Origin of the sequence: Psychrobium sp. MM17-31 (assembly GCF_022347785.1) — a bacterium.
GTDB lineage: Bacteria > Pseudomonadota > Gammaproteobacteria > Enterobacterales > Psychrobiaceae > Psychrobium.
This window is the reverse complement of record NZ_JAKRGA010000003.1, coordinates 173015-230685: the sequence shown is the minus strand read 5'-3', so window position 1 is coordinate 230685 and position 57671 is coordinate 173015. Positions and strand designations below refer to the sequence as shown.

Here is a 57671-nt window from a genome sequence, read left to right as displayed (position 1 = left end):
CTTGGACAACGGATTGACTTATTTCGAGTAATATTGATTACGCTGTGGATTATCGGCCTAATTGATCCTTTGGGACTATTGTCCCAAGGGCTCTGGCTGTCAATTTTAGCCTTGATATGTGTGGTGATGTCCGCCCAATGGCTAAGCACTACGAGGCTAAAACCTCAAGCGGCGTGGCATACTGTAATCGCCCATTGGTTTGTCCAGTTACTCAAAATTCAAATAGGTCTTGCGATTGGCCTAAGTGCAGTACAGTTATTGTTTTTTGGCGGTATTTCAATTGTTGCACCCGTTGCAAATTTGGTTGCAGTACCCGCGATAAGTTTTGTGATCTTACCTGCGTCGCTTGTCGCAACACTCGCACAAGCATTGGGTTTTGAAATGTTAGCGTATTGGCTTTTTACTCTAGCTAACTTAACGCTTGAAGGCCTTTATTTCTTTCTAGCGTCGCTTAGTAATTTAACACTCAGTTGGCAATCGATTTTTGTTGCCCGGATATTAGTCGTTGTTTCTTTATCGGTTGCTTTATTTATCACCCTAGGCAAATTGACTCTAGTGAGACGAGGTTACTTTAGTATTGTCGCCATTCTTTTATCATCGACGTTGATGATTAGTACAATGATCGACGACGATCAAAATTGGAAGATTGATTTCCTAGATGTCGGTCATGGCAATAGTGCTGTAATCGTTAAGAATAATAGGGCAATTATCGTCGATACTGGTAACGTGTTTGGCGAGCACTCAACGATGGCGAAGAGTGTGGTGTTGCCCTTTATTTCAGTCGCTGGTATTCGAGACGTTGACTATATATTCATAACGCATATGGATGCCGATCATAGTGCTGGGTTGGTTGATCTAGAAGGTCGATTTGCTAAGGCAACGACTATCACGAATCATCAAGGGCAGTGCACTGATCGTCAAATTAATTGGCAAGGATTGCAAATTCGCGTTACACAAGCGATGGGTCTAACAAAGAAAAGTCATCGCAGCGAAAATAATGCATCGTGTTTAATCCATATCGCTGGTGGATATGGCAGTGTGTTGTTTACTGGTGATATAGAGCGGCCTGCAGAAAAGTTACTGATGGAGCAGCTTGATAAAAGCTGGCACGCAGATGTGATGCAGGTGCCACATCATGGTAGCAAGACTTCATCGTCACGTGATTTTGTGAGTTTAATTAATCCCAAATATGCAATAGTGAGTACAGCAAGTTTTAATCAATGGCATTTTCCCACGCCTATCGTTGTCAATCGTTATCAGCGGCTGGGCGCTCAGGTGCTCAATACTGCGACTATGGGACAAATTACTATTGAAATGCGTGCAAGTGGCCCAAATATAACCAATTATCGAGGTCATCGTGCGCCTTTTTGGTATAATGGCGATCTTTCATTTGGTCATTATCGGCGTTAGCGCTAGAATGACGGTAATTTATATTTAGGACAATGAGTTAAATGTCATCGACTCCTACCTTTGATTCAAAAGCTGTAGCCAAGCGATTAGTTAGCTACTTCTTAGAATACAAATCTGCTTTAATCCTCGCTGTATTGGCACTCGTTGTATACGCGGGCGTAGACGCCAGCCTTATCTATTATTCGCAAGAGTTGGTGGACCGAGGAATCACTGGCAATGATGCAAGTTTCCTTCAGCTAGGTGCTATTTTCGTAATCGGTGTCTTCGTGGTACGCGGTATTGCGAGCTTCATCTCTACCTATTTGTTAGCGTGGGTTGGCAGTAACATCATAATGAAGATGCGCCAGCAGCTTTTTAGGAAAATGCTCAATCTGCCAGTGAGCTATTTTGATAACAACAGCAGTGGTTCACTCATTTCAAAAATCACTTATGATACTGAACAAGTTTCTCGTGCGACCACGCAAGTCATCATAGTACTAATTCGTGAAGGCGCAACCATCGCTTACCTGTTGGGGATTATGTTTTATTACAGTTGGCAATTGTCGTTGATTTTCTTTTTAGTCGGACCAATGATTGGTGCGGTAATTTCATTAGTTTCTAAGCGTTTTCGTCGTATCAGTAAAAATATCCAAGGAGCAATGGGTAAGGTCACTACTTCCAGTGAACAAATGCTCAAAGCACACAAAGTTATCTTAGCGTTTTCCGGTCAGGACAAAGAAACCGCGCGTTTCGATAAAGTTAACAACTCAAACCGCCAGCAAAGTATGAAGCTTGTTGCTGCCAGCGCCTCTAGCACGCCTATTATTCAATTAATTGGCTCAATGGCGATAGCTGGCGTGTTATTTGGGTTGAGTCTAGATGGTGTCATTGAGTCGCTATCAGCTGGTGCGTTCGTTGCTTTAGTTACTGCAATGGGCAGTTTAATGCGTCCACTTAAACAAATCTCCAAGGTTAATGTTGAGTTACAGCGCGGTTTAACGGCTTGCGCTAGTGTGTTTGAATTATTGGACAAAGAAGATGCGGTAAATCTTGGTAATAAAGTGATCGAGCGTGCTGAAGGGAAGTTATCTATTGATGGATTAACCTTTGCCTATGATCGTGCCGATGGTCCAGCATTAAAGAATATCGATTTAGAGATCAAATCGGGCTCAACAGTGGCGTTGGTTGGGCGTTCTGGCAGTGGTAAATCGACGCTAGCGAGTTTATTAACGCGCTTTTACGAAAGCGACAATGAAGCCATTAAACTTGATGACGTGAGTATCAATGACATTGATGTTGATAACTTGCGCAAGCAGTTTGCCTTGGTGACGCAACAAGTTGTTTTGTTTGACGATAGTATTTACAACAATATTGCTTACGGCGCGACTTGTGATGTCAGCGATGAACAAGTACTAGCCGCGGCTAAAGCTGCGAACGTGACAGAGTTTACCGACAAAATGCCTGACGGCTTACAAAGCCCTGTCGGGGAAGATGGCGCTAATCTTTCTGGTGGTCAGCGTCAACGTATTGCGATCGCACGAGCGATTTTGCGTAATGCGCCAATGCTGATTTTAGATGAAGCAACCTCGGCACTGGATACCGAAAGTGAACGATTAATTCAGAATGCACTTGAGCACTTACAACAAGATCGTACGTCAATTATCGTTGCACACCGTTTATCCACCATAGAAAATGCCGATATGATCGTCGTCATGGACAATGGCGCTATTATTGAGCGCGGCACACATCAGGAGCTGCTGGCACAACAGGGCGCTTATTATCAGCTTCACGCAATGCAGCAATCGCAAGGCTAAGTAGTGAAAGCGTTTATTGAACAAGCGTGGCAGAAATTCCATCCAGCATTATTGCTGTTACTGCCTTTATGGGCGTTATATGGTTGCATTACTGCACTTAGACGACTGCTTTACGCAATTGGAATAAAGAAATCTGAGGCAGTAAGTGTGCCTGTGATTATCGTCGGTAACTTAACTGTTGGCGGTAATGGCAAAACGCCTGTTGTTGTTTGGTTAGTTAAACTGATGCAGTCTTTCGGTTATAACGTCGGTGTAATTAGTCGCGGCTATGGCGGCGCAAATGAAGCGACGATATTGGTGGATGAAGATACAGACTCGACTTTGTGTGGTGATGAGCCACGGTTAATTGTCAATCAAACTGGCTGTTTAATGGCGGTCGGGCGAGATCGCATTGCCGCCGCCAACCTTATTATCGAACAAGCAGAAAGTGCCGGTAAACCACTAGACTTTATTGTCAGTGATGATGGCCTGCAGCATTATCGATTAAAACGTGCGGCAGAAATCGTTGTCATTGATGGACAGCGCAGATTTGGTAATGGATGGTTGTTACCTATTGGTCCGAATCGCGAAGCGCAGTGGCGCATGAAAGACGCTATTCTTAAAATTTGTAATGGCGGCGAGCCACTGTCCGATGAAGCCTTAATGACGCTTACACCGGCGCAGTGGTTATCGGTCAAAGATAATTCGGTTGTCAAGGTTGATTTAGCTAAACAGGCGACGGTTGCAATGGCGGGCATAGGTTACCCACAGCGCTTTTTCGATACTGTTGCCAATCTAGGCATTAACACCGATAACAATGTCGGTTTTGCTGATCATAAACACTACCAACAGCAAGATTTAAAAGCGTTGGTGAATGATACACAGTGGCTGCTAATGACAGAAAAAGACGCTGTTAAATGTAAAGCTTTCGCAGCAGATAATTGGTGTTACTTACCAGTAACCGCCACTTTCCAGCCGCAAGTAGAACAAAATATTAAAAAGAAATTAGAGGAAATTCATCATGGCTTTCGACGTTAAGTTACTCGACATTATTGCTTGTCCAGTGAGCAAAGGAAAATTGGAATACGATAAAGAAAACAACGTGTTGATTTGCCGCGCATCTCGTTTAGTTTATCCAATTAATGACTCAATCCCAGTGTTGCTGGAAGAGCAAGCAACTCCGCTAGAGGAATAAATAATGGCGTTTAGCGTAATCATTCCAGCGCGTTACCAATCGTCGCGTCTTCCGGGCAAACCGTTATTGGATATTGGTGGAAAACCGATGATTCAGTGGGTTGTTGAGCGAGCTCAGCAGTCTGGCGCACAAAATATTATTGTCGCTACAGATGATGAGCGTATTAAAAGTGTAGTCGAAGGCTTTGGCGGCGTTGTTTGTATGACCAGTAGCGACCATGAGTCGGGCACTGAACGCCTTGGTGAAGTGGTTGATAAACTTGGCTTAGAAAGCGATCACATCATCGTGAACGTGCAAGGTGATGAGCCAATGATCCCGTGTGAAAATATTTCACAAGTCGCGAATTTATTAGCTGAGAAAGATAATGTGCCTATGGCGACATTAGCAGTGCCAATCGACGAAAACCTCGATATCGATAATCCAAATGCAGTGAAAGTTGTGTGCGATAAAAATGATTGTGCGCTGTATTTTAGCCGAGCACCAATTCCGTTTGATCGCGATGGTAATCATCGCTCAAATAAAGAGTTACTCGGTAAAAACTATCACCGCCACATTGGGATTTATGCTTATCGCGCTGGTTTTATTCGAGATTATTTGAAAATGGAACCATCACCGCTTGAGCAAATTGAAGCTCTTGAACAGCTGCGAGTGCTTTATCACGGTGAAAAGATTGCCGTAGGTGTTGCCCAGCACGCTCCGCCAGCTGGCGTTGATACGCAAGCGGACTTGGATCGTATTCGAATGTTTTTCAACTAGTGGTGAATCAAACGTTCTAACTTAGCCGAGTTTTGTACTCGGCTTTTTTATCCCCCAGAAAAAGAGAGAAAAGTACGTCATGGAGTTGTTAACAATTGAAAGCGTAATAACTGGTGTGTTGGAGTTCGTTATTATGTTTTTAACTGCGCATTTATTTTATAAATTTCGCCGTTTGAGCATAGAGCAAGAAAATGTAGTGTTTCGTCATTTAAGCAATGGCTTTTTGTGTTCGCTGATACTCTTTGTCGGCCCGATTGTTTTGACTTTATCAGCGGGATTTTGGGTGACGGAAGCTAATATGGATGTACTAAGTATGCTACAAGATACTCTTTATTTTCTGTTTAGTTTTCTCGGCATATTTTTCTTTTATAAAGCGGCGAACAAAGCGTTCAAAGAAAGTTAGGATAAAAAAATGCCGCTCAGTGAGCGGCATTTTTGTTATCGATGTAAGTAATTATTTATTTTGACGTTGCTCAATCAGGGCGTCTAATACGCTTGGATCTGCAAGTGTTGAAGAATCACCTAACTCATCAATCTCATTGGCTGCAATCTTGCGCAGGACGCGGCGCATAATCTTACCAGAGCGCGTCTTAGGCAGACCAGGAGCCCATTGCAGTAAGTCCGGAGCCGCAATAGCGCCAAGATCTTTACGCACCCATAGTTTTAACTCTTTGCGTAGTTCTTCAGTATCCGCAACACCGTCATTAAGGGTTACATAAGCGTAGATGCCTTGACCTTTAATGTCGTGTGGGTAACCAACAACTGCTGCTTCAGCAACATCAGCGTGGCCAACTAACGAACTCTCAACCTCAGCTGTACCCATACGGTGACCAGCTACGTTGATTACGTCATCGACACGACCAGTGATCCAGTAGTAACCATCTTCGTCACGACGTGCGCCGTCACCAGTAGTGTACATATTGTGGAAGGTTTGGAAGTAGGTCATCATGAAGCGCTCATGATCGCCGTAAACACTGCGCATTTGGCCAGGCCAGCTATCAACAATAACTAATGAACCTGCGCCTTCACCTTCAATGATTTGACCTTCAGCATCGACTAGCGCTGGTTGCACGCCAAAGAATGGGCGGGTCGCAGAGCCAGGTTTAGTCGCCGTAGCACCTGGAAGTGGGGTAATTAAAATACCGCCAGTTTCGGTTTGCCACCATGTATCAACAATCGGGCTGTTACCTTTACCAATGACATCGTTGTACCAACGCCATGCTTCTGGGTTGATTGGTTCACCAACGCTGCCTAGTACGCGAAGTGATGAGCCGTCAAAACCGTCGAAGTGTTCTTCACCTTTTGCCATTAAGGCGCGAATAAGTGTTGGTGCAGTGTAAAGTTGGTTTACTTTGTAACGATCAACAATCTGACCTAAGCGGGCCGGGCTAGGGTAGTTTGGTACGCCTTCGTGAATAACGATGGTTGCGCCATTGGCAAGTGGACCGTATACCATGTAGCTGTGACCAGTGATCCAGCCAACATCAGCAGTACACCAGTAAACGTCACCTTTTTTATAATCAAACACGTATTCATGAGTCATTGACGCATAAACCATGTAACCGCCAGTGGTGTGTAACACACCTTTAGGTGTACCTGTGGAGCCAGAAGTGTAAAGGATAAATAGTGGATCTTCTGCCGCCATTTCTTCAGCTGGACAATCAGTTGACTCATTGGCGACTACGTCGTGCCAGTAAACATCACGGCCTTCAACCCAACCAACTTCATTACCTGTGCGTTTTAATACGATTACGGTTTCAACACAGGTTACAGCGGGGTTTTCTAACGCGTCGTCGATATTGCCTTTAAGTGGCACCAAGCGGCCACCACGTGGGCCTTCATCGGCTGTAATGATTACTTTTGCGTTGCCGTCGATAACACGTGACGAAATAGATTCAGAAGAGAAACCGCCGAAAATTACCGAGTGGATAGCGCCAATGCGCGCACAAGCAAGCATGGCCACAGCAGCTTCAGGCACCATTGGCATGTAGATTGATACTACATCGCCTTTTTTAACGCCTTTTGATTTTAGTGCGTTAGCGAATTGACACACATCGCGATGTAAATCACGGTAGGTAAGTTCTCGCTTGTCGTTTTCGTCATCGCCTTCCCAGATAATGGCAACATCATCACCGTTATTCGCTAGGTGACGATCAAGACAGTTTGCTGCTGCGTTAAGTGTACCGTCTTCAAACCACTTAATATCAACATTTGGCGCGGCAAAGTTGGTGTTCTTTACTTGGGTAAAAGGCTTGATCCAGTCGATACGCTTACCGTGTTCACCCCAAAACTTTTCAGGGTTGTCGACTGACTCTTGATACATCGCTTGGTATTTGTCGTTGTCTACTAGCGCGTTCTGTGCAAAATCATCTGCTACAGGGAAAATTTCTGGATTCGTCATGATTTATCCTTTCTTCTTATAATCAGCCAAAGTATGTTTTTTGCAGCATACGACTACCATTAGACCTTGGTATATCGATTGTCGTAGGATCAGCGTTTAACGTTATATCCGAAAGTGGTCGGCTTAGTAAAGCGTTGTTTTTTCGGTAGCTTTATCTGCGGCTGGTAGCGACAATCGCTATCATCTTGGGTAAGATAGCCAGTGCTTATGTCAATAATTGCAGCGAATAATAATAATAAGAATAGGTAATAAGGAATAACTAAAATGGCAGAAAGTAGTGGCTTATTGGGCTTAATTTCTATCGGTTATGTTGGATTATTGTTTTTGATTGCTTGGCTTGGTGATCGCCATTTTAATATCTTTAGCCATTCTACTAAGAACATCTTTTATGGTTTATCGCTCGCAGTTTATTGTTCGTCGTGGAGTTTTCTCGGTACCGTAGGGATGTCGAGTGACAACTTGCTGTCGTATATTCCTGTTTATCTCGCGCCAATCCTACTCTTCATCTTGTTTTTCCCGTTACTGACACGGATTTTAGAAATTACCCGCGAACTTAAAATAACATCTTTAGCGGATTTTATCGCATCGCGTTACGGTAAATCACAAGGACTTGCAGCGTTAATCACTGCTATTGCGTTAATTGGTACCTTGCCTTATTTTGCGCTGCAGATTAAAGCGATGGTTAATAGTGTCCGAATTTTCGATGGCGCTATTTCTACTGATAACTTCACGTTGGCGTTTGTGATTGCGATGATACTGGCGTTGTTCACATCCTTGTTCGGTACGCGTAAGCTCGATGCAACGGAGCATCACCCAGGGTTAATGTTAGCTATCGCCTTTGAGGCAGTTATTAAGCTAGTCGCATTTCTTTTAATCGGTTTAGTTGTTTGCTTTGTCGCCTTTGATGGGTTTAGCGATATTTGGTCGCAAGCCAGCGAACGTCAGCTAATTAACCATGAAAATTCTTTTTATAACTGGGGCAGTTTGTTTGCGCAAACGCTGGTAATGATGGCTGCATTTTTATGTATGCCGCGTCAATTCCATACCATGATGGTAGAAGCTCAAGATAAACATGCATTGCGTAAGAGCCGTTGGGTATTTCCGATCTATCTGGTGTTGGCAGGACTGTTTGTTCTTCCGTTAGCGCTGGCGGGCAAGTTGATTATGGATCCAAACGTGTCGCCAGATACTTATATGATCAGCGTACCATTGTTTTTAGGATACGATTTCTTAAGTTACTTTGGATTTCTAGGCGCTGTATCTGCGGCGACCGGCATGGTGATAGTTGCAGCCTTAACCATTTCTATTATGGTGAGTAATGAGTGGGTAGTACCATTATTACTGCGCACCAATACCATTGAGCAACGGAGTTTTGAGAAATTCTCAAGCTCTATTTTAAATATCCGCCGCGTTGTCATTTTTATCATGATGGGATTGTCTTGGCTCTTTTACACGCAGGTTTCAGGTCAAAACTCCTTGGCCAATTTAGGGCAAATCTCATTTGGCGTATTTATTCAGATTTTACCCGGTTTAGTCGGTGGCGTTTATTGGAAACATGGCAATAAGAAGGGCGTTTACGTTGGCTTGATCATGGGACTCTTTATCTGGTTTTATACCTTACTTAAACCAGTGCAAGATGCGCCAGACTTCTTTACCAATTTAGCGTGGTTAAGTGATGTTGAGCCAAGTTATAACTGGATTTTAGTTAGCTTAATTTTCAATACTTTGTTTTATGTTTGGGGCTCGATGATCTTCAGACCTGGTGTGCGTGAACGCATGCAAGCTGGTCTATTCGTTAATAAAGCTGACCATGAAAAAACCATAAAAAGTTCTGCGGTAACTGAACAAGAATTAATGATGTTGGCGAGTCGATTCATTGGCCAGCCTCGCGCGCTTGCTAGCTTTATTGAGTTCGACGAAAGATTTGCGACGCAAAAGAATTCCAATAAAAGCGCCAGCGCGTCTTTGATTACTCATACCGAACTTATTCTAGCGTCGGTTATTGGTACTTCGTCGGCGTCTCTGGTAATGAACTCAGTACTAGAAGGGCGTGATATGCCCCTTGATGATTTAGTGGTGCTGATTGATGAAGCGTCTTCGAAAATAATCACCAGTCAGAAATTAATGCATAGTGCGATTGAACACGCCAGTGAAGGAATGAGTGTTATCGATCAAAACTATAATTTAATGGCATGGAATCAGCGTTACGCTGACTTATTTGACTATCCACCTAACTTTCTTGAAGTGGGCAAGCCAATTAGTGAGTTGATCCGCTATAACGCCGCGCGTGGTTTTTGTGGTAATGGTGATGTCGAAGACCACGTCAAACGTCGGATGGCACGTGTTAAAGAGGGCGTTTCATATTCATTCGAGCGCAATCGCCCAGACGGTAAAGTAATAAAGATGCAGGGTAACCCAATGCCCAATGGCGGTTTTGTTACGACATTCTCTGATATCACGCAGTATCGGCTAGTAGAGCGAGAACTCGTTAAGGCCAAAGAAGATCTCGAAGTGCGGGTAAAAGAGCGTACCAAAGCGCTTTCCTCTGCTAATGCTGACTTGTTAGAAGCAAAAACAAAGGTCGATCAAGTTAACCTTAGTAAAACACGATTTATGGCGGCGATTGGTCATGACTTAATGCAGCCGCTCAATGCCGCACGCCTATTTACAGCGTCGTTATTACAGCAAGAACATTCAGATCCCGAAGTTAAGAATACGGTACGTCACATTGCGGACTCTTTAAAGTCCTCAGGGGAGTTACTGGCCGACTTACTCGATATTTCAAAATTAGAGTCAGATGCAATAGAGGTTAAGAAGGCAGATTTTCCTGTGTCGATGTTGCTTAGTAACTTTAATGCAGAATTTGGCGCAATGGCGGTTGATTCGTCTGTCGATTATCGCTCAGTAAATTGTAAAGTAGCCGTGCATAGCGATATCAATTTGTTACGCCGTATCGTACAAAACTTTTTAACCAATGCGTTTCGTTATGGCGCTGGCGGCAAGGTACTTTTAGGCTGTCGTCGTCATGGCGATGAGCTGAGCATCGAAGTATGGGATCAAGGACAGGGGATCCCCGAAGATAAAGTGGACGATATATTCTCTGAGTTTCAGCGTTTAGAAGACAGCTCGGTATACGATCGTAATGGTTTAGGTCTCGGCTTAGCAATTGCCGATCGAATCGCCAAGGTGCTTGGCCACAAAATATCGCTGCGCTCGACGGTTGAAAAAGGCTCTATGTTTAGTGTATCTGTGCCTATTGTTAAGCAATATGCGCCAAAAGCGGCAGCGCCTGTTGCTAACTTTGGGGCTAACCAGCTTGCCGGTATTAAAGTGTTATGTATCGACAATGAAGAAAAGATTCTGGTTGGCTTGGAGCTTTTATTAAAGCGTTGGCAGTGTGTAGTGATGTCGGCCAAGAGTTTAGAAGAAGCCATTGAGCTTATTGATGACAATGAATTACCGGATGTAATGCTGGCAGATTATCACTTAGATCATGACAAGACGGGTTTAGATGCGATGGAAGCCTTACGTCAGAAATACGCAGTTGAAATCCCTGGCGTACTTATCACAGCAGATACGCGTAATGAATTGGTTGAGGAAGTTGAGGCTAAGAACTACAAGTACATGGCTAAGATGGTTCGTCCCGCCGCATTGCGCGCAATGATTTCGGGACTAATTTAGGTTTAGATAAAGGAAATAGGCGTGAGTGAAGAAAAAGCCATTTTACAAACATTAAAAAAGCAATTGAAGTTGCGAGGTTTAACCTATGTTGACGTCGCTGAACACTTGGAGCTTAGTGAAGCGTCCATCAAGCGTTTATTCGGCGAAGGAAATATCAGCGTTAGTCGATTGGAGTCTATTTGCAGGTTACTGTCTATCACGCTGACAGATCTCGTGATGATAGCTCAACTCGATCAAACACAAATTTCCAGTTTGACCTATGAGCAAGAGCAGCAAATGGTGGCAGACGAACGGCTTTTGATGGTGTCAGTGTGCGTGATTGACGGTTATTCTTTTGAGCAGATTACCTCGCAGTATGACATTACAGAGGTAGAGTTGATTCGTCATCTAGCGCATTTAGATCGCCTTAAGATTATTGAGCTTCAACCAGAGAATAGAATCAAACTGTTAATTAGCCCGAGTTTTAGTTGGCTGGCTAACGGTCCAATACAGCAATATTTCCAGCAACATATCAAAGAAGAGTTTTTTAAGTGTCAATTTAACCAAGATAATGAAAAGTTACTGGTGATAAACGGGCTCTTATCTGATGCTAGTAACAATGAATTACAAACGGAAATGCAACAGCTTATCAATAAGTTTGCAGCGTTAAAGAAAAGCGAACAGCGGGTATCAATGGACAACAAACACGGGACGACACTTGTAGTAGCGATGCGCCAATGGACATCGAGCCTGTTTGAGAAAAACGCTAGGTAGCTATCGCAATGAACTTATAGCAATGAACCAAAGCAAAGAAAAAGGCGACTTAAAGTCGCCTTTTTTAATGTTTTACGTAGCTATTACAACGAAGGGTTATTCACTTCTAACTGACTTAGTGCGATAACCGCTTGAGTACGGTTTCGTACATTAAGTTTTCTAAAGATCGCTGTCGCATGGGCTTTGATAGTCGCTTCAGAGACATCGAGATCGTAAGCGATTTGCTTGTTTAGTAAACCCTCGCCAAACATTTGCAATACTTTGTACTGTTGTGGCGTAAGTTCAGCGAGACGATTAGCGAAATCACCTTCTTCAGAGATATCTTCTTTTGATAAGTCTAAACCTGCTGGTAACCAAGTTTCGCCTTGTAAGATTGCATCTAACGCGGTGGCTAAGTCTTCCATCGATGTTGATTTGGGAATAAAACCACAACTGCCGTAGTGCATCGCTTTAGCGATAGTTTTCGTATCTTCATGGGCTGAGATAACAACCACCGGAATAGCAGGGTAGTGACTGCGTAGATGAATTAAGGTTGAATAACCATGTGAACCAGGCATGTTGAGATCTAAAATGATTAGGTCAAGCATAGAATCATTATCTAGCTGCGCTTGCAGCGAATCTGCTGATTCAGCTTCGAGCCATGTCGTATCGGGATAAGCGTTATCAAGCGCCTGTCGTAAAGCACTCCTAAATAGCGGATGATCATCGGCTATGACTATTTTAAAACGCTCTGACATACTTTATTCCTTATTATTATTTTCGATGAGTGTACAACGACGACTCGCCAAATATCAATCAATTGACCCTTAGCCAAAAGTCTAACACGCTTGATTTTTAAGCGCTAGCGCTGGTTTTCGACGCTCAAATAAAAGCAACGAATGGCTTTTTTTGATAATTAATTTATAATCCCGCTCCATTATTGAAAGAGAACATTAGGTAACTTCATGATAGATGTACCTGCAAAGCCAGCCGCAGATTATCCATTTCCACCAAAGCCAAAGCAGTTAACGCCGGAGCGTACTACTGAGCTTAAGGAAAATATTAAGCGGATGTTGGTGGAGCAAAACGCCGTATTAGTTGCGCATTACTACACAGACCCTGAAATTCAAGCACTTGCAGAAGAAACCGGTGGTTGTGTTTCTGATTCGCTAGAAATGGCGCGTTTTGGTGCTGAGCACCCAGCGAAGAAATTAATCGTTGCTGGCGTGAAGTTTATGGGGGAAACCTCAAAGATCTTAAGTCCTGATAAAACCGTGTTAATGCCAACATTAGAAGCGACGTGTTCACTTGATGTTGGTTGTCCAATTGAGGAGTTTAGCGCTTTTTGTGATGAGCATCCTGATCGTACCGTTGTGGTTTACGCCAATACATCTGCCGCCGTTAAAAAACGCGCAGATTGGATTGTAACCTCAAGTATTGCCCTTGAAATCGTTGAACACTTAGACGAGCAAGGTAAGAAGATTATTTGGGGACCAGATCGTCATTTAGGTGGCTATATTCAACGTGAAACCGGCGCCGATATGCTGTTATGGCAGGGTGACTGTATTGTTCACGATGAGTTTAAAACCAAAGCGCTTATCGATATGAAAGCGGTTTATCCTGACGCACAAATTCTGGTACACCCAGAATCGCCGAAAGAAATCGTTGAACTTGCTGATTCAGTAGGGTCCACCAGCCAACTAATTCAAGCAGCTCAAGCGTCTGATAAAGAAACTTTTATCGTCGCAACTGACCGCGGTATTTTCTATAAAATGCAGCAACTAATGCCAAACAAAACCTTTATTGCCGCACCAACAGCTGGTGAAGGTGCCACGTGTCGCTCATGTGCCAACTGTCCTTGGATGGCAATGAATGGCCTAGAGGCGATTGAAAATGCGCTGGCGACAGAAAACCCAGTAGAACACGAAATCTTTGTTGATGAGTCTTTACGCGAAGGCGCGCTTATTCCATTGCGTCGTATGCTAGATTTCGCAGCAGAATTGAAAATGAAAGTGAAGGGTAACGCGTAAGTAGTTAACTTATGCAAAAACAGGCGCAGGTTGTTTAGTAACCACTTGATAAAACAAGCGTTGCTTTAGTCAAGTGGTTCACATACACTAGCGCCATCTTTTAGACAGCCTTTGTCTAAGCGTTGACTAGAGTTATAAAGATTCAAGTCGAATATCCAAAACGGTGAGGTGTCCGAGTGGACGCTAAAGGTTTAAGTGCACGCTGGCGTGCTACGAAGGCCTCTATCCGAAAGTGAAGCTGTTTATTAAAGCAATTAAACTTTGAATATCTTATACGGTGAAGTGTCCGAGTGGCCGAAGGAGCACGCCTGGAAAGTGTGTATACGGAAACGTATCGAGGGTTCGAATCCCTCCTTCACCGCCATCTTTTTTTATCTATCCCCGCAGTTTATAATTAAACTATCAGTTGTTTTGACGATTTAATTTAGCTAAATGATTAGTCTAAAGTGTCAAATGCTCATTTAAGATTGTTAAGGAAAACACATGCGATATCTATTTCTACTCATATTCATTTTTTGCACTTGTTTTTCGTATGCGATGTCGTCCGAGAAATCACTAGAAAGTTTACAGTTCTTGCCTCTCAAAGAAAGATATTTTCGAATGGGAGAAAGCTTTTTCCTTGAAAAAACTGCCAGACCAGATTACAAGCAAGCGTACAAGTACTATAAAAAGGCCGCTGAATATAGTCATAAACTAGCTGAATTTCGCTTGGGGTTGATATATCTAGAAGGGGTAGTAGGCCCCAAAGATCGAAATAAAGCAATTCAATGGTTTGAGAAATCAGCGCAGCAAGGCTTGTTAGAATCGCAATTCAATCTCGTCGTTTTGCTCTGGCATGAAGGCAAGAATGATGAGGAGATTCAGCGCGCATTTTACTGGGCAGAACAATTAATGAAGCAAGATGATATTTACGGCTATTATGCAACCGGCAGAATGTTGCTCAGTGGAGAGGGGACAAAATACAATCCGAAATTGGGTATTAAGCGTCTTGAACATGCTGCCAAGAAAGGAGAATACAAGGCAGCGAATGAGCTCAGCTTACTGTATAAAAATGGACAGCTACATGTGAACAAGTCTCTCAATAAAAGTTATCAATGGGCTGAGTTTTCCGCAAAAGCTGGAAATGCGAGGGGACAACTGCTTCTGTCATCACTGTTGTTAGATTGGGAATTGCCGTTTTTTAATGTGGCTAAGGGCAAGGAATGGTTATCTAAAGCGGCAGACGGAGGTAATGAAATAGCAATCGAATGGCTAGAAAAAATAACCGATAAAGAAAAAGCATTAGCGAAGTAACCTATTTATGTATCTATTGATTTAAGTAACCTATATAGGTTACATTGTTGTGGTGTTACCTAGAAATGTTACTTTAGACGCAAGAGTCATCTTGTAGTCGGCGAGCGAAACCATGACAAAATCAAACTCTCAGCCAATTTCATTTGTCGCAGTTCTGACTGGAGATATCGTAAAATCCCGTCAAATCGAACAAGCGATTTATGATGATTTACTTTACAGCTTAAACAACGTGTTGGCTTATGTTAGTCAGCAGCACGGCGACAATGCTTTTCAGTTTATTCGGGGTGATAGCTTCCAACTGGTGGTACACGATGTAGAGCAGGCTCTTAAATACGCACTTTTAATTCGATTGGCCTGTAAAGAGTTAGAGGAAACGTTAGATTGTCGTATTAGTATCGGGATCAGCGGTAATGACGTGCTACGGCATCAGATCGGTAATTCTACCGGTGATGCGTTTACATTGTCGGGGCAGGGATTGGACACTTTGAAGGACGATCGCCTATTACTGCGAGCCTTTGATAAGAATTTCAATCGACATATCGCATTGTTAATTCAATATGTCGATCATCAAATGAGTCAACTGACCCAGCGTCAAGCAGCCATCTTTCAGCTAAAAATTCGCGATCCAGAACTAATTCAGCAACAGATTGCCGATTTATTGGGGGCGCAACGAGTCTCTATTTCCCGCTCTTTAAAAACTGCGCGCTATGATTTATTAGCGCAAGCAATTGATCATGTAAGCAGGGAGATAGGAGGGCTAACGAATGGATAAGTTGTGGCTGACCTTTGGTGGATTGATGATTATGCAGATATTTGTGCAGTTTTATTGTCAACCAAGGCAATGGCGTGAAGAACAGACCAGAAGAGGGATTAAATCGTTAGCGCTAGTGAAATACAGTATTGCTCAGGCGGTATTTGCGAGCGTAGTGATACTCTTTGTCACACAGGACTTGCAATCAATTTTAACGTTAGTCATTGTGTTGAGTATTTCTCACTGGTTGATTGGCTGTATCTTGCTGTTGTCCAGAAATAAAGTGAGAGTGCTGCTGATCACTCAGGCGCTGCAGTGTTTGATCTTAGTATTGATCGCATTTCACGTGTGTGGCGTCGAACTGTCAACTATCCTATCACCATTAGTAGATAAGCTTCATGGCAAACACTTAGCGGTGTTAATCGCCTATCTTCTTGTTTTAAAACCAACCTCATTGCTTATCAGCAGCGTACTAGTAAAATACTCGCCGATTGATAAGAATAAAAATGAAGGCTTAATTGCTGGTGGTGAAATCATCGGCTATCTAGAACGATTATTAATCTTAACCTTCGTACTGATAGGCCAATATGCGGTTATTGGCTTTATCTTGGCGGCTAAATCTATTTTCAGATTTGGAGAATTAAACAAAGAAAGCGATCGTAACTTAACAGAGTATGTGTTGTTGGGCTCTCTGTTGTCAGTGACAATCACTTCTATGATCGGCTTGGGAGCAAAGTTCATTTTAGCAGCTTAATTGTCCTGAAATTGATCTAAAACAATTTTTAGCAAATACAAAAGCTACTCCACAGCGTTAATACCTTTAAAATAGACTGGTGTTAAATTTGTGAAAATCCATATGAAGACTAATGGACTAGCCACTGGAGTAGCGATGAATCGCCGCGACCTTAAAATCTTAGTTGTTGATGACGTACCTAATAACGTAAAGGTTTTATTGAATATTTTAAAAGAAGAGGGGCTTTCTCTCTCGTTTTCCTTAAGTGGACAAGACGCTGTTAATCTCGCCCAGCAAGAGCGTTTCGATCTGATTCTATTAGATGTCATGATGCCAGGTATCAATGGATTTGAAGCGTGTAAGGCAATACACCAAACTACTTTAAATAGTGACACGCCAATTATTTTTATTTCGGCGAGAACAGATGTTGAATCTATCTCTCGTGGTTTTGCGATTGGCGGTGTGGATTACATTGTAAAACCGTTCCATCCTGAAGAAATCATTGCGCGAGTCAATACGCATCTCGAGTTATCTCTAAATCGTCGTGAACTGAAAAGTGAGCTCAAGCATTTAAGTCATCGCGCTGCGCACAAAGAACAACGATTGATGGACGAAATTGAACAGTCGCAGCGTGACATGATCCATGTGTTGATGGAATTAATGGAAATGACCTCGGATGAAACGGGCCAACACATTAGGCGTGTCGCCGATTGCGCGAAGTTGTTAGCGCAATATATGCCACAGCTCGATGAAGATGATGTTTGTCTGATTTATCACGCAACACCGATGCATGACATTGGCAAAGTCGTCATCGACAAGTCAATTCTGCACAAGCCAGCGAAATTGACACCAGAAGAATTTGAAATAATGAAAACGCACACCAGTAAAGCGGCTGCATTATTTCCCAAACCAAAGCGCCGCATCATCAATGCCGCGTCAATTATTGCTATCGAGCATCACGAGCGTTGGGATGGAACTGGATATCCTAACGGATTAGCGGGAGATGAAATACACATTTACGCGCGAATTGTTGCGTTAGCCGATGTGTTTGACGCCTTAACTCATAACAGAACCTACAAGCCTGCTTGGCCAGTGGACAAAGCACTGGATTACATTCGCAAAGAGCGTGGCAAACACTTCGATCCTCAGGTCGTAGATGTATTCTTTGAGCATATTGATGAGTTTGTAGCGATTTTAGATGATGAGCAAAGTGCCATTTTATAAGCGAGCTATCAGCTTTTTATTAGGTCTTTTGTGTTTATTAATGCTGTGTTCGGTAAACGCTGAGCAAGTTTCCAAAATCAATTTGACGAAAGAACAACAGGTTTGGGTTGCTGAAAATCCGCTGATATATGTCGGTGTCAGTAGTGATTGGCCGCCGTTTGAATATCAAGATGTGCTAGGAAACCCACGTGGCATAGATATCGATATTCTTAATTTAATATCTGCGCGAACAGGCTTAAATTTTGAAATCAAATCGGCTAAGTGGTCTGATAATTTAGCGTCTTTTAAAGCGCAGCAGCTCGATTTATTGATCGGTGTAAAATATTTGCAAGAGCGCGAAGCTATAGGACATTACTCCAGCGCCTATTTGCAGGTGTTGGATTACTTTTTTGCCCATCAGCGTTATGCCGATACGCCATTTAGTGAGTTAACCGATAAACGTATCGCTATACCAAGAGAGTATGCAACGAGCCATTTTATACGAGATAACTTTCCCCATCTTCAGTTATTGGTCGTTGATACTTTATACGATGCTATTGACGCGGTGATTGAAGGCAAAGCAGATTTGCTTTTCAACAATTACCAAACCGTATCTTATATTCTGACTCAGAATAATATAAACGACATTGTTCCTAAACAGTCGATGCGGCACACAGGTCGCACTGGTATTCATTTACTTAGCCGTCATTCAAAGCCTATTTTGGCTGAAATTATTGAAGTCGCGTTGCAAAGTATCACGCTTGAAGAGAAAGAAAATCTCAGCAGGCTTCATATGGGCTTAGCACGGACTGCATTATTTGAGCGGTTTGAGCGAGCTAATATTGAATTTACCGATCAAGAAAAAGCTTATTTGTTGAGTAAGCCTGTCATTACCATGACGGGAGATCCCAATTGGTTACCTTATGAAGGACTCGATGAGCAGGGCAATTACGTTGGAATAGTGCCAGACATGCTCGATCTTTTTGAAGAGCGGCTTGGCATTGTATTTAAGCGAGAAATTGGTCCGAGTTGGATAGATTCGGTAAAGCTATTTGAGAGTAACCAAGTTGATGTTATCTCCGAGACTTATCAGTCAGATATCGGTGATAATACGTTATATACCAATGCATATTTGTCGAGTCCTATTGTGTTAATTATGCGAGATAAGCAGCAGTTTGTCGGCGATTATCGCGATGTAGCGCCACTAGAATTGGGACTAATTGAAAATTATGGCTACACCAAGCAGGTAGAGCAGAGTTTTCCCAACAAAGTGTTTTTCCGTTACGGCGATATCGATGTTGGTTTGAACGCGGTAGCAACAGGCAAAGTCGATGTATTGTTTGCCACGTTAGCGCAAGCGAGCTATCACATGGCATCGCAAGGCATGAATAATCTGCGTATTGTTGGACAAACGCCTTTTAAAACAGAGTTATCTTTTGGAACACATAAAGATAATCAATTATTGGTGTCAATTCTCAACAAAGCATTATTGTCTGTCTCCCAGAATGAGAAGCAGGCGATCGTTCAACGGTGGGGCGATGAAAAATTTGTTTCTCGCGTCGATTACACCTTAGTATTGATAGTATTTCTGATTGCGGTCGTGCTGTTGATTTTAATCGTTTCTTGGTATCAAAAATTATTCCGAGAAACTCAGGCTCGGCAAGAAGCGCAAGCCCACTACAAGTTGTTGTTAGAGTCACTGCCAAGTCAGGTGATGGTGGTGAATTTGGACGGCATAATTGAAGACGTTAACAAACAAGTACTCGAAGATTATCAGTGCAGTGCCCAGCAATTAATCGGTCAACCATTCGTTAACCTGCTCAATGAACCAAGAAACTTTACGTTTTTCAGTAATATGATCGAAGAAGATGGCATTGAGCAATTAACCATCGAATTTAAATGGCAGAATCAAGTTCATGCGATGATGTTATCTATGCTGCCAATCAGTGTGAACAACAAACCTGCATTGTTAACCTTGGTTGTCGATATCACGAGCCGTGTCACCATGGAAAAGATGATTATTGATGCGCGAAACTCAGCAATTGAAGCAAATAATGCAAAGTCATCGTTTTTAGCCAACATGAGTCATGAAATTCGCACACCAATGAATGCGATTATTGGTTTTAGTCAACTGCTTAGTGCCAGTGTTGAAGAGCCTAAAGCGCAATCTTATTTAAAAACCATTCGCAGCGCAGGAAACTCACTGTTGGTATTGATCAATGACATTCTTGATTTGTCTAAAGTCGAAGCTGGCAAACTTCAGTTGCAACTCAAAACCACTAACTTATCGTCATTGCTACGAGAAGTGATTCAGATCTTTGAAATCGATACCAACGAAAAATCTATCGAATTGCACATGAACATCGACCCTTATATGCCTAACCTAAAGCTCGATGAAGCTCGATTGCGTCAGGTGTTATTTAATCTAGTGGGTAACGCCGTTAAATTTACCCAACGTGGTAAAATTGAGCTCAATGTTGAGCTAACTCTATGTAACGATGATTTGGCGGTTTTAAAGGTCGCGGTGTCCGACACTGGCGTAGGAATTAGCCCTCAAGCTCAAAAAACTATTTTTGACAGTTTCACTCAAGCGAATGAGCATAAAAATGTACATGCGGGAGGGACTGGCCTGGGACTGGCGATTAGTAAACGCTTGATCGAATTGATGGGGGGCGAGCTCACAGTGACCAGCGAGCTTAACCGCGGCTCTACATTTGCTTTTACACTACCAAATATCGCTCTAGTTACAGATGAAGTTACTAAGAAAAGACTGTCGGGAAGTGACACAATACAATTCATGGCGCAACGTATTTTGGTGGTCGATGACGTTGAAGATAATAGGGCATTGCTCAAGCAATGGCTGACGATGCTTGGTCTAGTGGTAGAGAGTGTGAGTGATGGCCAAGCTGCAATCGATGCAACATCCGACAGCGATTTCGATTTAGTACTACTGGACTTAAAAATGGCTGGGCTGAGTGGACATGAAGCGGCGAGCGTGATCAAACAACGTCGGCCCAAATTGCCTATAGTTGCAGTGTCAGCTTCGTCAAGCAGTGAGCAGATTGATTACAATGACTTTGTCGGCTATTTGTCTAAGCCAATATTACAGAGCGATCTGATTGATGAGCTTAAAAAGCACTTAGCGTTCAGTGTGGTGCAATTTAATGATAATGCCGTAGAATCAAATTCACTAATATTGAGTTATGAAATAGTGTCGGCGCTTACCTATAACTATGAACTTCGAGCGAAAAAGGTATTAGAAAGAAACAGTTTAGACGAAATCAAAAACTTTGCTGATGACCTTACGCACAGCGCCCAGCAGTTGCAGTGTCCCGAGCTGATTTCGTTTTGTCAGCAACTATTGATTGCCGTTGAATGTTTTGACGTCATCGAAATTCAAAACCTAATGGAATCATTTATTAGCCAATTCAAAGATGAATCAGGTGCAAGATTAAGCTATTTAAAAAGCTAGAAATCTGTGCTTTACTATCATTCTTTTGTATATGTTATAGCTTAAAAGTAGTTATATAGTATTATTTTACGTAAGGTTAAGGGCTTAATGTCTTACACTTTGTTGTTTACGTTATTGGCTTTGGGCGTTAGTGCTCTGGTGGGTCGATGGTATTTTAAACTCCCAAATAACATCTGGTTGTTGTTTTTTGCACAGCCGTTAGCGATGTGTGCGACTTCTTTAATGGTTCTAGTGAGTGGTATTTTAGGCCAACATCTCGCGCCAGATCCTGAAATAGCGACCCTCCCCATATCTACGCTTATTATTGGCGTGGCGATCGCCGTGATTCCTGCAAATAGACTAACTAATCGTATTGGACGTCGTTTCAGCCTATTGGTTGGTTTATCCATTGCTGTGTTTGGCGCATTAGTGTCGGCGTTCGCCGCTATGAATTCATCATTTTGGTTGCTGGTTGCGGGCAGTATCCTACTGGGCTTTAGTATGTCATTTGTCGCGCAAATGCGTTTTTGTGCACTAGAAAGTGTTGAGAGTGATGATAGCGCTAAGGCGCTGTCAATCTTGATGGTGGGTGGTATTTTCGCAGCGATGTTAGGGCCAGAATTAGCGGTGGCTGGTAAAGATTGGATAGCATCACCGCACGGTTTTGTTGGCTCTTTCGTCGGACTTGCAGTCATTATGGTGCTCAGCATGCTGGCAATTTCTCAATTAACACCGACGCAAGCAAAAACGGAAACAGCAAGTGGCGAATCTCGATCTTTACTTGAAATTTGTAAACAGCCGATATTTTTAGTTGCATTAGCCAGTGCTGGTATCGGCTATGGCGTAATGAGTTATGTCATGACTGCAACGCCACTTAGCATGCACGTGATTGACGGCCATTCGCTTGAGCAAACTAAATGGGTGGTACAAAGCCATATTATCGCGATGTATTTACCGTCGTTATTCTCGGCTTGGATTGTTCGAAAACTCGGTTTGTTAAACGTGATGCTTATTGGTGTATTGTGCTATTTAGCCGTTGTATTGTTCGCCTTATTAGGTCACAGCGTCATGCATTATTGGTGGGTAATGGTGCTATTGGGTGTTGGTTGGAATTTCCTATTCTCAAGTGGCACGTTACTGTTACCAAAGTCATATCAATCTCACGAGCGCTTAGGCGCGCAAGCTGTTAATGATTTCAGTATTTTCGCAACGCAAGCTTTGGTGTCATTACTGGCGGGAGTTGTTTTGTTTAATTTTGGTTGGATAGCCTTGGTGTTAGTTGGGTTACCTTTTGTTTTAGCGATGTTAGCTATTGTGATATTTGCTAACAAGAATGCTTCAATCGTTAGTAAGTTAGGCAGTTAACGTGATTAATGCGCGCTCGAATAAAAATATTTTAAAGCTCATCAAGTATGGGCCTATTACGGTTGTTTTGTGTTTCTCGGCGGTGATGAGTACCTTGCTTATCAAAGAGAATACGGCGTCACTTGAACGCGAAATTGCGACACTCTCTCACAATGCCATTAGCCAACAGCGCTTGGTGCTGAAAAACCAAATCGACGCGTTATCGTCACACATTTCATTTGAGAAAAACACGGCGACTGAGCAACTTCAAAATGGTATTCGTGAGCGGGTTCATGAGGCTCATGCCATTGCTTCCGGAATTTATCGCAGTAATCAAGATTTGCCGAAGGCTGAGATCGGTAAACGAGTGAAAGATGCTTTGCGTAATGTAAGATTTTTAGAGGGGCGAGGTTATTTTTTCGCGACATCTCTCGATGGCGTTAGTGAATTATTGCCAATTCAGCCAAGCCTAGAAGGTACATCAATTACAACCATGGTTGATATCAAGGGAACTAAAATTGTTAAAGAGATGATCGCGTTAATGAAAGAGCGCGACGAAACTTTTTATCACTATTGGTTCCAAAAACCCGATTCTGACGGCAAGCCCTACTTTAAAGTGGGTTTTATTAAGTTGTTTGAACCACTTAATTGGTATTTAGGCACTGGTGAATACCTCGTTGATTTTGAAGCGCACTTACAAAAATTGATGTTAGCGCGTTTGCAGCTCAGCCGCGCCGATTTAGGCTTTGATTATTACATCGTCGACGAGGAGCTCAATTATATTGCTCATGATGATCCTACTGTGCTTGGTGAGCAATCGAATGCGCCAATATTTCACGCAAAACAGCGCCATACACTGGCGACAGACGGTCAGTTTTTAGAATCGACTAATACCTTTACCGATGCGAATGGGCTTTTAACGGGAAATATTATCTACGCGCGGCACAATCCGGACTGGCATTGGACCTTAGTTGGCGAAATCGATCTTAACGAAGTGAATCAATATTTTTTAGATCATAAAGCAGAGCTTGAAGCACAGAACCAAGAGACATTGGTTAAATTATTATTGCTAAGTACGTTACTGAGTTTGCTATTGGTTGCTGTGTGTTTTGTTATTTCTCGCAACACCGCTAAACGCTTCAAGCGCTACGAATCGAAAATACTTCTCAATTTGTCACAGCTTAATGAAAATAAAGAGCAGTTAAATTTTTTAGCGAATCACGATCCGCTGACTAAACTGCCAAACCGTCGCGAATTAGAATCTTCCATTGAGCGAGATATTGAGCTGTGTCGAGATTCAAACACTCAGCTGGCGGTAATGTTCTTTGATTTAGATGATTTCAAAAAAATTAACGATCATTACGGCCATGCTACTGGCGATAGTTTACTTACCATTCTTGGCGAGTCCTTTAGTAATCTATTAGGGCCGAAAGACAATGTATTTCGTTTTGGCGGTGATGAATTTATTTTCAGTTTTCCGATGCTCTATGACATTGAGCATGCGAAAGAGAAAGTGTTGGCCATCCAACAAGTATTTGCCCGCCAAGTCGAGGTGTGTACTAATCAATTACACGTTAATGGCAGTATTGGTATTGCGATGTATCCCAACGATGCTAGTAGCGCCAGTGAGCTCATTCGCAAAGCCGATTTAGTGCTATACAAATCTAAAGCACAGCAAAAAGGCCAATACTTGTTTTATGAGCAAGCGTTACATCAAGAATTAGAGCGTGCCTTGGTTATTGAAACACAACTACGCACTGCGCTTGCCAAAAATGAATTGTTTGTGGTTTATCAGCCGCAAATTTGTGCCGCTAGCGGTCAGATCATGGGGGTCGAAGCCTTAATTCGTTGGAACAATGATGAACTTGGATTTGTGCCGCCAGACGAATTTATTGCAGTGGCTGAAAATATCGGGCTGATCGACGAAATAGGGGACTTTGTTATCGAGCAAGCCTGTGGCGATATTGCTAACTATAATCGCAATAACGCCAGCCCGATTACAGTATCGATTAATGTATCACCGGCTCAATTGGTCAAAGAAGATTTCGTGCGTAAGGTGTGCCGCGTAACCCAGCGCAACAAATTATCAAATGCCTATGTGACGATTGAAATCACTGAGAATGTGCTAATTTCTGAAATGGGGCGCTCACGCGCGGTGATTGAAGATCTGCGCGATCATGGATTTGATGTATCACTCGATGACTTTGGTACAGGTTATTCATCCTTAAGTTATTTAAGTCAGTTATCGATTAACGAACTGAAAATTGACCGTTCGTTCATTGTGAAGTGCTTATCGTCTGAGCAAAGCTTATCCTTGGTGCGTTCGATTATTCTTATCGCGCAATCAGGGCATATGAGCACGGTTGCCGAAGGCGTCGAAACCAAAGAGCAGTATGAGCAATTACGTGAGCTTGGTTGTGACATTATTCAGGGCTATTACTTTAGCAAGCCGTTGGCGTTTGATGACCTATGTCAGCAGTATGTCCCTGAAGTTGAAGCCGTCATAGATTAGACAAATGAATTTAGTGAAAATGGCGTGCTTTAGGATTTAATTGCTCCAGCAGGTGAGATAAATCAGTGAGTTTCCCAGCGATGATATGACACACATCGCCTTCACGCTCTAAAATACCTTGCACTTTTAAGATGCGCGAGGTTAAAAACGCTTGTTTTTGCGCACTTGCCGTGGCTTGCCATACAATCACATTACTTGAGCCGGTGTGATCTTCAAGCGTAATAAAGGTCACGCCAGCTGCAGTTCCCGGCGCTTGTCGCCCAGTCACCACACCAATAACTGTCACAGGTTTTTGATGCTCTATGGTGTGTAGGTTTTGTACTTGCGTGTAACGACTAAGCTGATTATGGCGCTCTAATAGCGCTATTGGGTGATGCTCAAGGCTAAGGCCGATACTCTGATAATCTTCTAATAAATTATCGCGCTCACTGGGCTGGCTAATATAGTCATTGTTGACACTTGGCTCAGTCACTTTGGGGGCAAGCTGACGAAACAGCGGCAGATCGTAAAGATCGTCCATCATTAACCAACGCAGCACATATCTATTATCGCCAAAGGCATGTAGCGCGCCGCTGCTAGCGAGTGCATTGAGATCTCGCTGGGTAATAACGCCGTGCTCATAACCCAAGGCTTTGATGTCATTTAAGCTAGCAAATCCCGATTGTGGTCTGTGCTCGATTATCGCATTGGCGGCAGTTTCACTCAGCCCTTTAATTTGCCTAAGGCCTAAACGCAGCGCTTTGATATGAGGTTTAGCTTGGTTCTGTGCTTGTTTTTCTAGTGTGTAATCATACTGACATTGGTTAATATCAAGTCCCAACACCGTTACGTCGTGACGCTTAGCATCTTGAATGAGCTGCGCTGGCGAATAAAACCCCATTGGCTGACTGTTAAGAAGTGCGCAGTAAAACACCTCGGGATAATAATATTTGAGCCATGCTGAGACATAAGCCAGCACCGCAAAGCTCGCTGAATGAGACTCTGGAAAACCATATTCGCCAAAGCCACAAATCTGTTTAAAAATGCGCTCGGCAAATTCTTTGCTATAACCGCGTTCTGTCATGCCGCTCAGTAATTTGTTTCTAAAGGGCGTTAATAGGCCGTTGCGTTGCCATTTTGCCATCGCGCGGCGCAGTTGATCCGCTTCACCGCCGCTAAAACCAGCGGCTACCATTGCCAGCTTTATCACTTGCTCTTGAAAGATCGGCACCCCTAAGGTGCGCTTAAGCACGCTTTTAACTTCAGCAGACGGGTAACTAATTGCTTCAATGCCATCGCGACGCTTTAGATAAGGATGCACCATATCTCCCTGAATAGGCCCAGGGCGAACAATGGCAATTTGAATCACTAAATCGTAATAACAACGGGGTTTTAAGCGCGGTAGCATACTCATTTGCGCCCGTGATTCTATTTGAAACACACCAACGGTATCAGCTTGTGATATAGCGTGATAGACCTGTGGATCGTCGCCAAAGCGCGTGATATCGGCAATGGTGTAGTCGTGATCATAATGTTGCTTTAACAACGCAAAGCTTTTAGCCACAGCACTTAACATACCAAGGGCGAGCACATCGACTTTTAACAGGCCAAGGGTTTGTAAATCTTCTTTGTCCCATTGAATGACGGTGCGATTTTCCATCGCCGCATTTTCAACTGGCACTAATTCGTGTAGCGGGCCTGAAGATATAACAAAACCACCAACGTGCTGGGATAAGTGGCGTGGAAAACCTAAGATCTCGTGCACTAAACTCACAAAATGCTGGGCGAGGGTGCTAGATAGATCCAAACCATGTTCACTAAGCTGCTCAAACCAAGGTACGCTTTTATCGCGCCTGTTAATGTTTTTTATAAAGTAATCGAGCTGAGTTTCACACAGTCCTAACGCTTTGCCGACATCGCGGATCGCACTTTTTAAACGATAGGTAATGACCGTTGCGGCGAGTGCTGCCCGTTTACGACCGTATTTTTGATAAATGTACTGAAAAACTTCTTCGCGGCGCTGATGCTCGAAATCGACATCAATATCTGGCGGCTCGTTGCGCTCTTTCGAAATAAAGCGCTCGAATAAGACCGAAATTTGCCGAGGATCGACGGCGGTGATCTCAAGGCAGTAACAAACAATGGAATTGGCCGCCGAGCCGCGCCCTTGATATAAAATGCCTTTGTTTTTGGCAAACTGCACCACGTCGTACACGGTTAAAAAGAAATATTGATAAGACTGTTCGCTAATAAGCGCCAGCTCTTTTTCGATAGTGGCGCGTGTTTCGTCGGTAATTCCTTCTGGAAAACGCCTTTTTATGCCGCGCTCTACCAACAAGCGCAAATAGGAGTCTGGCGTATGCTCCTGTGGCAGTACTTCACTGGGGTATTCGTAGCGTAGCTGTGATAAATCAAACTGACATCGCTTGGCGAGCATAGCAGCGTTAATAAGATATTCTTCGCGAAATAGTTTACTTAGCTGATGGACAGGTCGCAGCGCATATTCACTGTTTGATAATGCCGATGCACCTAGACTTTTAACATTACAGCCGTGCTTGATGGCAGTTAGCGTGTGTTGCAGAGCAAGACGCTGACGACTGTGCATTAACACGCCGCCACAGGCAACAATATCGAGATGATGAGTTTTCGCCAGCCCCTGACAGTGACGATGATAATGGGATTCCCCCATGGTGAGATAGGTGCGCAGTCCGATATATAAACGCCCTTGATGATATTTATTAAGCCAGATGAGCCATTGCTCGTCACTGTTTGGTTTTCCGCTAGGAATAAATAGCACGAACGCCTGCTTTAACGACATTAAATCCCAAGTCGATAATTGATAGTGGCCTTTAATGGCGCGGCGGCGACTGTTAGTAATAATACGGCACAGTTCGCCATAGGCTTTACGGTTTGGACACAAGATGACGACGGTAAGATCATCAAGTTTAAACAACGCGCCAACAATGAGTTTGATGTTGAGATTGTTGTCCTTAATTTCGCTATAGGCGCGCACCACACCAGCTACCGAACACTCATCGGTAATGGCAATGGCGTCATAACCGTAAAACGCGGCTTGCGTCACTAGCTCTTGCGGCTGTGATGCACCGGTTAAAAACGAAAAATTACTTTGGCAAAACAGTTCGCTATAACGCATGCTTAGCTCCAATCTTCAATTCACACTTAACCAAAGTAGCCATGTAAAAACCATTGCCCTGCGGGAATTTGAAACACCCAGCACCACTGCAGTTGCTCGTTGCGGGCAATGTAATAATCACGAGTGATGGTATGCTTTTGCCACCAATGGCCGCTTAAGCGCTCAGGTCCGTGAAAAATGCTTACTGGCATGGTGAGCGGTTGTGGTTTTTCGAGTAAATAACTCGGGCGCAGGCCTGCACGTAGTTTGTCGTTAATCTGGCTATTATCTTGCGTCGGTGCTGTTAATTGATTTTCGACACTAGCCTTTGCTTGGGGTGATGTATTTAAACCGTTAATGGCTGTTATCCCGTTAATGACTTCAGGTAAATGACTATTGTGATAGCTAGGAGCTATTACGTGTTCACTGCCGAGTTTAGCGTGTAATAAGCTAACGAGCTGAGCTTTTGATAATCGCTTGCGTGAAGCGTTATGGCTAGCTTGGCTAAGAATGTCATCGCTGATGGTGCGATTAGCAATTACATCACAGCAATCTAAACTTATCGCAATAATAGGCGCGGGCAGTTCGACCCGCTCTAATTGTAAGCTGATTAAATTAAGCCACGTTGATGCACTTTGCTCGCCTTGCGCGCTGCTAATAGTGACGGAAAGTAGTGGCTCCTTAAGATTAGCTTTTTCTCGCAGGTGTAATGTTAAGGCAACAGATAGCGCTAATTTATCGCGGCTACGTAAATAACGACTTAGCTCTGCTAATATTTTTTGCAAGATAGGCGCTAAGCGGGTGGTTGTGTGTAGCTCGTAATGGAGCTCGCAATAATAATGAAACGGGGTTTGTGGCAAATAAAAATCGATAAGCGCAGGCACATCGCCTTTGAGTTTATTCAAATACGATAAGAACTCGCTATCAAAACGCGTACTAAGCTGCGCTGCAGGGAGGCTAACTAGCTGGCCAATGTCATGCATCCCAATAGCGCGTAATTGCTCAATGATCTTGTCGGCTACATCGAGATAGTTAATGGATGTATTGCTAAGCCAATCATGGATCACATGAGGATCATCACTGATACGTAAAGTATTGATTGGCAGTGATTGAGCTATCACCTGAGCCGCAATGGGATTGAGAGCGCAAGCGCCGCGATAAGTCAGTTGTAAGTTATTCAACCAGTGTTTTAGTTGCTTGGCTGTGCCATTTAAATCGCCATAGAGAGCGAACATGGGAGATAAACGCAGTAATAATCCCTGCGGCGGCATTGGCGCAATATCGGCGATAACGCTATAAGCCGATTGCGTGATTTGCGCTAGTAACTTCTGGGTTAGTTTGCTGTTGTAATTGTGCACCTGCATCTGATTACTTAACGAAATCGCGCGTCCTAAGCCAAAACCTAAACATACACCACAGTCGATAGCCGCTTTATTCGCTTGCACCACGCGATTGTATTGACCATCGACAATAATGATTGGCGTTGCCATCGATGCAGTTTGCGCTATGTCGCTGGCCATTAAGCTATCGAGCTGCAATTGGGGAAAGTCTAAATAGAACCACAACATTAGCTAACTCGGCGTTTGCCCAGCGCGATAACATTATCGCGGGTAATGTGAGTCACTAGATCTGGCCAGCGCTCACTCATATCAAGCACAAATAATGGCTGCGGCCAATGACCCTGTTGTTTTTTGATAGTAATTGTCAACCCCTCATCACAAGGCATTAGCGCCAGCGATAAATTAACGGGCAGGGTTGCCAATTGATTGGGGGGACGAATAACGATCAAACGCGAACCCGTCGCTTTAGCCGCAAGTTTCAAACGTTTTACTTGGCAACTGCTGAGCTGTGTTTGCCACAATACAACAGAGCTGACACAACCACTGAGTAGACTTTGCTCTGCACACCACAGCTGCTTATCACTATCACTGTGGTTGATCACCAACGCACTGGCTGGCTCAATACCATTGAGGGACAGCATCTGGCTGTTAATAACGCTCGGCGGATTAATAAACAGCAGTAATTGCTCTTTATTAGCGTTGCTTGTTAAATACGGTGCAATTAAGCGCAATTCACCAATGCCGTTATTAGTTTGTAATTCAATAATGCCTTGTTTGGGCCAACCACCACTAAGTTTTTCATCTAACAATGGATAGCCTGTGGTTTGATAATCTTCATTAATGGCCTGTTGGCTCCCCAGCCAAATCTGGCGACCATCGATAAGTTGGCTAAAATCAGTACGCATGACACAGCCTCAAAATAAATACTGTATATATGTACAGTTATAATGTTTTGTCGGTATTTTTGCAACAAAAAGCGCTGTCATGTTAATTAATGACTAATGGTTTTAGACAACAAAAAGAATATAAGTCTTTGCAATAGTTAAAGTTTTATCTTATGTTAGGGCGTATAAAAATATAGGGAGTGTAGAATGAGTCAGCAAAGTAACAACAGCCATTGGATTATTGGTGCATTATTAGTAGCCACAGGGATTGCTTCTTCTGGCTATTTCATTAGCCAAACACTGTATAAATCCAAAGTTGCCCTGAATACTGCTGTGGTAAAAGGACTCGCTGAGCGGCGCGTTGAATCAGACAAGGCGTATTGGACCATTGAATACAGTGTCACAGGCAATAACAAAGACGATATTCCAGAGCTTTACGGCGCATCAGAACAAGATCAAGCCACCATTATTGAGTTGCTAAAAAGTAGTGGCTTTAGCGACGAAGAAATTAAACCTGGTGTACTGGATTATCGCAAACGTGAATATCGCGACGAGAACCAAAAACTGGTGGAAGAAAAGCATTTCCTTATTGGCAAAATAGATGTGGAAACCCATCAAGTACATTTAGTGGCAAAAGTTCGCGCCAAACTCAATAAACTCATTGCCCAAGGTCTAGATCTTACCAACAACGCACCGTCATACCACTTCACCAAACTCAACGATATCAAACCAGCCATGCTGAAAGAAGCCACAACCAATGCTCGCTTAGCGGCCAATGAGTTTGCGCAAAACGCTGGTGTCACTGTTGGCGGTATTCGCAGTGCGCGCCAAGGCGGTTTTATTATTCGCGATGTCGGCAGTAACTATGGTGACGATAAGAAAATTGCCAAAGATGTGCGTGTGGTAACCAATGTCACTTTCTTTTTAACGGACTAAATAAGGCTCCATTATGATTGTTGTCTACGGCATCAAGGAACAACTCAATCCAATAAAAGCACAGTTATCTGATGCTATTCATCACTGTATGAATCAGGTACTTGGTTTACCCGAAGATAAACGTGCGCAACGCTTTATTGGGCTGGATAAAAGCGATTTTTATTATCCGGGTGGTCGCTCTGATCGTTATACTGTTATTGAAATCAATATGATGGCGGGGCGTAAAGTCGACACCCAAAAAGCATTGATTAAAGCATTATTTGAGACTTTGCATCAGCGGCTGGATCTCGAGCCGATTGATGTTGAAATCACCATTAAAGAGCAAGCGCCATATCAATGGGGATTTCGCGGCATGACGGGAGATGAAGTCATGGATCTCAATTATCAGGTGAAGGTCTAACGCATGCAAAAAATCTATCAACAAAGTCGTTGGCAAAACATCGTTTATCGCGCCAATCAAAGTTCATTTGCGCTTTTATCGGTGATTGTCGGCGCTATTATCGCCGCGGGGGTTCATCAGCACTATCAGACTATTGAAGCATCTTCGCTGTATGTTTATGTCGGTATTCCTGCGCTGTTTATCTTATGGCTGGCGGTGTTTAATTCAGGCAATAATAAAATTATCGAACACGGCGTTGAAGTAACAGAGCAGGGAGTTTCGTATATTAACTACGGCGAGAAAACGACTATCAGTTGGCAGGATTATCGCGGTTACGAGCTTGCTAGCACCTTTGGTGGTTTATTTCGTTCTGTCATCATTAAGGGACAAGATAAGCACGATATTATCTTCAATTATTATGCGTTTTCAGCGCTGCAGCGCCGTGAAATAATCGAAACGCTACGCTTGAAATCACACTGAGATTGAAACAAAGGCCGCTACTATCATAATGCCGATTAATTTACTGACGACTACCAGAAGAATTAAATCTGGCCATATATCGGCAGCGGTAAATTGTTTAAGTAAATAGAAATAGACGACAATTGAAAGTAGCCAACCAATCACAGGTATTAAACCGACAACGCCACTGACGGCTACGCAGATCACGGCTTCTTTGAATCCTATTTCTGTGGTGGTGAGTTTTCCGGCAAGGAATAAAGCGAAGCCAACGGCGATGGCTTCGATAATAAGTAATACTAGAATATCCATATAAGATGACTCATTCAGAATAAAATGTCAGGCTAAGTATATGACAAAAATATAATTAAGCCTTGTTTAATATCATCATTAGAGAGAGTTTTTATGTGCGGTCGATTTAACGTTAACGATGATTCCTTTGTTCAGTTATTGCTAGAAGGACTTGAAGTCGAAAATCCACAGCAACAGCGCTTTTCTGATTTTATTACTCCCTGTCAGCCTGTCTCCATTATCGTTGAAGAACAAGGCCAGCGTAGTTTGCGTGATGCGACTTGGTGGTTATTACTCGATCGTATTGACGGTGGTTTTAAACCATCCCGTTATACCTCATTTAATACTCGATATGACAAAGTTAACCAACCGGGGAGTGCTGGATATCAATCATTTCGTAGCCAGCGTTGTATTATTCCCGCATCTGGCTTTGGTGAAACGCAGTTTGTTAATAAAAAGCCAGTGAGTTACCACAACATGACCGCCACCGAGCAAGCATTAGCCTTCGCTGGGCTGTATCGTTTGTGGCGTCATCCACAAACAGGTGAGCTGGCGTACTCCTGTTCAATCATTACCAATGCGCCGCATCCAAAACTCAAGCATATTCACACCAAAGCCAGTCCCGCAATGCTGATGCCACATCAATATGATATGTGGCTCGATCCCAACAATAGCGATATAAACCAGCTTAATAGTGTGCTCACACCACGTATTGTTACGCCACTAAGCGCGCAGCCAATTAATAAGCCGTCGTTAAGAGAGGCAGTAGGGGATTCATTTATGATTGAGAAGGATTAATTGTCATTTTCGCCACTCACCAATAACAGCATGACGTTCATCAGAGTTATCTATTGATAAATGTGAAACTAATCGGCAATCATGACAAATGAAGTCGAAATGATGAAAACTTGGATCATTCTGTTGATGCTTATTCTGCCATTTCTTACCGCAACTAGGACACTTTCTAGCATCTTCATTTTCTCGTCGCCCGTAATACCTAAACAGGTAGTAGTAGGTTGGAATTCCGGTAAACTTTTCGATAGCTTGGCATATCTCTCTACCTCCACAGCTAAATGTAGATGACGGATTAGCCAGTTCTTTGTACGCCAACATTTCAAGTGCGCCACCTCTAATCCATATCGTTTCTAGCTCTTGATATTCACGTTGCCAATAATAAACGGCTTCGCGCTCTTCATGGGTGTTAAAAAATTTAAAAAGCGGAATTGAGTAGTCATTATCACCGCGATAAATGGGAGATTCGTATTCGTCATATTCTGTGTTTAAAAACAAAAAAGGTGACTCAGTAAAATCAACATCTACCGCAGGTAGTTCGTCATCTATTACGTTCCAAATGGGGGATTGCTGAAATATAGCTTCAATTTTAGCCAGCCACTTTTTTCCATATTGGCAATGATGCTTGCTTTCTGACGCTGCTAATTCTGGCAGATTAATATAAGCACAGAGCTCACCTTGCTCTAGAACGCTAAAATACTCTCCACAGGCTTGACCGTTGTGAAATAGTACAGAAATATAAGACTTGATATATTCTTCGGCTTGCTCTCTATCTACATCTGAAATGCGACCAAATATTAATTTATGCAAAATCATACTAATCCAACTATCACTGTTATCTTATTTTCCTTATGAGAAACACGTATATCACACAACCCTAATTACTTGCCACATAACGCATAAACTTCACATAGCCTGACGGACCGTCTTTAATAAACCATTTTCCGGTGAGTACAGAATCATTATGTGAGCGTGTTAGGTTATAAACAACTTTACCTTGTTGACCACCGCTGCCGTCATATTGTTTAACCATAAAAACTCCGTTTGACTTAACAAAAGTCGCAGTAATATCAGCAGACAATCCTATCGACGGTTCATCACCAAAGGTTTGTACTTCAATCATTTTTCCTTTGATAATCGTACTTTTTTGCTCAAGCACCATCGAGCACTCAACGAAAGTGTTTTCGCCGTATTTGTAATAGCCAACCCACATGCCGGCTAAATTAGGAACCTCTTGCTCTGTAGCATTGGCGAGCAGGGAAAAAGAAAATAATGTGAGGAACAAGGTCGCGAGAATTTGTTTGAACATAGTAATCAGCTAGTTGGAATTTGTAGTAACGATAATAAAGCAAACTGATTCAGAAACAAAAAAAGCCACAAAATGTGGCTTTCTTAAAACGCATCTATTTATTAGCCAAGCTTGTTACGCTTTTTAAACTCAGCGATTAGTGCATCAGGGCGTTTCTTTTTATTGTCCTTGTTAAGGACGAACACAACCGTTTGACCATCTGGGCCCGCACCAATTTGTGTAAAGCGGTAGATTGCATCACCTAATTTACGCGTTTCTACCATATCTTCGTAACGGCTAAATACGTATAGACGACCGTCTTCAGAGCGAATTTCGCCATAGAAGTCATCGCTCGCGTTTAATTTGCCGCGATACATATCGATGCTAGCAATGCCAGATGATTTCTTTTTGTCTTTACCCGTTAAGCCAAACACTAGTGTTTCACCGTGTGGGCCATCACCGATGTAAACTTTACGGTAAGCCGTTTCACCAACGCTTAAAAATTGTTGGTAAGTGGCAAAATCGTCGAAGATGAAATAACGGCCTTCGTGGGCAACTTCAAACATGTCCTCGTTATTCAGGGCTTTCTTAACAACCTTAACCGCTTGCTTTTCAGCTGACTTAGCTGCGCTAGCTTGACTGTTATCGGTGCTTTGACAAGCAGCAAGTGATAATAACGAAGCACCGACAAGGGCACTGATGGCTAATTTTGAAGTGAATGTTTTCATGATGGATTTCCTATCTTTTGGTCTAGTCGATGACACAATAAAATGCAGTGCGCCAACTCAATGGCGCTAAGATAGGAAATGAATGTGACAAATTGATGTGGTTTTTGTGACGGTATATTGAATCTTCACAAAGTCATCTTATAAGGTGTATTTTCAAAAGCGTACTTATTAAAAAGGTTAAGACTCCAGCTCAATATTACGCAGTTCACGCTCCGCTAATGCCATATCGTAAGTTGCTTTTAACAGCTTATATAAACGAATAGCCGCATCAATCTCTTCTTTGCGATTGGTTAAGCTCTCAATATTTAGTCCAAGCGGAATATTAAGCGGCATAACGGCTTCGATGATTTGATTGAGATTACTACGACACACCTTTATTGACTCAGCTAATGGGTTATTTGACTCCAAAATGCGCCAGCGAGTAGATTCAGGAATCGATATCCCTAACCACTTCATAAAATCCATGGTCTTTTCACTGCCACATGGCGTAAAAGTTAATACCATGCGCTTAGGGCGAATACCTTGCGCGCGACATTCACGGGCATAACTTACCAGCATATCGATAGTGGCAGGGGCATCGTATACTGCTTGCGAAATAAAATACTCACAACCTTGCTTGTCTTTCTCTAACAAACGCAAGTGCTCGTCACCTTTTTTGGCATGACGCTCTGCGATAGTTACGCCGCCAACATAATAGTTATGGCGATGTTCGAGCTGTGCTTTATAGGCATCTTGCAACGCCAGCTTTGGCACACCTTTCGATGATGGACTACCCACCAGCACAATATCGCGCACGCCATACAGCTGCCAGCTGTTATCTAACCACTGATTAAACTCGTCACTGTTTTTAGCTGCAACGCTTTTGTAAGTAATCACGGGTTTATTGGTTTTCCCGTTTAAGATTTGCGAGTAATGACAAGGCTCAAAGGTTTTTTTGAACGGGAAAGGGCGCGTTTCGTCGGTGCGGCTGCTTTCATCTTGAATGTCGTAAACGATCAAACCATCGAAATCGACTTTATCTAAACGCGCAACGAGCTTATCGGCAATGTCTTCGACTTTTTCTAATGGCATGCCTTCGCGCGGCGGCGTTGTACCAATAAAATATACGCCAAACTTAGCGTCTTCAGATTTTGCGCGTAAAACAGAGTCCATTAATTCACTACCTCAGTCATTTTAGTGACTCAACTATAGCGCGCATGCATTTGGATGTCTAGCCATCCAAATGGCTAATTTGCAGTTTTTGCGCTATGCGATAGAACGAGAGTGAATAAGCTAACTTTCCTCAATTACTCAGGAGCAATAGGTAAGCCGTGATCTTGTTTTACTTCTTCTATAACAACGTAGGTATGGTTTTTAGCAACGCCGGGAATATCTACGATCGTTCCTAATACTTGGCGATAGGCTTCCATATCGGCAATTCTGATCTTAACTAAATAATCAAAGCCACCAGCAACCATATGACATTCGCTTACCTCATTGATCTCTTGCACCGCAGCTGCAAAACTATCAAATAGATCGCTGGTGGTCCGTTCAAGGGTAATTTGAATAAAGGCCGACATGCCAAATTTGAGTTTCGACGCGTTAAGCTTTGCGCCATAGCGCTCAATATACCCCTCGCTTTCAAGACGTTTTACGCGATCAAGACAAGGACTTGCACTTAAACCGACCTCATTAGCAAGGTTTACATTGCTAATACGACCGTTAGTTTGCAGTGCCGAAAGGATCTTAAGATCGATACGATCAAGCGGTTTGATTTTAGACGTTTGGCTCATATACAGAATATTCTACTGTTTGGGTTGGCTAATTCCCGATAATTTACGGTATATCGCCGAATTTAACCAGCACATTCTGCTGAATCTTATCTAAAATCCCATCCCACTTTATTAACCAACCATTTATTTAAGCATTAATAAAACAACAAACCGCTTTGATAAATGACTTGCTGGAGACATCTAATGCTATTTAATGAGTCATTAACTGCCACCAACCCAATTCGTCAAACGATCCGCGATCACTACCGCTGCGATGAGAACGAAATCTTAGACCACCTATTACCACTAGCGAAAATCGATGTTGACGCTAAAAGCCGCGCATGGGAACACGCTCGTCAAATGGTAGTTAATATTCGCAAAGATCAAATAGGTAAGGGCGGCGTTGACGCACTGCTTAATGAGTTTGCACTTTCTACCGAAGAAGGTGTGGTATTGATGTGTCTAGCAGAAGCACTGCTTCGTGTGCCAGATAAAGTAACAGCCGATAATCTAATTCGTGACAAATTAGCTAACGGCGACTGGAGCTCACACATCGGTAACAGTGACTCTATCTTTGTTAATGCCTCATCTTGGGGTCTATTAATGACAGGTAAGTTGGTTAACTACACTGACAAAGACAAAAAAGAACAATTTAACGTATTAAAGCGTACTGTAGGCCGTTTAGGCGAGCCAGTAATTCGTAAAGCAGTACGTTACGCCATGAAAATCATGGGAACCCAGTTCGTTATGGGTCGCAATATTGGTGAAGCCGTAGAACGTGCTGTTGAGCAAGAAGCCAAAGGTTACACTTACTCATATGACATGCTAGGTGAAGGCGCGCGCACTATGGCCGACGCCAATCGCTACTTCGACGCTTACGTTGGCGCAATCCACGCCATTGGCAAAGCCGCTAACGGTCGCGGTCCACAACCAAGCCCTGGTATTTCAATTAAATTATCGGCAATCCATCCGCGTTACGAATTTTCACATCGCGAGCGTGTTATCGAAGAATTAACCCCACGTCTAAAAGAGCTAGCAATTTTAGCGAAAGGCTACAACATTGGTTTTACGGTTGATGCCGAAGAAGCCGATCGCCTAGATATCTCTATGGATATCATCGAAGCCGTATTCCTAGACAAAGACTTAGACGGTTGGGACGGTTTTGGTATCGCGGTTCAAGCGTATCAAAAGCGTGCAATCTTCGTGATTGACTGGGTGCGTGAACTAACGCAAAAAGCTGGCCGTCAAATGATGGTTCGTCTGGTAAAAGGCGCTTACTGGGATAGCGAAGTTAAAATCTCACAAGTCGAGTGTTTAGAAGACTTCCCTGTATTTTCTCGCAAACCGTCTACTGATGTTTCTTACCAAGCTTGTGCCAAGAAACTGCTTAGCTACCGCGATACAATCTACCCACAATTTGCAACGCACAACGCCTACACAGTAGCGACTATTCTACAAATGGCTGCTGGTGATAAGACAGGTTTTGAATTCCAACGCTTACACGGCATGGGTGAGTCGCTTTACGATCAAGTAGTACAAGGTGAAAAAGTATCTTGTCGCGTTTACGCGCCAGTTGGTGCACACGAAGATCTACTCGCTTACTTAGTACGTCGTCTACTTGAAAACGGCGCCAACAGCTCGTTTGTAAACAACATCGTTGACGAAGACATTCCAGTTGAATCGCTACTTGCTGATCCTGTTGAAACTGTGTCTGCATGGGTTAATAAATACAACCCACAAATCGCTATGCCAGATGATTTGTACGGCGACGAGCGTAAAAACTCAAAAGGTATCGATTTAACTGACGTTGATGACGTTACCGCAATGAAAAACAATCTTGATGCGTGGTTTGCTAACAATCGTATTAGCGCAGAAGATGTGCCAGCAGGCAGCGCACCAGTTACTAACCCAGCAAATCACGATGAAATCATCGGCTACATCACTCACGTTGATGAAGCAGGCATGAGCCAGTTAGTTGAAAACGCGCAAACTGCGTTTGAAACTTGGTCGCAAACCGACGTTAAAGTACGCGCTGATGTACTTCGTAAAACAGCAGACTTGTTAGAAGAAAATCGTGATGAGTTAATCGCGTTATGTATTAAAGAAGCGGGTAAAATCCCAGTTGATGGCGTAGCAGAAGTACGTGAAGCGGTTGATTTTTGTCGTTACTACGCAGCACGCGCAGAAGAGCTAATGGCCGATGAGCGTTTAGCGTCTCGCGGCGTTGTATTAGCCATTAGCCCGTGGAACTTCCCGCTGGCGATTTTCCTAGGTCAAGTTGCCGCCGCTGTTGTTGTTGGTAACACAGTTGTTGCAAAACCAGCAGAGCAAACAAGTTTGATTGCACTACGCGCTATCGAATTAATGGAGCAAGCAGGCTTACCACAAAACGTAGTATTGCCAGTTATTGCCCGTGGTAGCAAAGTAGGGCAAGTAATTGTGCCAGATCACCGCATTAAAGCCGTGATGTTCACTGGTTCAACGGAAACTGGTACTCGCATCGCACAAGACCTTGCTGCACGTGGCGGCGAGCCTGTGCCATTAATCGCTGAAACGGGTGGCCAAAACTGTATGATCGTCGATTCAACAGCACTCCCTGAGCAAGTGGTTGACGATGTTATCGCCTCTGGTTTCCAATCTGCTGGTCAACGTTGTTCAGCACTTCGCGTACTATTCGTACAAGAAGAAATTGCTGACAAAGTTATCACCATGATCACTGGTGCGATGAAAGAGCTACACGTTGGCGATCCACAATTCTTCTCAAGTGATGTTGGCCCAGTAATCGATGACAAAGCATTTAGCGCGCTACACAGCCATGTTGATTACCTAAGCAATCATCCAAAAGCGAAACTGCACTACACCTGTGAACTACCAAACATGGGGGAGACAGGTAACTTCTTCTTCGCACCGCGTCTATACGAAATTGACGATCTAAGCGTGTTAACTCAAGAAGTATTCGGCCCTTGTGTGCACGTAATCCGCTTTAAAGGTAACAATATCCAAGGCGTTATCGACGAAGTAAATAGCACTGGTTTTGGTTTAACCATGGGTATTCACACTCGTATCGACCAAAAAGCGAAATTCTTAGCGTCGCGCTCACGCGCTGGTAACGTTTACATCAACCGCAACATGATCGGTGCTATCGTAGGTGTGCAACCATTTGGTGGTCGTGGCCTGTCGGGTACAGGTCCAAAAGCAGGTGGCCCAGCTTACTTAACGCGTCTGGTTAAAGAAGTGAACACACCGCAAACACCGCGTTTTGACGATCCGACTATCGAGTCACTAAACGCAGTATTTGGTAAATCAGCAGGCCCAGCGGTAAACAACATCGTTAGCCGCAGCAAAAACGCTGAAAAATCATGGCAGCACAGCGACGTTAACACTCGTTTATCGGTATTACGTCAGCTACTAGCCCACGTGTCTAACAACAGCGCATTTAGCAAAGAAGATAACTTCGAAGCAACCATCGCCAACGCGAGTCGTCTATTAATCGACGCTGAGAAGAAACTTATCGATCCAATCACGCTACCGGGCCCAACAGGTGAGCTAAACGAGCTTTACCTAGAATCTCGCGGCGTGTTAGCCCACATTGGCGACGATAACACAGGCTTCGAGTTCTGGTTTATCTCATTAATCGCAGCCCTTGCTGCTGGTAACACTGTAATCGCAATCGGTAACGATGAAATGACGGCTAAAGCCAATGTAATCAACACTGGCCTAACCAAAATCGGCATTATTGACGGCGTATTCCAAGTGGCAAACCAAGAGCAATTAGACGCTGTAGTAGCACACGATTTCGTCGCAGGCGCAATCGTTGATAGCAACACCAGCTTAATGCACTTGGTAAACGACAAACTAGCCGCCCGCTCAGGCGCTATCTTGCCGTTAATCACAGCAACGCATAACGACAACCTGTTCATGCGTATGGTGACTGAGAAAACTATCAGTACCGATACAACTGCCGCAGGTGGTAACGCATCGTTAATGACGATGGAAATTGAAGACTAATTAACGTTAGTTTTTACGTTTCCAACATAATAGAGTAAAAGGCCGAAATCGTTTGATTTTGGCCTTTTTTTGTTTTTGGGAGCGTCCCCTAACTTGGGATGTGTATTTATACAGTTGTAATGGATTTATCTAGATTCAGGGCTTAATTGTGGGGGAAGTGTGCATAGTCACGCATGTTTTCTCCATCGAAAAGTAAATAACATATTGATATTTAGTTCTTATTATATTTTCAATTGCGTCATACATTGCACAGTATTGCAATGTATGACGCAATGCACGCTTTCTACAAATTGTAATCAGGGATTATGGTGTATCTTGCTCATGTAAGTGATTGACATTAAGTGGATTATCCTAATAGACTCGGAGTTTCATTGTATGAGTATGTGCGGTATTATCGCGCATGCTTGATAACATACTGTTATAAGTATTTAGGAAATTCATCGTAAACATGAAGAAGACTATAAAGTTAGATGAAATGCCAGCAGGCTACAGTTTAGGAGCTGCGAAAGCTGGAGAATCTTTACAAATTCAGTTTCGTGGCATTTCTCTTTCGTCTTATGGAAAAGATTTTATTCGAAAGGTAGAGGGATACCCACAGCAAATACTTAACAAAGCATGTGAAGATTTCCACCCTTCACAAGTAAAAACGCTGATTGCAATAATTAAAAGCAACCTAGATGTTGATGTCTATTTAAATGAAGTGCAAGTTTTTGCTCAAGTTGTAGTATCAAAAGGTATTCAAGCCGGAGAGCCTGTCCGTAAAAACGACATTTATCATATTGATAAAGTAGAATTTAAAGATATTACATTTCCAAATGATTGCTCATATGTAATTCTGATGAATAACGGTTGGGACAGAATCATGTGTTATGACTTTGGCCCAGCGTTAGAGGGTGAAAACAACCATCCTATAGATTATGACGTAGGCCAGTCAGTTGGTGCGGCTCTTTCTGAATCAATATTTTTTGACATTTTTGACCTAAATGAAGAAGAATGGAAGGTGAGCTTATCGTCTAGCTGGTTTCCATTTTCATTCATTGACTATGATGAACAGAAAAACCTTTTAAATCATATCAAGCTGGGCTGGGATACAAGTGATATTGAAGAAAATATCAACTTGAAATTTATTGAAAATAAAGAATCTTGGATAAATGAAATACAAACAAATGAAAAGATATCTAAGCATATTTCATTTATTGAAAAAGCATTAAATTATCACTCAGATAGTGATTATGATGGATCAATTCACATGCTATATCCAAGGATAGAAGCTATCTTGCGTGATGACTTTATTCGTGCTAATCCAGATAAAGAAGGTCGCAGACAAGAGGCTTTGTCAGAGCACGTACAAACAAACATTACTGCTCATACACATAGTATCTCAAGGCTGTTCCCTCAAAAGTTTAGCCAGTACATTCTTTCTAATTTCTTCAAAGATTTTGATGTTCATGGAGAAAATAACTTCATAAGTCGAAATACGCTTAGTCATGGTGTAGTAGGCTCGTCAGCATTTACTAAGAAGTCATCTCTAATTGGATTTCTTATATTGGATCAAATCCATAGGTATACGAATATTGCTACAAACTTTGAACTTAAGGATGTGCAAAAATACTTATAACAAGAAAATCCAGGTGACGCCTACGGCGCGCCTGATTTAGGCGTTAAAGGAAAACCCTCAGAAACCCTAGACACCCATAAATTTATGCACGATAAAATATGTCTTTGAACACTCCGTCAGATTTGATGATTAGGTATTTATGTTTGATATAAACGTATTAGGTATTTTCTTAGCTTTTATTTGGTTATTGCTGATCATTTTTGGATTTTACTTATTCATAAAAACCATAAAAGATTATTTGAAAGGGAATAGTATAAAAGCAAATCTGTTTCCTTTGCTTACTACTCTTATAATAATCGTCACATTAAGAATAGTTTTTCATTTGTATCCAGAAATGCTGACATTTAATATGGACACCAAAGCCGTGCAACAAAAATTAGATGTTAGTTCTAACACCTTTTAACTAACACTAAATTCTAACCATCCACAATTCTCCTTGCATAACCAAATGATTTTCAATACTTTAGCAATGAAAATATGTATGGTGATTTCCATTTAAACAATAAACACATAAAAGGACGTTTCGTGAAATATTCAACATTATTACTCGCATCATCAATGCTATTGCTCGGCTGTCAATCTACAGAGGCACCAAAAGCACAAGCTCCGTTAGAGGAGCAAAAAGATACGAAAGAACCAATAGAGCAAATAGAAGTTACGCTTGAAGAGTTTTGTAAAACCAATCAATGTCGCGAGAATCGACGCGTTCAATTTAACACGGATAATGGACCAATTGATCAAATGCTGCCGCTATACTGGCCAGCAGCCATGGGCGACAAGTTATCGATTCTTCCGGGTGATGTTTTACTCATTGAAGCAGAAGTAATTGATGGACAACGGATTGGCAATTTTAAATTGGTAACTGAGAATGTTAATCCCGATAAGACGATTAGATTTTCCTTTACGCAAATGGATTCAAGTACAGGCATGATGTTATCTGTTAAAAATCCTTTTCCTTTCAATATCAAATACCACTTGAATATGATTGACTTTAAAGGCGAACCTCATCAAACCAGTAGTTGCCCAGTACGCCAAAATCTATCAGTCTATGAAAGCTGGCCACATCCAATTCCAGAGTTAATATTAACGGATATGCGAATCTTGAAAGATGGTGATAACCTTCGCTGCATCTATTAATTCTACTTTTATGAATAGAGCCTCATAGGAAATAATGACAGACTATCAGCTTCTAAAAACTAAAATTAGTGCGATTTTGGTCCCTCTCAACTATGTTGAAGTGACAATAGATACTGAACGTGATCTAGACGGCTCTGTCGACTGTATTTACGCGCTGGGGGCGAGTCGTTTTATGGTTTCTTGGGATGGAGAAGAAGATTGTGGGATGCTAGAAAAGTGGACCAATAATACGTGGATTATGGTTGGCAACATCGTTCATGGTTCCTCGAAAACTGAGCTTGTTAGGTCGGTTGATGAACTTTGTCGATCGCTGAAGATTACAATTCAGGAAAAAAATGGACGCTAGTAATGGAAGTAAATTACTTATATATACTCGGTCTCATGATTCTTATACTGAATCTTTTCATAACACTTGCGATTATCAAGCGGGATGATTTCGAAAAGCCACAAAAGACAGCACAGTTAGCGATTGTTTGGTTAATACCGGTCATTGCTGCAATTGGAATTTGGCTATTTCTCAGGAGTCAAGACGAAGAGTACAAACCAAGCCGTGGTGAATTCGGCGGCGGCCCAAGAGACAGTAGCGGTGTTTCTTCTGGTGATTAATGTAGCTCACACCAGATAAACCTACTTCACCTCACAAGTTTACGACTGTATGTATACACATTTATTTGCATTAGTATATGATTCCTTTGGTATTTATTAAGGAATTAAGAGATGACTCAATACCTAGAAGCTGGAATAAAAGAACTTGTTGATGAATTCCAATCTAACGGAAAAGTGTGTCCTTCACAGCAGACAATCGCAGCGCGCCGCAATGGTTATATAGCGAGTACAGTTTTAGCTGGCGACAATGTAACAATGGATAGTGAGTTTCTAGACGTTGTAAACGACATTGAAGTTAAAGTTTATAAACCAACGAACGAATTTGACCTACCAATTACTGTTTATTTTCACGGTGGGTGTTTTGTTAGCGGTGGTTTTAAAACTCATGATATTCAACTGAGGAAAATTGCGCTGCAGTCTAATTCAATCGTGGTTTGCATAAAATATCGCTTGGCGCCGGAATTTACTTATCCAGCAGCACACGACGATGTGTATCAAGCTGTATTAGGCATCAAGGAACATGGCCAAAAATGGGGTGGAGACACACAACATTTAACTTTTGTTGGCGATAGTGCAGGTGGTCAACTTGCTTTGGCAACGACACTTAGACTCAAAACGCTACAACGATGGTTACCCCGCAAACAAATTCTCATTTATCCAATGTTGGATCCTTTGGGCAAGTCACAAAGCTATAACGATAATGCTACTGATTATGTAATCACTGCCAAGATGCTGCTTTCGGGTTTTAGTTTATATGCGAACGATGATTCGGATATAAAGGCTAAGCCAGAGCTCAACTTGTTAAGTGCGGATTTTAGCGGCTTGCCGACAACTTCGATAATTACAGCAGAGTATGATCCTCTTCGTGATGAAGGCGAGGTGCTTTACAAACTGATGCTTGCGCAAGGCGTTGATGCTTATTGTGAGCGTTATCTAGGAGTAATCCACGGCTTCTTTCAGCTTGCTGGCATTAGTGGCGCGGCTAAGCGCTGTATCACTTCGATAGCAAACCAAATAGCAAGTTAAGCAGATTCACCAAAGCTGTTTAAATTCATCCCAAATCCCCATCGATTCATTGGGGAATATATCGATACCTAGCCATGATTTTAATAGGTATAGAATTACAAAAATCAGTCCTAGAATAATCGCTCCAACCACAAAAATTGCGGCAATAAAAACTAAGGCGGCACTAAAACGCTCAGTAGGCGTTAAACTACGTTTATTGATTCCGCCGAGAAAAACGATATAGAAACTCCAAGGCAAAAGCGGCAGCGCTAAGGTGGGTCGCAAATCGATTGTGTGATTACCAAAGTCGCGGGTACTTATCGATTTTTGTAAGGCTTTACGCTGTTTATAAGTAAAACTCGCAGCAATTTCAGGGTCCATCTTACTTAACAGTTGTTTGACGTGAACATGACGCTTCGAGGATTTGTATGTTGTCATAGCATTTTTCATCTCTTGGTTATTTATTTACTACAAAAGATCTGGCCTTTTTACTTATTACTAATAATAGACCCAAGATAATATCAGCGTTTTATTTTTCTCCTTAGTCAAGCTACTCAGATTCATATAATAGGTCGCTTTATTTTGGAAATAAAAAGCCCCGAATGAACGGGGCTTTTAAATCTCGTAAAATCGATGCCGATTAATCTAACAAATCAATCGCAGCAAGGCGTTCTTTTGCAAGGGCGTATCTTGCGCGAACATCTTCAATTTGCTCATCAGTTAATTTTTTACCGAGTGTACGAAGACCGCCAACAGCGTCGTCGTGGTGAACACCAAACGCAAACTTAAGGTATTCAAGCAATAGCGGCTGTGCGTCAAGGTACGAGATTGAATTCATGGCGCGAGAGATTTTGTTTGCCTCTGCCCAGTTACCAGCATTCACGTATTCTTGCATGGTTACGCTAGCTTTCGGGAAAATACAACCAACACCTGTGATACCACCACATGCACCAGCTAGGCCGGCGTGAATAGTTACCGTATCAACACCTGCTAACACTTTTAACTCTTCGTTTTCTAAGGTTAGTGTTTCGATAACCGATACATCAGAGGTAGAGATTTTTAGCGCTGTTACTTCTGGAAGCTCTGCTAATTTTCGTAGAAGCTCAGTTGAAAGCGCGTGGTAACCGGCTGCATCTGGATTGTTGTATGGCATGATGTTAATGCCAGCTTCGCGTGCAGCAGCAGTAGAAAGGGCATAGTAGTCATACATTTCTTCGTCAGTTGGAGTCGCTTGTGTTTTCGGTGGCATAACCATTACAGTGTCAACGCCAACAGCAGCAAGTTCTTTAACGATTGTTGCTAGCTCTTCTTTGGTTTCAGCTGTAGCGCCGCTAACTAACGGTACATTGAATTCTTTAGCAACTTCTGAAAGTGCTTTAAGTAAAGAAAGACGTTGTTCTACAGTTAGGTAGCTGTTTTCGCCAAGCGTACCAGAGCCGACTAGGCCGCCCATGCGAGTGCCGCCTTTGCCTTGAACACGTAAAATGTCTGCCGCATACTTTTGTGTCGCTGGAAGATCGATTTCTAAACCGTTGTCTGTTTCTTTCAGCCATGTAAATACAGCTGGCATAACCGTGTAGCGCCAATCTGTCGTAGTTGTTGTTTCCATTGTATTTTCTCTTTCTTTAAACAAGATTGTATACAGTATACATGCGTCGCAGTGGCAGTTCAATTAGCTTTCACAACGGAGTCAATGGTCAACCGCTAGACTACTGAAAATTATAACTTTATTCGGTTTTAATAAACAGGTACCATTCTTTCAAATTAATAACCAAGCAACATTGCTTAAAACACATCAAACTTTTCTTTAAGTAAAAGGAATTACATGAATAAGCTTACTATTTTGCAAATTAAAACTTCCGTCTTAGGTTTGGCCGTTATGGTAACGAGTATTCTCATACTCGAAGCCTTGCTTGGTGAGCTTCCAATCTCAGTTATCAGCAGTGTGATTATCGGTTCATTTATTTCGGTGTTCAGCGCTGCGTTATCCAAGGCCTATGAGCTAGGAAAGTCGGAAACAAATAGAGTAGACTAGATTATTTTGACTAGCGTTCTAATTCAGTTCGCTAATTACTACTTTGTCTCTGCCAGCGGCTTTGGCTTGATATAAGGCTTTATCTGCACATTTGACGACCATCGCAAACTCCGGCTTATGAGAGCTTTCAACAAAACAGGCACCTATACTCACTGTTGTAAAAAGTTCTTTCTCAGAAACTTTTTGTGCATTTACAGCCTTTCTTACTCGCTGTGAGACCTCTTCAAGGCTCTTTTGCGAAATGTTTGGAATAAAGATCAAAAACTCTTCGCCGCCCCAGCGCACCGCGATATCGGAATCGCGTAATTGCTGTTGAATGATTGTTGTTACCTCGACAAGACACTGATCACCAATATTGTGACCGTATTGATCATTCACCGCTTTGAAGTGGTCGATATCTATAAGGAGCAGGGCAAGATGGTATTGTCCTTTTTCGTTCTTAGCGCGATAAAACTTTGGCATTAGATAGCGACTGACGTAATTTCGATTGTACAAACCCGTCAATTTGTCACGATTTGCTGTTTCTGTCGTGAGTTTGAGCTTGTTTAAACTGCTTAGCAAATAGATAATCGTGCCGCAGCAAACTAACAACAGAAAATAGAGAATATAGCTAATAGTAGAGAAGCTTTCGCTTGCCATCTGCTTTTTATTGTTAATGTTAACCGCCAGAATAGCCCTGACATCACCAATCTCCCAGTCGGTTTTTTGGCTGTAGGGATGATTGTTGTGGCAATCGACACAAGTATCGTCGCTCATGGCAATTGGCGAGGCATAAAAGAATTCTTGGCCCTTGGAGTGGATGAATATTTGTTGCGGATTTTTGGTTAAAAAATCGAGTGCTTCTCGCTCAATTTCATTTTTGGGCACCGCGGTTTTTTCTCGCCAAGGAAATGGATAGTTAGAGTACATCCAAATACGAATATTCTCTTTATCGGCAGTAATAGTATCCGCAAGCTCTATCGCAAAAGTTGCGGGATTTGGGACCATATTGTCGCGTTGATGATAGTCGTGCCCTGACAAAACATCGGGTTTTAGCTGCTGAAATTTCTTTAAAGCGTCATGGCTATAATTTTGTCTCGCTTTATTGAGTAAATCGGAAACAATAGCGGCGCTTAGTTGATTTTGATTATAAATAATCTCTTTGAGGTGCTTGTCACTAAGGTATTTAGTCAGTGGCAATAAAATAACAGTAATGCCTAACAGAAGGAGAATAAATAAATACGATCTTTTCACTATTAACCCTCATCGAGCACTTGCTTTGAGTCTAGCAAAAAAAAATCGGCTATTCATAGATTATTATTATTTTATTTCGATCATATCAGAACTAAGCACTAAAAATGCAAAGCTATCCTTTCGCCAAGAGCTTATCTAACCAACAGCTTGGTAATAGCCTTTTTAACAGCGAAAACATTTTTGTTGGCGTAGTTACGCGGTAACGCACTTTCGCACGCTTGGCTTCTAACGCGTGAATCAAAGCTTTGGTTACTGCAGAAGAAGGAAGCGTCATTGCCCCACCAGGATTCTTCGAAGATAGTCGTTCAATCTGCACTAAGTAATCATCTTTATAAGCGCTTGGCTCGATATCAATATGCTTATTGAACGCTGTTAACGCATTGGCACGAAATTTTGTATCAATGGGTCCCGGTTGAATTAATGACACTTGAATATTGGCGTCTTTTAACTCCAAACGCATGGTATCGGTCAAACCTTCTAGCGCGTATTTAGAGGCATTATAAGCACCGCGATATTTAAGCGATACAAATCCCAATACTGAGCTACATTGAATAATACGACCATGCCCCTGTGTGCGCATGACGGGAATAATACGTTTTGTGAGTTCGTGCCACCCAAATAGATTGGTTTCAAATTGCTCGCGCAGCGCTGCTGTCGGCAGATCTTCTATCGCGCCCGGCTGACCGTAAGCACCGTTGTTAAACAAAAAATCTAACTGGCGATTAGTCTGTTCAAAAATTGCAGCGAGTGTTTGTTCAATAGAGTCGTTATCGGTGACATCTAAGTGATAACAGTCTAGTCCTAGGTTTTGTAATCTTTCGATGTCGTTTGGATTGCGCACGGTAGCGAACACCCGATAGCCGCGCTTTTGAAGTGTTAGCGCGGCGTTTAAACCGATGCCGGTTGAGCAACCAGTTATTAAAATAGATTTTTGCATAAGATTTATTGGGCTTACTCTTGGCAAAAACGCTGATAGAGGGTGTCTAATACGGCGCGCACGTTATCGCTTGCCACCGAGTAGTATATAGTTTGCGCTTGGCGTCTGGTTGAGACTAATTCAGCTTGGCGTAGGGCGCTTAGGTGTTGTGATAATGCTGATTGCGACAGTGGCACAATTTCATTGAGCTCGCTAACGCTGCGCTCTTGTTCAAGTAGGCTACACAAAATCATAAGACGGTTTCGATTGGCCATCATTTTCAATAAGCCTTCGACAACGGTTGCTTTCTCTGCCATTAATTCTGGTGACATGGTAAATCTCTATTAGATTGAACTTGCTTGACTCAGTATAACCAACTGCATTAGCACTTGCTAATATAGATTTAATCTATATGCTGAAGTCATTTGAATAACGGAGTTTATAGACATGTTAAGCACTATTCCAGATATCGTTGCCCAGATTAAACTAAACACTCGCATTATTACCGCAGACTCGGCTGCGAAAGAAATGACAGACAATAAAGGAATGTTAGTTGATGTTCGTGAACCTGCCGAGCGAGAACAAATAGTCGCTGCTGGCAGCATTAACATTCCACGTGGCTTGTTAGAAATGAAGATGCTTGAGTTAGAAAAAGATCCCCAACGCCCAATCTATTTGCATTGCGCAAGCGGTGTAAGAGCGATTTTCGCAGCAGAACAACTAACTCGCGTTGGTTATGAGAATGTCACTGTGATCAGCTGCCCAATGCCAATTTTGTCACAGACCAACTTTTTATAATTTATTTGCTGAGAAGTTCCTGTAAACTGACGCACAATTTTAATGTGCGGGCGTTTCCATGAGCCAATCAGAATCAAATAAAGACGATATACGCAGAGCCTATATCGGTCTAACTAATCCAAAGAGTCCAGATAATGTCGGCAGTGTCATGCGTGCTGCCGGATGTTATAACGCCAATGGCGTATTTTATACCGGTAAACGATTTGACGCGGCAATGAGTCGCGGTCAGAAACTTCATACTGATACTAAAAACGTAATTCGGAGAATTCCGTTGCAATCGGTTGGGAGTTTTCAATCGTCCATTCCACAAGGCGCAGTGCCTGTTGCTATTGAGCTTGTTGAAGGCGCTACATCATTAGTCGATTTTGAGCACCCAGAAAATGCCTATTATATTTTCGGTCCTGAAGATAAGTCACTGGATAAAGAAGTGGTTGCTTGGTGTAAGCACGTCATCTATATTCCAACCGTGGGGTGCATGAACCTAGCAGCCACCGTTAATGTGGTGCTTTACGATCGCATGGCCAAACTTGGGCCATTAGCACAAGGCGACGATCTTATTCGTGCTTCACGTGACAATAACAATCGATTAAAAGTTTAAAAGCGTAAATTTTACTATGAGAAAAATAACAACAATTGTACTTAGCGCCTTCCTGTTTTCAGCCACAGCCTGTGCTAGTGACAACAAACCATTTACCGGGGAAATCACTGGCGTAAAACTGGTGACAAACTATGACGATTTTAAGGCTGAGCACGAGAGTTACGATGTCGCAGAAGCGGACGTTGCGCTAATTAAGAATATCGACAGGCCGCTAGATATTCATGTGTTATTTGGAACTTGGTGTCACGACAGTGCTCGTGAAGTGCCGCGCTACTTAAAGTTACTTGCTGACGCTGGCAACAAGAACATAACCACTAAGCTCATTGGCGTTGATTACAAGAAAACGGCTGATGAAAAATATGACTTAAAATACACGCCAACCTTTATTGTGTTTTCAGAAGGCGTGGAGATTGGCCGCATTATCGAACGACCAAAGGCGTCAATTGCGCAAGACCTTGCTGATATTGTTAATCAATAGACTGCTTATTGTTTAATACAGCGCTTAACAATCACCACATCACCTTGGCGGCGCATTAACCCGCCAAGGGAAATCTCTGATTTAGTGTTAGCAATTGTCATGATTTGCGCTTTGTGGTTGAAGGCTACTGCAATAGCGTCATCGTGTTTGGTAATTGCGAAACTATTTGAAATCTCGTCAAAGGTACCCTGTGCTTGATAGCGTTTCGCCAGTTTAGAAAGCGCCGCAACATCCATATCACATTTAATCGCTTTACTGGCCTTGTCTAAGGATGGCCAGTTACTGTAACAGCCAGTGAGTAAACAGGTTGTTATTATTAGCGCTAGTTTCTTCATCTTTTAATCACTCGTTGCTTAACCATATTCATGATAACTAATTAATGATCGACTTTGCAGTTCAAATACGCAAATGGATGAAAAACTAGCACATTTCTTTGTTTTGACGTATGGTGTCGCCAGTTAACTTTCCAAGGAAATCATGATGTCTAAGTTTGTTATATTTAGTCTTTTAGTTATTGCTGTTGTATGGTTTTTTTACCGTAGCGATCAAGCTAAAAAAGCGGCTGCGGTTAACATTGCAGAAGGCAATGCGTTTTTGGCGGGTAATAAAGGTCAAGACGGTGTGCAAACAACACCATCAGGTTTGCAATATCTCGTGCTAGAAAAAGGTGAGGGCGAAGAACACCCAACGGCTAGAAGTAATGTCACCGTTCATTATCACGGTACGCTACTTGACGGCACAGTGTTTGATAGCTCTGTTGAGCGTGGTAAAACCATTTCATTTGGTTTGAATCAAGTGATTCCAGGTTGGACGGAAGGCGTTCAGCTGATGGTAAAGGGCGATAAAACACGCTTCTTTATCCCAGCGCACCTCGCGTACGGCAATCGTGCTGCTGGTAAAATTAAACCAGGCTCTACGTTAATTTTCGATATCGAGTTAATCGATTTCAAATAGTTGTTTGATTCGGTTGATTTAATAAAGTGGACGATGCAAAATCATTGTCCGCTTTTTTTTGCGCTAAAGTTACCGAACCACGATAAAAAAATAATAAGAAGTAAATGCAGCCACAAGATCTTAATGTCAATGAGTTTATGACTCATCTTAACCCGGGCCAAACGATTGATTTACAATTAGGGGGCTTAAACGGACCTCGAATCAAGCCAACAGTAATTGGTTTAGACATCGGTCGTTACTTATTGGTTAAATTTCCAAGTAAACTCAATGCCAATGACTACAAAGACGTCATGCTGCAGGGTAATGGTGCTATCGTGCGTTACATCGTTGAGGGAATGCGCGGCGAGTGTGTTGCGTTTTCAACCACCATACAACATATTTCGACAGTGCCAGATCGTCTGATTTTCTTAAATTATCCATCGAAAATTGAGAATCGTCAGTTGCGTACCCATCAGCGCGAAAAAACACATTTGCCGGCACAAATTTCACAAAGCATTAGCGATGGAAAACTTTCAGGTAACTGTATTGGCGGTTACATTGTCGATATATCACCACGTGGTTGTCAGTTTTCCTTCAAGCAACAAGGCAGCAATACCGGTGTTAAGAAATGTCCTATTCACATTGCCATTAGTCTTGTCGGTTATGACGAGCCATTGTTAGTTGACGCACATGTTAAGAATCACCGCGTTGAGAATGGACACATTTTGGTGGGCATTATGTTCGATGACAACAGCCTTGATAAAATAGATGCGCTGCTCGATGAGCTGTCAATTTCGGCTGACTAACGAAGGCTATTATTGGCACTGCTAATGTTCGACATAAAATGACACAAAAGCGTTGGGAAGATCACTTTTAGGTGATAGACTTTCAGCACTAATTAATCGTGTTGGTTTTCCCTAATATTATGGAATTACTCTATTTTTCTATTGCTTTTGTTTGTGGATTTATCATTCTTCAATTGCGGTTACCTCCGCTTATTGGCTTTCTTGCCGCAGGCTTCATCCTCAATGGAGCAGGTTATCAGTCAACCCCGCTTTTAGAACAAATTGCTGCACTTGGTGTGACGCTGCTGTTATTTTCAATCGGTTTAAAACTCAAAGTTAAAAGTCTAACAAAGGCCTACGTGTGGGGACCATCCTCCATCCATTTAATACTTACTAGTTTGATGTTTTCTGCTGTTATGTTGGCGTTTGGTGCGTTCGGTTTGCCAATGTTTACCGATTTAACCTTCGAAACCGCATTACTAATAGGTTTTGCTCTCAGTTTCTCTAGTACTGTATTCGCCGTTAAAGTGTTGGAACAACGTGGTGAAATGTCGAGTATTCACGGTAAGTTATCTATCGGCATTCTCGTTATGCAGGATGTGTTTGCAGTACTGTTCTTAGCAATAAGCACAGGTAAGGCCCCAAATATATGGGCTCTTGGTTTGTTGATTGGTCTGCCGCTACTACGTCCATTGCTATACAAAGTCCTCAATAAATCTGAGCATGGTGAGTTACTACCATTATTCGGGTTCTTCTTCGCATTATTAGTCGGCTACCAAGCGTTTGAGTTCGCGGGCTTGAAAGGGGATTTAGGCGCACTAATTATCGGTATGATGTTCGCGTCGCATAAAAAAGCCAGTGAGTTAGCTAAATCCTTACTCAATTTTAAAGACTTAATGTTGGTAGGCTTCTTTTTAACTATCGGCCTTAACGCACATATTTCGATGGAAGCTGGCATCGCCGCACTGTTGATTGTGTTGGTGCTGCCACTAAAGGTCGCTCTGTATTATGTGTTAACTAACGTATTTAGATTACGTGCACGTACTTCACTGCTTAACTCATTCACATTATCTAACTTTAGTGAATTCGGTTTAATTGTTTGTGCGCTAGCTGCTACATCAGGTTGGATTTCGGGCGAGTGGTTGGCAGTGATGGCCATCGCTGTGTCGTTAACTTTTATTATTGCTTCGCCAATCAATACCCATTCCAATGAATTGTACGTAAAAATAGAAAAATTCTTGCTCAAATACGAGCGTCCGGTGAGATTAGAAGTTGAGCAACCAATGTCACTGTTCCAAGCCAAGATTTTGATTTTCGGAATGGGGCGTATCGGTGCCGGTGCTTATGAAACCATCGCCCAGCGTTATCCTACGTCTGTTGCTGGTGTTGATATTAATCCTGACGCTGTACGTCGTCATCAAGAGCGCGGTCGCCATGTGATTATGGCGGATGCAACCGACCCAGATTTCTGGACTCGGGTTAATCATTCGCAAGTAGAAATGGTTATGTTGGCAATGCCAAAACACATTCAGAATTTAACCGCGCTTGAACAGTTAAAAGCCGCAAATTTTGATGGTCAAGTATCGGCAATAGCGAATTATCCCGATCAGCAACGCGAACTCGAAGAGCTCGGTGTGCAAACCACCTACAACTTCTATTTAGAAGCAGGGGCAGGTTTTGGTGATCACGTGACTGAAACCTTGTTTAAAGAAGGTAAAGAGGCTTCGACTCAACGAACTTAAATCTAGAATTTGCGTCGGTCATTCAAATAAAAAGCCAATCAACTGATTGGCTTTTTTGTTTCCACTGTATTATGAAACTTATTTAGTTGCTTTATCCTGTTCCGCAGGACGATACTTCTCACATAAACCAATTAAGAAATTACGCAGCATTTGATCGCCGCAAGGCTTGTATTGTCTTGAGCCTGGCTTACGGAAAAATGCGCTCATTTCAGATTTTGAAAATTTAAAATCGGCAATCTGCATGATCTCTAGCAGGTTTTCTTCACGAAGCTCAAGCGCAACACGGATTTTCTTAAGAATGATATTGTTGTTGATGCGAACCTTGGTCGGAGCAGGCGCTTTACTTGGGTCAGCAGGACCACGGTTTTTAATGATCAAACCATCTAAAAATTGCTCTAGTACAACATCAGAACACTCGATATAACCGTCTTGCTTTTCGCGTTTAAGTAAGCCGCTAATAGTGTTTGCTTTAACATTGGCTTTGGCGAGTTTAAAGATGTCTACCATCGTGGCTTCACGAAGATTCAAAGCATAGCGCAGGCGGCGTAATACCAAGTTGTTGATCATAATTAGGGCCTTTTGAAAAATTTTGCGCAAATTAGCATAAACAGATGCAGATTAATACTGACATTGAGACATAATGACAAATTCCTCGCAAATAACGCTGCCAACATTGATTAAGCAATTGAAATAGGGCGCTAAACCCCATAAGATCACGTCATATTATCTGTTTAGAAGAATCCGCATGAACTCACAACTTTATTTCGTTTATGACTCCCATTGCCCATGGAGTTATGCTTGCTTACCTTTAATCAAAGCTATCGCTAATTCTGATTTAGCCATTGATATTCATTTCATGCACGCTGCCCATTACAACGGCAGTGATGGTCCTGCAAAAGCGCAACTTAAAACCGTTATTGCAGATTCTAATATCAGCTTTGGCGCTGAATATTCAGCGCAAGTCAGTCAGTCAAAAGATGCGACTCTCATGGCAAACACTATGGCATGGCTAGTTAACAAGCAGCCGAAGCAAGCTTTAGCCGTGTTGAGCGCGCTGATGGAAGAACACTTTCAACATAATAAGTCTCTTGCTAATAAAGCAGAGTTAACTGCAACGCTTGAATCGTTAAAACTGTCACCACCAGGTAAAATTTTCAAAGATAAGCTAAGTGCCGATGCAATGCAGATCGTCGAAGATGTTAATGAAATTCAAGAATTGATTGGCATGCGCTCTTTCCCAATTATGTTATTGGCTATGGGGGATAATGCGGTATTACTAGATCATTCTCATTATCTTAAGCATCCAGATAAAATCGTTGAAGCGATTAAGTTAGAGCTGTAGCCAATACTCTAATATACCGCGCCCATATCATATTAAGAATTATTTGCATTTATGTACTGTCGGCATCATACTGCGAGCAATCTTATTCATTACTAAGGATATTTATGAATATTGAACTTACTATTTATGGGCAAGTTTATATGGCGTTTGCCGTATTGATTGGAGTATTGTGTTACCGCGAAGGACAATCAAAATCTGACTCTGCTACTTCAGTAGGAGTCATTGGATTTGTACTGTCAATCTTTCAACCATTCGGATTATTTTATTTACTTTATCTTTGGATAAAGTCACCGCTGGCAAATCAGAAAATGAGTTAACAATTGACAAAGTTCTATTGAATAACTATAAATACTTCAACAATTTATAGTAAAAATGGAACTTTTCATGAAACTAGCACCAATTTTTAGCGCAATCGCGCTAAGTTTAGCTACAACTTCAATTAGCGCGAACACAACTCCAACAACAGGCGCACCAACAAATACTCAAACAGCCAGCCAATCCAAGCAACAATTAGCACCACTTACTGATTTACAAAAACAAAACCTAGAACTCCTTGGCAGAGTCTGGGGATTCTTAAAATATCACCATCCTGCGGTTGCTACTGGTAAATACGATTGGGATAAAGAGCTTATTGAGCGACTACCAAGCTATTTGGCATTAAATTCAATTGATGCGCGTAATCAGTTTTTGGTTAAGTGGATTGATGAGCTTGGCCCCGTAGAACTGTGTAAAACATGTAAGCCAACAAGTGAAAACGCGGTGTTAAAACCAGACCACCGCTGGATTTATCAAACCGAATTACCGACGAGCCTTCGTAGTAGAATTCAATTCATCTATAAGAACCGACATCAGGGGGACCAGCATTATATTGTCAAAAGTAGTGCTGAGCATCCTAAATTTACAAACGAAAACGGCTATAAAGCACTAGGCAATCCTGATCAAAACCATCCTCTTTTAACACTCTTCCGATTTTGGAATATGATCGAGTATTTTTCTCCCCATAAAGATGTAACGGATAAAGAATGGAGCAGGGTGCTTGGCGAGTACATTCCTAAAGTCTTTGAATCAACAGTTCCATTAGACTATCAAACTCACATTGCAAACTTGATATCTGACCTCGATGATGGCCATGCGTTTATGGGGGGAATGGTGGTATTTCACCGGTCAAAAGGCGTAAATTTTCCTAGGTTCAAAACAGAATTTCTTGATGAACGTT

At 42.4% G+C, this 57671-nt stretch carries 54 protein-coding genes and 1 tRNA gene (2 of these 55 running past the window's edge); 37 read left to right on the top strand and 18 right to left on the bottom strand.

What is annotated here, in order from left to right; translation table 11 throughout:
• From MHM98_RS09935 to MHM98_RS09910, 6 genes are all read left to right on the top strand, one after another.
• Positions 1-1410, top strand: the 3' portion of a protein-coding gene (locus MHM98_RS09935) for a DNA internalization-related competence protein ComEC/Rec2 (RefSeq protein ID WP_239439119.1). Its footprint begins 876 nt before the window's first position; 1410 of the gene's 2286 nt are visible here — the last part of the coding sequence; the start codon falls outside the window, past its left edge; the stop codon is at positions 1408-1410.
• A gap of 41 nt (positions 1411-1451) precedes the next feature.
• Positions 1452-3203, top strand: a complete 1752-nt coding sequence (msbA, locus tag MHM98_RS09930) for a lipid A export permease/ATP-binding protein MsbA (protein ID WP_239439118.1) — start codon at positions 1452-1454, stop codon at positions 3201-3203.
• A 3-nt stretch (positions 3204-3206) separates the two neighbouring features.
• On the top strand, positions 3207-4220 hold the full coding sequence (lpxK, locus tag MHM98_RS09925) for a tetraacyldisaccharide 4'-kinase (protein WP_239439117.1): 1014 nt from the start codon (positions 3207-3209) through the stop codon (positions 4218-4220).
• On the top strand, positions 4204-4377 hold the full coding sequence (locus MHM98_RS09920) for a Trm112 family protein (protein ID WP_239439116.1): 174 nt from the start codon (positions 4204-4206) through the stop codon (positions 4375-4377). Before lpxK ends, MHM98_RS09920 begins: the two co-directional genes overlap by 17 nt.
• A 3-nt stretch (positions 4378-4380) precedes the next feature.
• Positions 4381-5133 carry a 3-deoxy-manno-octulosonate cytidylyltransferase gene (kdsB, locus tag MHM98_RS09915; protein WP_239439115.1) on the top strand — a complete coding sequence of 251 codons (753 nt, stop codon included), beginning with the start codon at positions 4381-4383 and terminating at the stop codon, positions 5131-5133.
• A gap of 79 nt (positions 5134-5212) precedes the next feature.
• Positions 5213-5536 carry a hypothetical protein gene (locus MHM98_RS09910; RefSeq protein ID WP_239439114.1) on the top strand — a complete coding sequence of 108 codons (324 nt, stop codon included), beginning with the start codon at positions 5213-5215 and terminating at the stop codon, positions 5534-5536.
• A 51-nt stretch (positions 5537-5587) separates the two neighbouring features.
• Here the strand turns inward: MHM98_RS09910 and acs are convergent, their stop codons facing one another.
• Positions 5588-7534 (bottom strand): acetate--CoA ligase, encoded by a 1947-nt coding sequence (gene acs, locus MHM98_RS09905; RefSeq protein ID WP_239439113.1) that lies wholly within the window; start codon positions 7532-7534, stop codon positions 5588-5590.
• Between the two features lie 264 nt (positions 7535-7798).
• Between acs and MHM98_RS09900 the strand changes: the two genes are divergently transcribed.
• On the top strand, positions 7799-11215 hold the full coding sequence (locus MHM98_RS09900) for a PAS domain-containing hybrid sensor histidine kinase/response regulator (protein WP_239439112.1): 3417 nt from the start codon (positions 7799-7801) through the stop codon (positions 11213-11215).
• A gap of 21 nt (positions 11216-11236) precedes the next feature.
• Positions 11237-11968 carry a helix-turn-helix transcriptional regulator gene (locus MHM98_RS09895; RefSeq protein ID WP_239439111.1) on the top strand — a complete coding sequence of 244 codons (732 nt, stop codon included), beginning with the start codon at positions 11237-11239 and terminating at the stop codon, positions 11966-11968.
• Between the two features lie 83 nt (positions 11969-12051).
• Here the strand turns inward: MHM98_RS09895 and MHM98_RS09890 are convergent, their stop codons facing one another.
• A complete protein-coding gene (locus tag MHM98_RS09890; protein ID WP_239439110.1) occupies positions 12052-12705 on the bottom strand; it encodes a response regulator transcription factor in 654 nt (217 codons plus the stop codon).
• A gap of 207 nt (positions 12706-12912) precedes the next feature.
• On the opposite strand from MHM98_RS09890, the gene nadA reads away from it, so the two are divergent.
• The 9 genes from nadA (at position 12913) to MHM98_RS09845 (ending at position 25264) form a co-directional block, all read left to right on the top strand.
• Entirely contained in the window at positions 12913-13977 is a 1065-nt protein-coding gene (nadA, locus tag MHM98_RS09885) for a quinolinate synthase NadA (protein ID WP_239439109.1), read from the top strand.
• Between the two features lie 276 nt (positions 13978-14253).
• Positions 14254-14341, top strand: a tRNA-Ser gene (locus MHM98_RS09880).
• 236 nt (positions 14342-14577) lie between these two features.
• Complete coding sequence (locus MHM98_RS09875) at positions 14578-15270, top strand: tetratricopeptide repeat protein (RefSeq protein ID WP_239439108.1); 693 nt, start codon at positions 14578-14580, stop codon at positions 15268-15270.
• 112 nt (positions 15271-15382) lie between these two features.
• A complete protein-coding gene (locus MHM98_RS09870; RefSeq protein WP_239439107.1) occupies positions 15383-16042 on the top strand; it encodes a hypothetical protein in 660 nt (219 codons plus the stop codon).
• Positions 16035-16775: a DUF3307 domain-containing protein gene (locus MHM98_RS09865; RefSeq protein ID WP_239439106.1), complete on the top strand. Its 741-nt coding sequence runs from the start codon at positions 16035-16037 to the stop codon at positions 16773-16775. Before MHM98_RS09870 ends, MHM98_RS09865 begins: the two co-directional genes overlap by 8 nt.
• A 102-nt stretch (positions 16776-16877) precedes the next feature.
• Positions 16878-17978 (top strand): HD domain-containing phosphohydrolase, encoded by a 1101-nt coding sequence (locus MHM98_RS09860; protein ID WP_239439105.1) that lies wholly within the window; start codon positions 16878-16880, stop codon positions 17976-17978.
• The gene (locus MHM98_RS09855) at positions 17953-21429 is read left to right on the top strand and encodes a transporter substrate-binding domain-containing protein (protein ID WP_239439104.1); all 3477 of its coding nucleotides are present in this window, start codon (positions 17953-17955) and stop codon (positions 21427-21429) included. The genes MHM98_RS09860 and MHM98_RS09855 overlap by 26 nt, the downstream gene beginning before the upstream one ends.
• Positions 21430-21516: 87 nt before the next feature.
• Positions 21517-22773 (top strand): MFS transporter, encoded by a 1257-nt coding sequence (locus MHM98_RS09850; protein ID WP_239439103.1) that lies wholly within the window; start codon positions 21517-21519, stop codon positions 22771-22773.
• Position 22774: 1 nt separating this feature from the next.
• A complete protein-coding gene (locus MHM98_RS09845) occupies positions 22775-25264 on the top strand; it encodes an EAL domain-containing protein (protein WP_239439102.1) in 2490 nt (829 codons plus the stop codon).
• A gap of 10 nt (positions 25265-25274) precedes the next feature.
• Here the strand turns inward: MHM98_RS09845 and MHM98_RS09840 are convergent, their stop codons facing one another.
• Genes MHM98_RS09840 through imuA form a run of 3 tightly spaced genes read right to left on the bottom strand, consistent with a single transcriptional unit; the run spans position 25275 to position 30621 of the window.
• Positions 25275-28397, bottom strand: coding sequence for an error-prone DNA polymerase (locus MHM98_RS09840; RefSeq protein WP_239439101.1), 3123 nt, complete (start codon positions 28395-28397; stop codon positions 25275-25277).
• A gap of 26 nt (positions 28398-28423) precedes the next feature.
• Complete coding sequence (locus MHM98_RS09835; protein WP_239439100.1) at positions 28424-29944, bottom strand: DNA polymerase Y family protein; 1521 nt, start codon at positions 29942-29944, stop codon at positions 28424-28426.
• On the bottom strand, positions 29944-30621 hold the full coding sequence (gene imuA / locus MHM98_RS09830; RefSeq protein ID WP_239439099.1) for a translesion DNA synthesis-associated protein ImuA: 678 nt from the start codon (positions 30619-30621) through the stop codon (positions 29944-29946). Before imuA ends, MHM98_RS09835 begins: the two co-directional genes overlap by 1 nt.
• 186 nt (positions 30622-30807) lie before the next feature.
• Between imuA and MHM98_RS09825 the strand changes: the two genes are divergently transcribed.
• The 3 genes from MHM98_RS09825 to MHM98_RS09815 are packed head-to-tail and all read left to right on the top strand — an operon-like array spanning position 30808 to position 32395.
• Positions 30808-31536 carry an SIMPL domain-containing protein gene (locus tag MHM98_RS09825; protein ID WP_239439098.1) on the top strand — a complete coding sequence of 243 codons (729 nt, stop codon included), beginning with the start codon at positions 30808-30810 and terminating at the stop codon, positions 31534-31536.
• 13 nt (positions 31537-31549) lie between these two features.
• The gene (locus MHM98_RS09820) at positions 31550-31936 is read left to right on the top strand and encodes a tautomerase family protein (protein ID WP_239439097.1); all 387 of its coding nucleotides are present in this window, start codon (positions 31550-31552) and stop codon (positions 31934-31936) included.
• Positions 31937-31939: 3 nt separating this feature from the next.
• Positions 31940-32395, top strand: a complete 456-nt coding sequence (locus MHM98_RS09815; protein WP_239439096.1) for a hypothetical protein — start codon at positions 31940-31942, stop codon at positions 32393-32395.
• On the opposite strand, the gene MHM98_RS09810 is transcribed toward MHM98_RS09815, so the two are convergent.
• Positions 32387-32683 (bottom strand): hypothetical protein, encoded by a 297-nt coding sequence (locus tag MHM98_RS09810; protein WP_239439095.1) that lies wholly within the window; start codon positions 32681-32683, stop codon positions 32387-32389. The genes MHM98_RS09815 and MHM98_RS09810 overlap by 9 nt on opposite strands.
• Before the next feature lie 93 nt (positions 32684-32776).
• Between MHM98_RS09810 and MHM98_RS09805 the strand changes: the two genes are divergently transcribed.
• Positions 32777-33460, top strand: coding sequence for an SOS response-associated peptidase family protein (locus tag MHM98_RS09805; RefSeq protein ID WP_239439094.1), 684 nt, complete (start codon positions 32777-32779; stop codon positions 33458-33460).
• Positions 33461-33463: 3 nt separating this feature from the next.
• Here the strand turns inward: MHM98_RS09805 and MHM98_RS09800 are convergent, their stop codons facing one another.
• The 5 genes from MHM98_RS09800 to MHM98_RS09780 form a co-directional block, all read right to left on the bottom strand.
• Positions 33464-34270, bottom strand: a complete 807-nt coding sequence (locus MHM98_RS09800) for a DUF2310 family Zn-ribbon-containing protein (protein WP_239439093.1) — start codon at positions 34268-34270, stop codon at positions 33464-33466.
• A 61-nt stretch (positions 34271-34331) separates the two neighbouring features.
• Positions 34332-34763 carry a hypothetical protein gene (locus MHM98_RS09795; RefSeq protein ID WP_239439092.1) on the bottom strand — a complete coding sequence of 144 codons (432 nt, stop codon included), beginning with the start codon at positions 34761-34763 and terminating at the stop codon, positions 34332-34334.
• 101 nt (positions 34764-34864) lie between these two features.
• Complete coding sequence (locus MHM98_RS09790) at positions 34865-35470, bottom strand: hypothetical protein (protein WP_239439091.1); 606 nt, start codon at positions 35468-35470, stop codon at positions 34865-34867.
• A gap of 177 nt (positions 35471-35647) precedes the next feature.
• Positions 35648-36622 carry a hypothetical protein gene (locus MHM98_RS09785; protein ID WP_239439090.1) on the bottom strand — a complete coding sequence of 325 codons (975 nt, stop codon included), beginning with the start codon at positions 36620-36622 and terminating at the stop codon, positions 35648-35650.
• A gap of 134 nt (positions 36623-36756) precedes the next feature.
• The gene (locus tag MHM98_RS09780) at positions 36757-37242 is read right to left on the bottom strand and encodes an Lrp/AsnC ligand binding domain-containing protein (protein ID WP_239439089.1); all 486 of its coding nucleotides are present in this window, start codon (positions 37240-37242) and stop codon (positions 36757-36759) included.
• Positions 37243-37425: 183 nt separating this feature from the next.
• Here MHM98_RS09780 and putA point away from each other — a divergent pair, with 183 nt between their 5' ends.
• From putA to MHM98_RS09750, 6 genes are all read left to right on the top strand, one after another.
• Entirely contained in the window at positions 37426-41229 is a 3804-nt protein-coding gene (gene putA / locus MHM98_RS09775) for a bifunctional proline dehydrogenase/L-glutamate gamma-semialdehyde dehydrogenase PutA (RefSeq protein WP_239439088.1), read from the top strand.
• A 448-nt stretch (positions 41230-41677) separates the two neighbouring features.
• Positions 41678-42847: a hypothetical protein gene (locus MHM98_RS09770; RefSeq protein ID WP_239439087.1), complete on the top strand. Its 1170-nt coding sequence runs from the start codon at positions 41678-41680 to the stop codon at positions 42845-42847.
• Positions 42848-43372: 525 nt separating this feature from the next.
• Positions 43373-43984, top strand: coding sequence for a hypothetical protein (locus MHM98_RS09765; RefSeq protein WP_239439086.1), 612 nt, complete (start codon positions 43373-43375; stop codon positions 43982-43984).
• Between the two features lie 34 nt (positions 43985-44018).
• Entirely contained in the window at positions 44019-44330 is a 312-nt protein-coding gene (locus tag MHM98_RS09760) for a hypothetical protein (protein WP_239439085.1), read from the top strand.
• Positions 44331-44332: 2 nt separating this feature from the next.
• The gene (locus MHM98_RS09755) at positions 44333-44590 is read left to right on the top strand and encodes a hypothetical protein (protein WP_239439084.1); all 258 of its coding nucleotides are present in this window, start codon (positions 44333-44335) and stop codon (positions 44588-44590) included.
• A gap of 111 nt (positions 44591-44701) precedes the next feature.
• Positions 44702-45616 (top strand): alpha/beta hydrolase, encoded by a 915-nt coding sequence (locus tag MHM98_RS09750; protein ID WP_239439083.1) that lies wholly within the window; start codon positions 44702-44704, stop codon positions 45614-45616.
• Between the two features lie 6 nt (positions 45617-45622).
• Here the strand turns inward: MHM98_RS09750 and MHM98_RS09745 are convergent, their stop codons facing one another.
• Both MHM98_RS09745 and MHM98_RS09740 read right to left on the bottom strand, forming a co-directional pair.
• Positions 45623-46033 carry a hypothetical protein gene (locus MHM98_RS09745; protein ID WP_239439082.1) on the bottom strand — a complete coding sequence of 137 codons (411 nt, stop codon included), beginning with the start codon at positions 46031-46033 and terminating at the stop codon, positions 45623-45625.
• 202 nt (positions 46034-46235) lie between these two features.
• Positions 46236-47204, bottom strand: coding sequence for a dihydrodipicolinate synthase family protein (locus tag MHM98_RS09740; protein ID WP_239439081.1), 969 nt, complete (start codon positions 47202-47204; stop codon positions 46236-46238).
• A gap of 216 nt (positions 47205-47420) precedes the next feature.
• Between MHM98_RS09740 and MHM98_RS09735 the strand changes: the two genes are divergently transcribed.
• Positions 47421-47630 (top strand): hypothetical protein, encoded by a 210-nt coding sequence (locus tag MHM98_RS09735; RefSeq protein ID WP_239439080.1) that lies wholly within the window; start codon positions 47421-47423, stop codon positions 47628-47630.
• Between the two features lie 18 nt (positions 47631-47648).
• Here MHM98_RS09735 and MHM98_RS09730 read toward each other — a convergent pair whose 3' ends face one another.
• The 3 genes from MHM98_RS09730 to MHM98_RS09720 all read right to left on the bottom strand — a co-directional run bounded on the left by MHM98_RS09730 (position 47649) and on the right by MHM98_RS09720 (position 50111).
• Positions 47649-48863 (bottom strand): diguanylate cyclase, encoded by a 1215-nt coding sequence (locus tag MHM98_RS09730; RefSeq protein ID WP_239439079.1) that lies wholly within the window; start codon positions 48861-48863, stop codon positions 47649-47651.
• Positions 48864-48975: 112 nt separating this feature from the next.
• Positions 48976-49800: an SDR family oxidoreductase gene (locus MHM98_RS09725; RefSeq protein ID WP_239439078.1), complete on the bottom strand. Its 825-nt coding sequence runs from the start codon at positions 49798-49800 to the stop codon at positions 48976-48978.
• Between the two features lie 14 nt (positions 49801-49814).
• Positions 49815-50111, bottom strand: coding sequence for a metalloregulator ArsR/SmtB family transcription factor (locus MHM98_RS09720; protein ID WP_239439077.1), 297 nt, complete (start codon positions 50109-50111; stop codon positions 49815-49817).
• Between the two features lie 115 nt (positions 50112-50226).
• Here MHM98_RS09720 and MHM98_RS09715 point away from each other — a divergent pair, with 115 nt between their 5' ends.
• Genes MHM98_RS09715 through MHM98_RS09705 form a run of 3 tightly spaced genes read left to right on the top strand, consistent with a single transcriptional unit; the run spans position 50227 to position 51653 of the window.
• Complete coding sequence (locus tag MHM98_RS09715) at positions 50227-50577, top strand: rhodanese-like domain-containing protein (protein ID WP_239439076.1); 351 nt, start codon at positions 50227-50229, stop codon at positions 50575-50577.
• A 58-nt stretch (positions 50578-50635) separates the two neighbouring features.
• On the top strand, positions 50636-51175 hold the full coding sequence (locus MHM98_RS09710) for an RNA methyltransferase (protein WP_239439075.1): 540 nt from the start codon (positions 50636-50638) through the stop codon (positions 51173-51175).
• Between the two features lie 16 nt (positions 51176-51191).
• Positions 51192-51653, top strand: a complete 462-nt coding sequence (locus tag MHM98_RS09705; RefSeq protein WP_239439074.1) for a thioredoxin family protein — start codon at positions 51192-51194, stop codon at positions 51651-51653.
• A gap of 5 nt (positions 51654-51658) precedes the next feature.
• Here the strand turns inward: MHM98_RS09705 and MHM98_RS09700 are convergent, their stop codons facing one another.
• On the bottom strand, positions 51659-51988 hold the full coding sequence (locus tag MHM98_RS09700) for a hypothetical protein (protein ID WP_239439073.1): 330 nt from the start codon (positions 51986-51988) through the stop codon (positions 51659-51661).
• Between the two features lie 145 nt (positions 51989-52133).
• On the opposite strand from MHM98_RS09700, the gene MHM98_RS09695 reads away from it, so the two are divergent.
• The 3 genes from MHM98_RS09695 to MHM98_RS09685 all read left to right on the top strand — a co-directional run bounded on the left by MHM98_RS09695 (position 52134) and on the right by MHM98_RS09685 (position 55113).
• Positions 52134-52607, top strand: a complete 474-nt coding sequence (locus MHM98_RS09695) for an FKBP-type peptidyl-prolyl cis-trans isomerase (protein ID WP_239439072.1) — start codon at positions 52134-52136, stop codon at positions 52605-52607.
• Positions 52608-52711: 104 nt separating this feature from the next.
• Entirely contained in the window at positions 52712-53392 is a 681-nt protein-coding gene (locus MHM98_RS09690) for a flagellar brake protein (protein WP_239439071.1), read from the top strand.
• Positions 53393-53511: 119 nt separating this feature from the next.
• Positions 53512-55113: a cation:proton antiporter family protein gene (locus MHM98_RS09685; RefSeq protein ID WP_239439070.1), complete on the top strand. Its 1602-nt coding sequence runs from the start codon at positions 53512-53514 to the stop codon at positions 55111-55113.
• Between the two features lie 78 nt (positions 55114-55191).
• Here the strand turns inward: MHM98_RS09685 and MHM98_RS09680 are convergent, their stop codons facing one another.
• On the bottom strand, positions 55192-55680 hold the full coding sequence (locus tag MHM98_RS09680) for a DUF1456 family protein (protein ID WP_239439069.1): 489 nt from the start codon (positions 55678-55680) through the stop codon (positions 55192-55194).
• Positions 55681-55858: 178 nt separating this feature from the next.
• Here MHM98_RS09680 and MHM98_RS09675 point away from each other — a divergent pair, with 178 nt between their 5' ends.
• The 3 genes from MHM98_RS09675 to MHM98_RS09665 form a co-directional block, all read left to right on the top strand.
• On the top strand, positions 55859-56455 hold the full coding sequence (locus MHM98_RS09675) for a protein-disulfide isomerase (protein WP_239439068.1): 597 nt from the start codon (positions 55859-55861) through the stop codon (positions 56453-56455).
• Positions 56456-56559: 104 nt separating this feature from the next.
• Entirely contained in the window at positions 56560-56772 is a 213-nt protein-coding gene (locus MHM98_RS09670; protein ID WP_239439067.1) for a hypothetical protein, read from the top strand.
• A gap of 67 nt (positions 56773-56839) precedes the next feature.
• On the top strand, positions 56840-57671 hold the start of the coding sequence (locus MHM98_RS09665; RefSeq protein ID WP_239439066.1) for a S41 family peptidase. It continues 914 nt past the right edge of the window; only the first 832 of its 1746 coding nucleotides appear in the window; its start codon is at positions 56840-56842; its stop codon lies off the right edge, out of view.

Coding starts and splice junctions, on each gene's coding strand:
- MHM98_RS09795 (WP_239439092.1), bottom strand. CDS start 34,763: ATGTTCAAACAAATTCTCGCGACCTTGTTCCTCACATTATTTTCTTTT.
- MHM98_RS09695 (WP_239439072.1), top strand. CDS start 52,134: ATGTCTAAGTTTGTTATATTTAGTCTTTTAGTTATTGCTGTTGTATGG.
- MHM98_RS09810 (WP_239439095.1), bottom strand. CDS start 32,683: ATGGATATTCTAGTATTACTTATTATCGAAGCCATCGCCGTTGGCTTC.
- MHM98_RS09900 (WP_239439112.1), top strand. CDS start 7,799: ATGGCAGAAAGTAGTGGCTTATTGGGCTTAATTTCTATCGGTTATGTT.
- MHM98_RS09725 (WP_239439078.1), bottom strand. CDS start 49,800: ATGCAAAAATCTATTTTAATAACTGGTTGCTCAACCGGCATCGGTTTA.
- MHM98_RS09720 (WP_239439077.1), bottom strand. CDS start 50,111: ATGTCACCAGAATTAATGGCAGAGAAAGCAACCGTTGTCGAAGGCTTA.
- MHM98_RS09760 (WP_239439085.1), top strand. CDS start 44,019: ATGACAGACTATCAGCTTCTAAAAACTAAAATTAGTGCGATTTTGGTC.
- MHM98_RS09920 (WP_239439116.1), top strand. CDS start 4,204: ATGGCTTTCGACGTTAAGTTACTCGACATTATTGCTTGTCCAGTGAGC.
- imuA (WP_239439099.1), bottom strand. CDS start 30,621: ATGCGTACTGATTTTAGCCAACTTATCGATGGTCGCCAGATTTGGCTG.
- MHM98_RS09850 (WP_239439103.1), top strand. CDS start 21,517: ATGTCTTACACTTTGTTGTTTACGTTATTGGCTTTGGGCGTTAGTGCT.
- MHM98_RS09820 (WP_239439097.1), top strand. CDS start 31,550: ATGATTGTTGTCTACGGCATCAAGGAACAACTCAATCCAATAAAAGCA.
- MHM98_RS09835 (WP_239439100.1), bottom strand. CDS start 29,944: ATGTTGTGGTTCTATTTAGACTTTCCCCAATTGCAGCTCGATAGCTTA.
- kdsB (WP_239439115.1), top strand. CDS start 4,381: ATGGCGTTTAGCGTAATCATTCCAGCGCGTTACCAATCGTCGCGTCTT.
- MHM98_RS09745 (WP_239439082.1), bottom strand. CDS start 46,033: ATGACAACATACAAATCCTCGAAGCGTCATGTTCACGTCAAACAACTG.
- MHM98_RS09685 (WP_239439070.1), top strand. CDS start 53,512: ATGGAATTACTCTATTTTTCTATTGCTTTTGTTTGTGGATTTATCATT.
- MHM98_RS09700 (WP_239439073.1), bottom strand. CDS start 51,988: ATGAAGAAACTAGCGCTAATAATAACAACCTGTTTACTCACTGGCTGT.
- MHM98_RS09840 (WP_239439101.1), bottom strand. CDS start 28,397: ATGCGTTATAGCGAACTGTTTTGCCAAAGTAATTTTTCGTTTTTAACC.
- MHM98_RS09675 (WP_239439068.1), top strand. CDS start 55,859: ATGAACTCACAACTTTATTTCGTTTATGACTCCCATTGCCCATGGAGT.
- MHM98_RS09715 (WP_239439076.1), top strand. CDS start 50,227: ATGTTAAGCACTATTCCAGATATCGTTGCCCAGATTAAACTAAACACT.
- msbA (WP_239439118.1), top strand. CDS start 1,452: ATGTCATCGACTCCTACCTTTGATTCAAAAGCTGTAGCCAAGCGATTA.
- nadA (WP_239439109.1), top strand. CDS start 12,913: ATGATAGATGTACCTGCAAAGCCAGCCGCAGATTATCCATTTCCACCA.
- MHM98_RS09735 (WP_239439080.1), top strand. CDS start 47,421: ATGAATAAGCTTACTATTTTGCAAATTAAAACTTCCGTCTTAGGTTTG.
- MHM98_RS09815 (WP_239439096.1), top strand. CDS start 31,940: ATGCAAAAAATCTATCAACAAAGTCGTTGGCAAAACATCGTTTATCGC.
- MHM98_RS09860 (WP_239439105.1), top strand. CDS start 16,878: ATGAAGACTAATGGACTAGCCACTGGAGTAGCGATGAATCGCCGCGAC.
- MHM98_RS09670 (WP_239439067.1), top strand. CDS start 56,560: ATGAATATTGAACTTACTATTTATGGGCAAGTTTATATGGCGTTTGCC.
- MHM98_RS09855 (WP_239439104.1), top strand. CDS start 17,953: ATGATGAGCAAAGTGCCATTTTATAAGCGAGCTATCAGCTTTTTATTA.
- MHM98_RS09780 (WP_239439089.1), bottom strand. CDS start 37,242: ATGAGCCAAACGTCTAAAATCAAACCGCTTGATCGTATCGATCTTAAG.
- MHM98_RS09800 (WP_239439093.1), bottom strand. CDS start 34,270: ATGATTTTGCATAAATTAATATTTGGTCGCATTTCAGATGTAGATAGA.
- MHM98_RS09710 (WP_239439075.1), top strand. CDS start 50,636: ATGAGCCAATCAGAATCAAATAAAGACGATATACGCAGAGCCTATATC.
- acs (WP_239439113.1), bottom strand. CDS start 7,534: ATGACGAATCCAGAAATTTTCCCTGTAGCAGATGATTTTGCACAGAAC.
- MHM98_RS09805 (WP_239439094.1), top strand. CDS start 32,777: ATGTGCGGTCGATTTAACGTTAACGATGATTCCTTTGTTCAGTTATTG.
- MHM98_RS09790 (WP_239439091.1), bottom strand. CDS start 35,470: ATGAAAACATTCACTTCAAAATTAGCCATCAGTGCCCTTGTCGGTGCT.
- MHM98_RS09865 (WP_239439106.1), top strand. CDS start 16,035: ATGGATAAGTTGTGGCTGACCTTTGGTGGATTGATGATTATGCAGATA.
- MHM98_RS09890 (WP_239439110.1), bottom strand. CDS start 12,705: ATGTCAGAGCGTTTTAAAATAGTCATAGCCGATGATCATCCGCTATTT.
- MHM98_RS09785 (WP_239439090.1), bottom strand. CDS start 36,622: ATGGACTCTGTTTTACGCGCAAAATCTGAAGACGCTAAGTTTGGCGTA.
- MHM98_RS09740 (WP_239439081.1), bottom strand. CDS start 47,204: ATGGAAACAACAACTACGACAGATTGGCGCTACACGGTTATGCCAGCT.
- MHM98_RS09680 (WP_239439069.1), bottom strand. CDS start 55,680: ATGATCAACAACTTGGTATTACGCCGCCTGCGCTATGCTTTGAATCTT.
- MHM98_RS09690 (WP_239439071.1), top strand. CDS start 52,712: ATGCAGCCACAAGATCTTAATGTCAATGAGTTTATGACTCATCTTAAC.
- MHM98_RS09770 (WP_239439087.1), top strand. CDS start 41,678: ATGAAGAAGACTATAAAGTTAGATGAAATGCCAGCAGGCTACAGTTTA.
- MHM98_RS09825 (WP_239439098.1), top strand. CDS start 30,808: ATGAGTCAGCAAAGTAACAACAGCCATTGGATTATTGGTGCATTATTA.
- MHM98_RS09910 (WP_239439114.1), top strand. CDS start 5,213: ATGGAGTTGTTAACAATTGAAAGCGTAATAACTGGTGTGTTGGAGTTC.
- MHM98_RS09750 (WP_239439083.1), top strand. CDS start 44,702: ATGACTCAATACCTAGAAGCTGGAATAAAAGAACTTGTTGATGAATTC.
- MHM98_RS09875 (WP_239439108.1), top strand. CDS start 14,578: ATGGGAGAAAGCTTTTTCCTTGAAAAAACTGCCAGACCAGATTACAAG.
- MHM98_RS09755 (WP_239439084.1), top strand. CDS start 44,333: ATGGAAGTAAATTACTTATATATACTCGGTCTCATGATTCTTATACTG.
- MHM98_RS09705 (WP_239439074.1), top strand. CDS start 51,192: ATGAGAAAAATAACAACAATTGTACTTAGCGCCTTCCTGTTTTCAGCC.
- putA (WP_239439088.1), top strand. CDS start 37,426: ATGCTATTTAATGAGTCATTAACTGCCACCAACCCAATTCGTCAAACG.
- MHM98_RS09870 (WP_239439107.1), top strand. CDS start 15,383: ATGACAAAATCAAACTCTCAGCCAATTTCATTTGTCGCAGTTCTGACT.